Below are 53373 nucleotides of genomic sequence, written 5' to 3'. Positions count from 1 at the left end.
CTGGCGGCGCCATCAAGCTTCTCGCCGGCGCTGCCGAATAATTATCGCTATCGACCGCCCGGGGTGCTTCACACCGGGCGGTTTTGCTCCCATATGAGAGCCTCATGGCCCATATGACTGGCGGGCGGAATGCGCGGCCGGATTTGTCCGGCGCAGAATATTGAACGGGAACCGCGGTATGGCACGGGATTGCGTCTGCAATCATTTCCAGGCCGGTTTTCATAAAAGAAGATAGCCTTTCCGGAGCCGACCGGGTTTTCCCGCGGGTTTCGAACTGGCTACGCGGAGAATTGCATGGCTTCTGCAGCGGAACAGCTCGCCTCCAATCTGAATTTTTCGACTTTCTCCAAGGCGCATGATCTGAAGAAACGCCTCTGGTTCACGCTGGGCGCCCTGCTGATCTATCGACTGGGAACCTATATCCCGCTGCCAGGCCTCAATCTGGAAGCGTTCGCCCAGGCTTTCCAGAGCCAGAGCGGCGGCATTCTCGGCCTTTTCAACATGTTTTCGGGTGGCGCCGTCGAGCGCATGGCGATCTTCGCGCTCGGCATCATGCCCTATATCTCTGCCTCCATCATTGTTCAGCTGATGACCTCCGTCGTCCCTTCGCTCGAACAGTTGAAGAAGGAAGGCGAGCAGGGCCGCAAGGTCATCAACCAGTATACGCGCTACGGCACGGTTCTGCTCGGCACGGTGCAGGCCTATGCCATCGCCGCCGGCCTTGAAAGCGGCAACGGTCTCGTGGCCGATCCAGGCTGGTTCTTCAGGGTTTCGACGGTCATTTCGTTGCTCGGCGGCACCATGTTCCTGATGTGGCTGGGTGAGCAGATCACCTCGCGCGGCATCGGCAACGGCATTTCGCTGATCATTTTCGCGGGCATCGTCGCCGCTCTGCCGTCCGCCTTCGCCGGAACGCTGGAACTCGGCCGCACCGGCGCCCTGTCGACGCCGCTCATCCTGGCCGTCATCGTCATGGTGGTGGCCGTCATCGCGCTGATCGTCTTCGTCGAGCGGGCGCAGCGCCGGCTTCTGATCCAGTATCCGAAGCGCCAGGTCGGCAACAAGATGTTCCAGGGCGATACCTCGCATCTGCCGCTGAAGCTCAACACGGCTGGCGTCATTCCTGCCATCTTCGCCTCGTCGCTGCTGCTTCTGCCGGCAACGCTTGCAGGCTTTGCCAATAGCGCGAGCCTTCCCGGCTGGGCGACCACGGTTATTGCCGCGCTCGGCCACGGCCAGCCGCTCTATATGATCCTCTCCGGCGCCATGATCGCCTTCTTCGCCTTCTTCTATACGGCCATCGTCTTCAATCCGAAGGATACGGCCGACAATCTGAAGAAGCACGGCGGCTTCATCCTGGGGATTCGCCCGGGCGAGCGCACCGCGGAATATATCGATTACGTGCTGACACGCATCACCGCAGTCGGCGCGCTCTATCTGGTCTTCGTCTGCATTCTGCCTGAAGTTCTCATCGCGCAGACCGGCGTGCCGTTCTACCTTGGTGGTACGTCGCTTTTGATTGTTGTCAGCGTTACCCTTGATACTGTAGCACAGATACAGGGTCACCTGATTGCTCAGCAATATGAGGGGCTGATCAAGAAATCAAAGCTGCGCGGAGGGAAGAGGGGCCGATGAGACTGATATTTCTGGGACCGCCGGGAGCTGGCAAGGGAACGCAAGCCAAGCTCCTGACAGAAAAATACGGCATTCCGCAACTGTCCACCGGTGATATGCTGCGGGCTGCCGTGGCTGACGGCAGCGATGTCGGCAAGCGCGCCAAGGCCGTCATGGACGCTGGCCAGCTGGTCTCCGACGAGATCGTCAACGAGATCGTTTCGGACCGGATCGACATGGCCGATTGCGCCGCCGGCTTCATTCTCGATGGCTATCCGCGCACCGTCCCGCAGGCCGTGGCGCTGGATGCCATGCTCAAGGGAAAAGGTTTGCAGCTCGATTCCGTAATCGAATTGAAAGTCGATGAAACCGCTCTTGTGCGGCGGATCGAGAATCGGGTAGCTGAAACACTTGCCGCAGGCGGCAAGGTTCGCTCCGACGACAATCCGGAAGCGTTCAGGAAACGGCTTGTCGAATATCGCGAGAAGACGGCGCCGCTGTCGCAGCATTATGCGATGACCGGCCAGCTTCGTACGGTAGACGGCATGGCGGCGGTTGAGACCGTCACCGCCGAAATCAACAGGATACTGGCTTCGGCTTCGGCCGACGCCTGAGAGGCCGTTCTTGAAAAAGGGCCGCCGGGGAGTTGACTTTTGTGGTCGATTCCTTCAAAGACCGCGCTAACTCGCGACATGCAAGGGATCGGCGCGGATTTCACGAACGAAGTCCGGGCGCGATTCTTTTGACGTGTCCCGAACACGATTTTAACGTCGGCCTTTGGGCTGCATAACGAAGCACCTATTGCCGGACGGCAACTGGAAGCAAGGAGAACAGGCGTGGCACGTATCGCTGGCGTCAACATCCCGACGAGCAAGCGCGTAGTAATCGCGCTTCGTTACATTCACGGGATCGGAGCGAAGTTCGCACAGGAAATCGTCGAGAAGGTCGGTATCCCGGCTGAACGTCGTGTGCATCAATTGACGGATGCTGAAGTTCTTCAGATCCGCGAAACCATCGACCGCGACTACCAGGTCGAAGGCGACCTGCGTCGCGAGACCTCGATGAACATCAAGCGTCTGATGGATCTGGGTTGCTATCGCGGCCTGCGTCATCGTCGCTCGCTGCCGGTTCGCGGCCAGCGCACGCACACCAATGCCCGCACCCGCAAGGGTCCGGCAAAGGCGATTGCAGGCAAGAAGAAGTAAGTTTCCCCGCATGGGAAATGCGGAGGCTGGTGCCTGGCGCCGGCCTCTTTTCTAGTTTCGGAGGGGCGCTGCTTCGTGTCCTTCCGGTGGAGCTGCTGGCATTACGGCAGTGACGATATCGCCGCGCGGATTGGTTTGTCGCTTCGCGCATGACTGAATATTCAGGGCAGGGGGTTTCCTCTTCCCGGTGGAGCCGCTGGTGTTACGGCGGTGAAGAGATCAACGAAAGGGTTATCATGGCCAAGGAAGCCACACGCGTTCGCCGTCGCGAGCGGAAAAACATTTCGACGGGCGTCGCTCACGTCAATTCGTCGTTCAACAACACGATGATCACCATCACCGATGCACAGGGCAATGCAATTGCCTGGTCGTCGGCCGGTTCGAAGGGCTTCAAGGGTTCGCGCAAGTCGACCCCGTTCGCAGCCCAGATGGCTGCCGAAGATGCGGCCAAGAAGGCTCAGGAACATGGCATGAAGACGCTCGAAGTCGAAGTTTGCGGCCCGGGTTCCGGCCGTGAATCGGCTCTGCGCGCGCTCCAGGCTGCGGGCTTCATGATCACCTCCATCCGTGACGTGACGCCGATCCCGCACAATGGCTGCCGCCCGCGCAAGAAGCGCCGCGTTTAATCGCACCATTCGTCAAGCCGGCAGGGAGTGATCCCTCCGGCGCTTCAAGGCTCGGTTGCCACGATTGGATGGTGGCAACGAACGGAAGGCAAAACATATGATTCAGAAAAACTGGCAGGAACTGATCAAGCCGAACAAGGTCGAGTTCTCCTCTTCCGGCCGCACCAAGGTAAGCCTTGTTGCCGAGCCGCTGGAGCGTGGCTTCGGCCTGACCCTCGGCAACGCGCTGCGCCGCGTTCTCCTGTCGTCGCTTCGGGGTGCCGCGGTTACCGCGGTCCAGATCGACGGCGTCCTGCACGAGTTCTCCTCGATCCCGGGTGTCCGGGAAGACGTGACGGACATCGTGCTCAACATCAAGGAAATCGCCATCAAGATGGATGGCGACGATGCAAAGCGCATGGTCGTGCGCAAGCAGGGCCCGGGCGTTGTGACCGCCGGTGACATCCAGACGGTTGGCGATATCGAAATCCTCAACCCGAACCATGTGATCTGCACCCTCGACGAGGGCGCCGAAATCCGCATGGAATTCACCGTCAACAACGGCAAGGGCTATGTGCCGGCCGACCGCAACCGTTCGGAAGATGCGCCGATTGGCCTCATCCCGGTCGACAGCCTGTATTCGCCGGTCAAGAAAGTGTCCTACAAGGTGGAAAACACCCGTGAAGGTCAGGTTCTTGATTACGACAAGCTGTCGATGCAGATCGAGACCGATGGTTCCGTCACCGGTGAAGATGCAGTCGCTTTCGCGGCCCGCATCCTTCAGGACCAGCTCGGCGTCTTCGTCAATTTCGACGAGCCGCAGAAGGAAGCCGAAGAAGAAGCCGTTACCGAACTGGCGTTCAACCCGGCTCTGCTCAAGAAGGTCGACGAACTGGAACTCTCCGTCCGTTCGGCCAACTGCCTGAAGAACGACAATATCGTCTATATCGGCGACCTCATTCAGAAGACCGAAGCCGAAATGCTTCGCACTCCGAACTTTGGCCGCAAGTCGCTCAACGAAATCAAGGAAGTTCTCGCTTCCATGGGCCTGCATCTCGGCATGGAAGTGCCCGCATGGCCGCCCGAGAACATCGAAGATCTCGCCAAGCGCTACGAAGACCAATACTAACAAACAAAAAGGCAGGTTAAACCTCTGCCTTTCCCAGTCAAACAGCAGGTTTCGAACCTGTATGTGCCAGGAAACGGCAGGCCCAGCAAAGATCGGGGTACCTGCACTTAAAGGAGAATAGCAATGCGCCATCGCGTCGCCGGCCGCAAGCTGAACAGAACCGCCAGCCACCGTAAGGCAATGTTCGCCAACATGGCTGCCTCGCTCATCGAGCATGAGCAGATCGTCACCACCCTGCCGAAGGCAAAGGAAATCCGCCCGATCGTCGAGAAGCTCGTCACGCTCGGCAAGCGCGGTGACCTGCATGCCCGTCGTCAGGCCATTTCGCAGATTCGCGACGTCGCTGTCGTTGCCAAGCTGTTCGACGCCATCGCCACCCGTTACGCAACCCGCAACGGCGGCTACCTGCGCATCATGAAGGCCGGTTTCCGTCACGGCGACAATGCGGCTCTGGCCGTCATCGAATTCGTCGATCGCGACACCTCCGCCAAGGGCGCCAAGGATATCGCACGCGTTGCCGCCGAAGCGGAAGCCGCTGAAGCAGCATAAGCATCCGATCCTTCGGACGTTTGAGACAGCCGGGCCAAAAGCCCGGCTGTTTTACGTTTCGGGCAAGGGGCGGGCAGGGCATTTACGGGCCGGGAAGGCATTTTCACGGTTCCGCCGTCTTTGCTTTCTATCGCTGAAAGCCTATCTCTATTGCTCTTGTCCCATACCGCCAGGATGCCCCGCATGAACCGTTCGCCTCTCGTCTTCGTCCTTTCCGCCCTGTCCGGCCTTGCTCTTTTCACCGGCGTCGCGGTCGTCGGATTTGCCGCCGGCGAGCCCGCTGATACTCCCGCCCAGACGGGCGCCGTCACGCAGGCGCAGACACCGAAGGTCCTGCCGCAGAGCAATGCCGAAATGCAGCTTTCCTTCGCGCCGCTGGTCAAGCGCACCGCAAATGCGGTGGTGAATGTCTATGCGGAAAAGACGGTCGAGCGTCGCTCTCCCTTTGCCGACGACCCCTTCTTCGAGCAGTTCTTCGGCCAGAGGATGCCGAACCGCTCTGAAAAGCAGTCCTCGCTCGGCTCAGGCGTCATTGTCGGGCAGGATGGCATCGTGGTGACCAACAATCACGTGATCGCCGATGCCGATGACATCAAGGTGGCGCTCGCCGATGGCCGGGAATTCGAAAGCACCGTCATCCTCAAGGACGACCGGCTGGATCTGGCGGTGCTCAAGATCAAGTCCGATGGCCCCTTCGACATCGTGCCCTTCGGTGATTCGGATGCTGTCGAGGTCGGCGATCTCGTTCTTGCGATCGGCAATCCCTTCGGCGTCGGCCAGACGGTCACCAGCGGCATCGTTTCCGCACTGGCCCGCAACCAGATCGTCTCCGGCGATTTCGGCTTCTTCATCCAGACCGATGCCTCCATCAATCCCGGCAATTCCGGCGGCGGCCTGATCGACATGAACGGCCAGCTGATCGGCATCAACACGGCGATCTTTTCGCGCGGCGGCGGCTCGAACGGCGTCGGCTTCGCCATTCCGGCCAATCTCGTCAAGGTTTTCGTCGCCTCCGCCGAAGGCGGCAATGGCAGCTTCACACGCCCCTATATCGGCGCGCGTTTCGAGCCGGTGACCTCGGAAGTCGCAGACGCGCTCGGCCTTGATCGTGCCCGCGGTGCCCTGGTCAGCGCAGTGACGGAGGATAGTCCGGCAGATCGGGCGGGCCTCAAGCCGGGGCAGGTGATCGTTGCCGTCAATGGCATCGAGGTGGAACATCCCGATGCGCTGGGCTACCGCCTGACCACGGTCGGCATCGGCCATGACGCGCGGGTGACGGTGAGCGAGAACGGCAAGACCCGCGACGTGACGATGACGCTGGCGGAGGCGCCGGAAACCAAGCCCCGCGACGAGCGGCTGATCGAAGGCCGCAATCCCTTTGCCGGCGCTGTGGTCGGCAATCTCTCGCCGCGCCTGGCCGACGAACTGCATATGCCGACATCGTCTACGGGCGTGGTCGTCACCGAGGTCAATCGCGGTTCGCCGGCCGCCCGTGTCGGCTTCCAGCCCAAGGACATCGTCGTCGCCGTCAACGGTACGCCGATCGAGACGTCGGAGACGCTGGAAGCGCTTGCCCAGTCCGATCCGTCGCTCTGGCGCGTGGAAATCGAGCGCAACGGCCAGCGCATCCGCCAGTTTTTCCGATGAGCGACCTGTTCTCCCCAAGCGAGCCGCCCGGCATGAGCGAGAAGCGGCCGCTTGCCGATCGTCTGCGGCCACAGGCCCTGTCCGAAGTCACCGGGCAGGCGCATCTGACCGGCGAGGACGGCGTTCTCGCCCGAATGATCGCCTCCGGCTCTCTCGGCTCGATGATCTTCTGGGGGCCGCCCGGTACCGGCAAGACCACGGTCGCCCGGCTTCTCTCCGGGGAGGCAGGGCTGGCCTTCGAGCAGATCTCGGCGATCTTTTCCGGCGTCGCCGACCTGAAGCGCGTCTTCGAGGCTGCGCGCCTGCGGCGGACGAGTGGGCGCCAGACGCTGCTCTTCGTCGACGAGATCCATCGGTTCAACCGCGCCCAGCAGGATAGCTTCCTGCCGGTGATGGAAGATGGCACGGTCATTCTTGTCGGTGCCACCACGGAAAATCCGTCCTTCGAGTTGAACGCCGCTCTTTTGTCGCGGGCCCGCGTCCTCACCTTCAAGCCGCATGACGAGGAAAGCCTCGCCGAACTGCTGGCGCGCGCCGAACAGGTGGAGGCACGCCCACTGCCGCTCGATGCCGATGCCCGTGCCAGCCTGATCCGCATGGCCGATGGCGATGGCCGCGCCGTGTTGACGCTTGCCGAGGAGGTCTGGCGGGCGGCGCGCAAGGGCGAGACCTTTGACGTCAATGCCTTGCAGGAAATCGTCCAGCGCCGCGCGCCGGTCTACGACAAGGGCCAGGATGGCCACTACAATCTGATCTCGGCGCTGCACAAGTCGGTGCGTGGTTCCGATCCGGATGCGGCACTCTATTATCTCTGCCGCATGTTCGATGCGGGCGAGGATCCGCTCTATCTCGGTCGGCGACTGGTGCGCATGGCGGTCGAGGATATCGGCCTTGCCGATCCGCAGGCGCTGGCGATCTGCAATGCCGCCAAGGATGCCTATGATTATCTGGGCTCTCCGGAAGGCGAACTGGCCTTGGCGCAGGCTTGCGTCTATCTAGCCACCGCGCCGAAATCCAATGCTGTCTACACCGCCTATAAATCGGCCATGCGCGCCGCCAAGGAACACGGCTCCCTGCTGCCGCCCAAGCACATCCTCAATGCGCCGACGAAGCTGATGAAGGGCGAGGGCTATGGCGACGGTTATCGCTATGACCATGACGAGCCGGACGCTTTTTCCGGCCAGGATTATTTCCCGGAGAAGATGGGCCGCAAGACCTTCTACGATCCGCCGGAGCGTGGCTTCGAGCGCGATATCCGCAAGCGTCTCGACTGGTGGGCGAAGCTGCGCAAGGAGCGCGGCGAATAGGCGCGAATGGCTGCCATGCGCTGCCGGCCCTTGCCCCGGCAGCACCATGATGGCATAAACCCCCATGCAGACGGCTGCACGGATCCGGCACGATCGCCGCTTCCGCCCAACCGCGGGGACGGCCTCGCTCCATCAAACGGAGTTGATCATGGCCTGGCTTATTCTCTTCCTCGCGGGACTTCTCGAAATCGGCTGGGCAATCGGGCTTAAATATACCGAGGGCTTCACCAAGCTGATGCCGACGGTGCTGACCGGCGCTTCCATGGTCGCAAGCGTCGTCCTGCTCGGTATCGCGATGCGGACCCTGCCGCTCGGCACCGCCTATGCGGTCTGGACCGGCATCGGCACGGTCGGAACCGTCATTCTCGGCATCGTCCTTTTCGCCGAGCCGGCAACGGCCATGCGGCTCGGCTGCATCGCGCTCATCATCGCCGGTATCGCCGGCCTGAAACTGACGGCCTGATTACCGTACAGCAGCGACGTTCAGCGCAGGGCGTCGAGCGTCGCTGCTGCGGCCAGCATGTCCTGCCAGCGATTTTCGCGGCGCTGGAAGGCTTCCTCGTCGGTTCCCCAGTGCTCGATCTGCCAGTCCTCGTCGAGATGGGCAAGCGACCAGGCCTGTTCGGCGGATAGCCGCTTTTCGGCGAAGGCAATGGCGATGAGGGCCGATCCGGTCAGGCTGGTCATCATATGCAGACAGGCGAGCCCGAGCGGCGTCGCATGCGGACGCAACGCCTCGGCAATTGCATCGATCGCGGTGCGTGGTTGCGTCTGGTGCACCACGCCTTCGGCGAGGATGAAGCGCGCGCCGAGCCGTTCCGTCGCCCATTCGATTATCGGGTCCCAGTGCTCTCCCTGCCGCGCCACCAGTTCCACAGGCTCGCTCGCCCGATAGCAGAGAAGATCGGTGCCTGCGAAATTGAGGATATCGTCGAAGACCGCCCGGATATCCTGGGCGACGCCGTCGATCGCCGTATTGACCAACCGCGTCACCGGCATGGTCGCGGGGTCGATCACCTCTTTCTGGGCGTCCCACTCGCCTGCCAGAAGCTCGGCGACGGCGCGCGTCGGCACGGCCAGGAGCTGTTTGGCCGGCGTGCGAACCGGCCGTCCGTCCAGAACGACCGCATGACCGCCTTCCTGCGCCTCGATGCCGACGGTCTTGTAGAATCGTTTCGGTAGTGGCTTCAGCATCTGGATCTGTGCCCGGCGTACCGGATCGGGATCACTGAGTGCGCCGGTCAGCTCGTCGCGAATATCAGGCATGGTGTGTCTCCATCCAGTCCAGAATGTCGTTTGGCGTGCGGGCAATCGTATCGGCGCCGGCCCCGATCAGCTCGTCGACGGACGCATAGCCCCAGGCGACGCCGATGGCTGCTGCGCCCGCGCTCTTTGCCATCTGCATGTCATAGATGGCGTCTCCGACGACGATCGTATCCCTGGCATCGATGCCGGCCTCGCTGCAGCATTCCGTGACCATCGCCGGATGCGGCTTCGACGGACAGTCGTCGGCCGTGCGTGAAACGAAGAATGTCTTTTCATAGCCGTGAGTTGCGCAAATCTGATCAAGTCCGCGCCGCGACTTTCCCGTTACGGCACCCAGGAGCATGTCGTCGCGTTCCGAAAGCGTTTCAACAAGGTCGGCAATGCCGGGAAATAGCGGCTCGCGGAAATTCATCTCGGCGCGGATGGCGCCATAGCTCTTCTTGTAATGCGCCGTCATGGCCAGCGCGCGGTCGTCGACATGCGGCTCGCCCATCAACCGAGCAATGGCGATATCGAGCGTCAATCCGATAATGCCCTTGGTGGCTTCCAGGGAGATAGGCGCAAGTCCGAAATCCTGGAAGGTCCGGGCCATGACCTCGTGGATCAGCCCGGCACTGTCGACCAGCGTGCCGTCGCAATCGAAAAGAACCAGTTTCATCAGTCTTCATCTTCCTGCGCGCTCGCCATGTCGAAGCCGATCAGGTTCCAGCTCTGGACCATGTGCTGCGGCATTGGAGCGGTGATTTTCAGGCGTCCACCGTCGGGATGTGGAATATCGATGCGGCGCGCATGAAGATGCAGCTTGTTCTGCACGCCGCCGGGGAAGGCCCAGTTGAATTCGGCGGCGAAATATTTGGGGTCGCCGATGATCGGATGGCCGATATGGGCGGCATGGACGCGCAGCTGGTGCGTACGTCCGGTATAGGGCTCCATTTCCAGCCAGGTCAGGTTCTGGCCTGCCGTCTCCACGGTGCGATAGAAGGAAACGGCATGATCGGCGCCGTCCTCGCCGTGCTTGGCGATGCGCATCCGGTCGCCGTCCGGCGTCTGCTCCTTGACCAGCCAGGTGGAGATCTTGTCCTCGCGCTTGCGCGGCACGCCCTTGACCAGCGCCCAATAGGTCTTCTTCGTATCCCGCTCGCGAAAGGCCGCCGTCAGCTTCTGGGCAGCGCCACGGGTACGGGCAATCACCAGAACGCCGGAGGTGTCGCGGTCGAGCCGGTGCACGAGGCGCGGCTTCTCGCCCTTGGGGCTGGTCCAGGCTTCGAGCATCTCGTCGATGTGACGGTTGATGCCGGAGCCGCCCTGAACGGCGATGCCCGGCGGCTTGTTGAGCACGATCACCTTGGCGTCTTCGTGCAGCAGCATGCGCGACAGGAGTTCATGATCCGAGGCATGGCGCAGATCCCGGCCGGCGATCGGGCCGGTCTTCAACTTGGCATCGACATCCAGCGGCGGCACGCGGATGACCTGTCCCGGCTGGATGCGCGTATCCGATTTGACGCGCCCGCCATCGACGCGCACCTGGCCGGAGCGCAGGAGCTTCTGCAGCGGGCCGAAGCCGAGGCCGGGAAAATGCACCTTGAACCAACGGTCGAGCCGCATGCCGGCCTCGTCGGCCTCCACCTGTCTATGTTCAATGCCCGCCATGTTCTTTACCCGCATCCATTGCGATCGCGCCTCGACAAGGGTGCCGACCGGAAATCCGTGCGCAAACTGATATGACAGAGCAGGCCGGTCCTTGAGGGACGCACAGCGCTCTGAAGGGCAGGCTTTAGCCTATTGCACGCACGAGGGCCAGCCCGGCAATGACCGCGATTGCCGAAAGGACCAGGCTTGAGCCCACATAAAGTGCAGCGATCGCCGGCTGCCCACGTTCGATCAGGCTGATCGCATCCAGCGAGAAGGCCGAGAAGGTCGTGTAGCCGCCGAGAACGCCGGTGACGAGAAACAGTCGCATTTCGAGGGAAGCGCCGAAATGGCGGGCGATAGCCTCGGCGAGAATGCCGATCAGCAGTGACCCGGTGACGTTCACCGTCAACGTGCCCCAGGGGAAGTTCGGCCCGAACTGGCGCAGGCTCCAGAGCCCGACGAGATGGCGCAACGCCGATCCGACGGCGCCGCCGGCGGCAACGAGAAGAAGATGTGTCATGTCCATCCCATAGCCGGAACCGGCATGGCGGGGAAGATGGGTTCGGGCGCAAACGACAGTTGCGACAAGTGTGAACCATCCCCGCCAGAACCATTCATTAACGCGCAGTGCCTACCATGCCGATCCCTGGCTTGACGATTACAACGGACATGGAATGACCAAACTGACATTCGCCTTCACGCATTACGACCTGAAGCAGCAGCGTGGCGGCGCGACGATAGAGATCACCCTGTCGGCCGTTGCCAATGTCCGGCTGATGACCGATCAGAATTTCGCGCTCTACAAGCAGGCGATGAAACACCAGTTCGTCGGTGGCGTCGCGAAAAAATCGCCGATTCGCCTGGTCATTCCGAAAGCCGGTCACTGGCACCTGGTCATCGATATGGAAGGCCATCACGGCCAGAGCGAGACGAGCATCCGCGTTATCGAAACCGCGCCGTCGCCCCGGTTCCAATCAACCTCCTGATACTGTTTCAGGCTTCCTGGCCTCGATCGGTGGTCATCCCAGCCGATCGGCATGCCATCTCAGATGGTCGTCCATGAAGGTCGAGATGAAATAATAGGAATGATCGTAGCGCTCGTGCAGCCGCAGCGTGAGATCGATGCCGGTTCCCGCGATCGCCTCTTCGAACAGCCAGGGCCGAAGCCCGGTTTCGAGAAAATTGTCCGCCTTTCCCTGGTCGATCAGGAATTCGGGAAACCGGGCGCCGTCCTCGACCAGAGCGCAGGCGTCATAGGCCCGCCAGGCCGTCCTGTCCTCGCCGAGATATTTTTCAAAGGCGCCGACCGACCAGTCGGCAGTGGAGGGCTCGACGATCGGGGCGAAGGCCGAGCAGCTCTTGAAGCGGTCGGGGTTCTTCAGCGCGATCGTCATTGCCCCATGGCCGCCCATCGAATGACCGAAAATGCCCTGCCGGCTCATGTCCACGCGGAAATGCTCGGCAAGGAGCGCCGGCAGTTCCTCTGTCACATAGCTATACATCCGGTAATGCTCGGCCCAGGGTGCCTCGGTCGCATCGAGATAGAAGCCGCCGCCCTTGCCCATCTGCCAGTTGGTCAGTTCATCGGGCACGTCATTGCCGCGCGGGCTGGTATCCGGGCAGACGACGATCAGGCCGAGTTCGGCCGCCATCCGCCGGTATTCGCCTTTCTCCATGACATTGGCATGGGTGCAGGTGAGGCCGGAGAGATACCAGACGACCGGGCAGGGGCCGGTGATTGCCTGTGGCGGCACATAGACCGCGAAGGTCATTTCGGTGTTGCAGGCGCTCGAGCCATGCGAAAAGACGCCCTGCATGCCGCCGAAGGCGGTATTCTGTGAAAGGACTTTCAACATTCTTTCCTTTGAAGTGACGCGCCCTGTCGGCGCTAGCGCTTTTTGACGCGGCGGCAAAGCCGGTCGAGTGTTTCGAGGAAGGCGGAACGATCGCGTGGCGAGAAGGCGGCGTTATAGCCCTTGCTCTCGCCGGTTTCGCGCAGATGCGCGCCGAGATCGCGCATCGCCGTCGCCATGCCGATATTGGCCTTGTCGAAGATGCGGCCGGTCGGCCCGGTCACCTCGGCGCCGGCGGCAACGCATCGCCCGGCCAGCGGCACGTCGGCGGTGATGACGATATCGCCTTCGCCGGCCCGTTCGGCGATCCAGTCGTCGGCGGCATCGAAGGCGCCAGAGACGATGACGTTTTTCACCATCGGGTCGCGGGACGGGCGCAGACCAGAATTGGCGACGAAGGTCACTTCAAGGCCGTGCCGCTCGGCAACCTTCAGGATTTCGGCCTTCACCGGGCAGGCATCCGCATCGACATAGATCATGATGCCAGGGCTCCCTGGTCCGGAACGGTATTCGGAGAAAGGCCAGCGGCGCGTCGCATATTGATATGCGGAATACCGTCTTCGACATATTCGGCCGATATCGGCGCGAAACCGAGAGAGTGGTAGAAGCGCTCGAGATGGCTTTGCGCCGAAAGGGAGATCGGCTGTCCCGGGAAATGCGCCTCGCAGGCGCGAATCGCTTCGCGCATCACCGCCTCGCCGAGACGTTTTCCCCGCTGGTTCGGGGAAACGAGGACGCGGCCGATCCGCGGGCCGGCATGCGTCGCCGGCAATATCCGCGCATAGGCGGCCGTTTCCGCATTTATCAGCAGGCGAAGATGCAGTGCGTCCGCATCCTCGCCATCCAGTTCCGGATAGGCGCAGGCTTGCTCGACCACGAAAACGTCGACGCGCAGTTTCAATAGCGCGTAAAGTTCGACTGCGGAGAATGCGTCCATCCTCCGCAGATCGACGCTATAGGCAGTATGTGCGGTCAATAGATCACCACGCTCCTGATGCTCTCCCCGGCATGCATGAGGTCAAACCCCTTGTTGATGTCCTCGAGCGGCATGGTGTGGGTGATCATCGGATCGATCTGGATCTTGCCCTGCATGTACCAGTCGACGATCTTCGGCACGTCGGTGCGGCCGCGCGCGCCACCGAAGGCGGTGCCCATCCAGGTGCGGCCGGTGACGAGCTGGAACGGGCGGGTGGAAATTTCCTGGCCGGCGCCGGCCACGCCGATGATCACCGATTTGCCCCAGCCGCGATGGGATGCCTCCAGCGCCTGGCGCATCACCTTGGTATTGCCGGTGCAGTCGAATGTGTAGTCGGCCCCGCCGATCGTGTCGCCGTTGCGCTTCGTCATGTTGACGAGATAGGGGACGATGTCGCCCTCGACTTCCTTCGGATTGACGAAATGCGTCATGCCGAACTTTTCGCCCCAGGCCTTGCGGTCCGGATTGATATCGACGCCGATGATCATGTCGGCGCCGGCCAGGCGAAGGCCCTGCAGCACGTTGAGACCGATGCCGCCGAGGCCGAAGACGATGGCGGTCGCGCCGATCTCGACCTTGGCCGTGTTGATGACCGCACCGATGCCGGTGGTGACGCCGCAGCCGATATAGCAGATCTTGTCGAAGGGCGCGTCGGGATTGACCTTGGCCAGCGCAATCTCCGGCAGGACCGTGAAATTGGCGAAGGTCGAGCAGCCCATATAGTGGAAGATCTTGTCCTTGCCGATGGAAAAGCGCGAGGTGCCGTCCGGCATCAGCCCTTGCCCTTGCGTTGATCGAATCGAGGTGCACAGGTTCGTCTTGCGCGACAGGCAGGAGTAACATTCGCGGCATTCGGGCGTATAGAGCGGAATGACATGGTCGCCCTTCTTGAGCGAGGTGACGCCCGGGCCGACATCGACGACCACGCCGGCGCCCTCATGGCCGAGGATGGCCGGAAAGATGCCTTCCGGATCAGCGCCCGACAAAGTGAATTCGTCCGTATGGACCAGAACCTCGCCGGCCCGCGGGCCCTCGAGCTGAACGGTCATGATTTCCAATGGCTTGCCTGCCTGAACGGCAACCGCCGCGCGTACGTCCATGTTTGTCTCCCAAGATGAATCGGCGCCACAATCGCAGACTGGCCGGTGGCGCTCAAGCCGGAATCGGACCTGTCCGGTGCTTCTCTATCGCAGGTCGCTCAGAACGCGGTTGAGCTCGGCCTCGAATGTTGCGATCGCCTTGCCCGTCTGCTCATGCAGTTTTCGCAGCTGTGCCAGCTGGTCGCGCAACGGGCCGTGGGCGCTGCCGGACAGGTCGTCCTTCGGTGCCTCGCCGATGCCGGCGATCAGCCAGGCGGGCGTCACGCCCAGAATGCCCGCCAGCATGAACAGCCGGTTTGTGCGCGGCTCGGAGCGATCGCGTTCCCAGGCGGAAATCGTGTCGATGCGAACGCCCAGCCGATCCGCCAGGTCCTTGGTGGACAGTCCAAGCGCATCGCGCGCCCGCCAGATTCGCCCACCCAGCGTATCATTGTCGCTTGGAAGGCGAATCATCGCTAAAACGGTATCTGTTGATAGACGCATCGGTCTCTCCTCTGTGCCATATCGGCGGCGGATGGATCGAATTCCGGGGCGGCCGCATTAACAACGGTCGTGGGATGAGCATCGCAATCTATCGTTTTTTTGTCCGGTTTGGACAGGCTTCCACGTCAAAAATACCATCAAATGCGCCTCGGCCCGGCTTCCTGCCGGATCACCCAGTCTGGAGTTTCCGCGTGACCATCCCGTCGTCCACTGCCGTCGCCGCGCCGGCCCATAGCGCCATGCAGGGCGTCGCGATCCTGCTCGTCGCGATGATCATCCTGCCCTGCATGGATGCGATCGCCAAATATATGGCGGTCTATCAGGGCATGTCGCCGGGGCAGGTGACGTTCTACCGCTTCTTCTTCCAGCTCCTGTCGGTGCTGCCGCTTCTCGTTTCCTCCGGCGGCCTTAAGGCACTGAAGCCAAAACGGCTCTGGTACAACCTGCTGCGTGGCGTGCTTCTGGCCGCCGCCGCGCTTCTGTTCTTCGTTTCCGTCAAATACATGCCGCTCGCCGATGTCTTCGCCATCTATTTCGTCGAGCCCTTCATCCTGACCTGCCTTTCCGCCCTGGTGCTCGGCGAAAAGGTCGGCTGGCGGCGCTGGCTGGCGATCGTCGTCGGCTTCGGCGGCGCGATGATCGTCATTCAGCCCAGTTTCGAACTGTTCGGGCTCAAGGCGCTGCTGCCGGTGGGATGCGCCTTCCTGTTTGCCTGCTATCTATTGATGAACCGGGCGCTCGGTGCCGCCGACACGCCCTTGTCGATGCAGACGGTCGCCGGTATCGGCGGCTCGCTGTTCATGATGGTGGTGATCGCGGTCGGGCATGGTGCCGGCGCGGTGGATTTCGTCCCTTCGCTTCCCCATTCCGCGCTCGGCTGGGTTCTGGTCGTCGCGCTTGGGGTTATCTCCGGTTACGGCCACCTTCTTGTCGTCAAGGCTTTCCAGGCCGCGCCCGCTTCGCTGCTGGCGCCGTTCCACTATTTCGAGATCATCACCGGCACCGCGCTCGGCTTCCTGATCTTCGATGAATTCCCGACCTCGTCGAAATGGCTGGGCATCGCCATCATCGTCGGCTCCGGCCTGTTCATGATCTGGCGCGAGCGGTCAAAGGTAAAAATTGAATGAATCGTGCAAGCCTTTGTTCAGGCTTATTCTTTTCATGTTGGAAAGAGCTTGGTCCTACCCTAGTTGCAGTTTCATGACGAAACGGGAGGAAAGAGATGGGCGAACTTCATCTTTCGTATCCAGCACGTGTGATCGCCGGAAAAATACGGCTGACTGCCGAAGATATCGACATTCTGCGCGATCATGTTTTCGTCCAGGGGCTCTCCACGTCGCAGGATGCGGTGATTCTCCTGGCGATCAACAATTCCTGCAGCGAAAAATGTCCCGAATGGCACCATTATTTCATCGAGACGATGACCGATTTCATTGTCCGTTACTGCTATCCGCAGGGCGCCATGGACGAATTCAATGCTGATTGGCTGATCTCCATGATTTCGACGCGTGGCGTTGTCAGCTCGCCGATCGAACTTGAACTCCTGTTCCATGTCATCGACATGGCCTCCCATATTCCCGAAAGCCTGTCGATCTTCGCGCTGGAACAGATCCATCTTGCCATCAGCGAGGAGACCGGCGCCTGGGCCGGAATGCGGGGCAGCCGCAGACACGGCTTGCTGAAGGCCGATATCGCGCTGGTCAGCCGGGTGATGAGCGCCATTGCACGCTCGCGCGGCCGCCATCTGACGCCCGGCGAACGTCGCATGCTCGGTCGGATCGGCATCCTGACGGGACAGCCGCAGACAACCGCCGCCGCCTGAGGCCGCTTGCCGGCCGGGAATCGCCTTAAGCGAAAGACCGGCTGTCAGAGGCGGAAACCTGCGCTTCGTCGGCAATGGTTGCCCCGAATATGTCCTCGAAGGATTGGCGAAGCGCCAGATCGACATCCGCCATCGCCACCGGCAGGCCGAGATCGACGAGGCTGGTGACGCCGTAGCCGCGAATGCCGCAGGGTACGATGCCGCCGAAATGGTCGAGGTCGGGTTCGACATTCAGCGACAATCCATGAAAACTCACCCATTTGCGCAGGCGGATGCCGATAGCGGCGATCTTGTCTTCGGCGACAGTGCCATTTGCGAGCGCCGGCCGTTCGGGACGGCGCACCCAGACGCCGACCCGGTCCTCGCGGCGCTCGCCCCTGACATTCATCGAGGCCAGCGTTTCGATGACCAGGCTCTCCAGCGCGGCCACGAAGGCGCGCACGTCCTGTTTGCGCCGCTTGAGGTCGAGCATGGTGTAGACGACCCGCTGGCCCGGCCCGTGATAGGTATATTCGCCGCCCCGGCCAGTCTGGAAAACGGGGAAGCGGTCGGGCATCACCAGGTCGGCGGCATCGGCGCTGGTGCCGGCGGTATAGAGCGGTGGATGCTCGACCAGCCAGACGAGCTCGTCGGCCTCGCCGGCGGCGATGGCGGCGGCTTCGCGCTCCATGGTTTCGATCGCATCCAGATAGGCGACGGGGGCAGGGGCGATTCTCCATCGCACGGGCGCTTGGCCCGGTGCTGCGAAGAATGTCTTTTCAAGGCTTTCGCGGTGCATGATGCTTTCGATCCTGCTTAAATCTGCCCTCTAAATGGTATCTTTGAGCCCCGGAGTCCAGCAAACTCGGGGCCGCGGAGAGAGGTCCGCCGAAATAGTCGCTGCCGCCGTCAACTTTCTGTCGTCATGCCCTTGTGCACCCCAAATGCTTTTGCTACATGCAGCCCCGCCGGAGCAATCGGGCACCTACCACGATGCGGTCGTGGCGGAATTGGTAGACGCGCAGCGTTGAGGTCGCTGTGGGGCAACCCGTGGAAGTTCGAGTCTTCTCGACCGCACCATCTGGCTCAAAGCCAGGACAAGAACCCGCCTCGCGCGGGTTTTTTTGTATCTCCGTTCAGCCCGATTTCATCTGCTTGGAAAACCGTTTGACCGCACGGTCGCGCTTCAGGCGGGACAGGCGCTGCAGCCAGAAGATGCCGTCGAGCTGGTCGATCTCGTGCTGCAGGCAGATGGACATCAGACCTTCGGCGTCTTCCTCCGCTTGTTCTCCCGACAAGGTTTGATAGCCGACGCGAACCCGGTGCGCGCGCAGCACCTCTTCGCTGATCCCGGGCATGGAGACGCTGCCTTCCGCATGCAGGATCGTTTCGTCCGATGACCAGAGGATTTTCGGGTTCACATAGGTTCTGGCGCCCGTGGCGGCGTCGAGTTCGATGACCGTAACGCGTTGCAGCACACCGATATGCGGCGCGGTGATGCCTATTCCGGGCGCCGCCCGCATCGTCTCGAGAAGATCGCCGGCAAGTATCGAAAGCTCCGCGCCGAACCGTTCCGCGGCAAGCGCCGGCAGCTGCAGCCGCTGGTCCGGATAGCGCAGGATCGGACGTTTGGCCATGTCGGGCTCCTCCATGCAGGCCCCAAGACCTAAACAATTCGCATGATTTTGCAACAGCTTGGACAAAAATGAAACGGCATCGACCCGCCGTTCCATCCGAAGGTGGACCTTGCCGCCCGATTGGTTTAGCAGGGGAAATACGGCATCCGTCTGGGTGCCGCGACCACCGTGAACCGACAGGCATCCCTCGTCGCGCCCGGCCTTGCGCCAGCGCCTTGGGCGGCTGCAATTCTTTTGAGGCGGGGCGATGAGCAACATCGGCGGACAGGATGGGGATCGCATCCCGGTGGACGAAGACGTCTATGACGGCTTCGATATCTATGCGGAAGACGGTTCGGTCCGCTCGGACTATCTGATGCATGTCGGCGCCGCCGTCGCCGATCGCGATCTGCTCTATCTCCGCCAGCACGTCGCCCGCCTGCATGCCTCTGAAATGGGTGACCTCCTGGAGGCGATCCAGCAGGATCAGCGCCGGGCGCTGGTCTCGCTGCTCGGCGACGATTTCGACCTGTCGGCGCTGACCGAGGTCGATGAGGCGATCCGTCTCGACATCGTCGAGCATCTGCCGAACGAGCGCATCGCCGCGGCACTCGGCGAAATGGATTCCGACGACGCGGTCTATATTCTCGAGGACCTCGACCAGGAGGACCAGGAGGAAATCCTCTCCAAGCTGCCGTTCACCGAGCGGGTGCGGCTTCGCCGGTCTCTGGACTATCCCGAAAGCACGGCCGGCCGCCGCATGCAGACGGAATTCGTCGCGGTGCCGCCCTTCTGGACGGTCGGCCAGACGATCGACTATATGCGCGAGGATGCCGATCTTCCCGAGAGCTTTACCCAGATTTTCGTCATCGACCCGACCTTCAAGCTTTTGGGCGCGCTCGATCTCGACCGCCTCCTGCGTTCCAAGCGCTCGGTCAAGATCGAGACGATCATGCGGGATACCAATCATCCGGTGCCGGCCGAGATGGACCAGGAAGAGGCGGCCCAGCTGTTCGAGCAGTACGACCTTCTGTCGGCCGCTGTCGTCGATGAGAACAACCGGCTGGTCGGCGTCCTCACCATCGATGACGTCGTCGACGTCATCCAGGAGGAGGCGGAGGAGGACCTGATGCGCCTCGGCGGCGTCGGCGACGAGGAATTGTCCGATTCGATCATCGATGCCTCCCGGTCGCGTATCGTCTGGCTGCTCGTCAATCTGGTGACGGCCTTCCTGGCCGCCTCGGTCATCAGCTTGTTCGATGCCACCATCCAGCAGATCGTCGCCCTTGCGGTGCTGATGCCGATCGTCGCCGGCATGGGCGGCAATGCCGGTTCGCAGACGATGACGGTAACCGTTCGGGCATTGGCAACCCGCAATCTCGACATTCACAACGCGTTTCGGGTCATTCGCCGCGAGGCGGGCGTCGGCCTGCTGAACGGCCTGCTTTTCGGGGTCCTGATCGGGCTTGCCGCCGGCGCCTGGTTTCAGGATGTCAATCTTGGCGGCATCATCGCCGTCGCCATGTTGATCAACATGATCGCCGCTGCCCTTGCCGGCATCATGATCCCGCTGCTGCTCGACCGGTTTGGCGCCGATCCCGCCGTTTCGTCGGCGGTCTTCCTCACGATGGTCACCGATGTCATCGGCTTTTTCGCATTCCTCGGGCTCGCCACCTGGTGGTTTCACGTCGGCTGAAAGTTTGACTTTTACGTCAAAGTCAATAACACTGACCCTGTCTTCGCCAACCAGGTTGGGCCAAGACAGGCGGCGCATTACAATCGCAACTTTCGTTTCCGGCCTTGCGCCAGGTTGCGGTTCCAGACGAGGCAGGCGTGAACAAATATTATACCATTACCGAGCTGACACGGGAATTCGGCGTTTCAACCCGGACGCTGCGCTTCTACGAGGATGAGGGCCTGATCAATCCGGAACGGCGCGGCCGCACCCGGCTGTTCCGTTCGGCAGACCGCCGGCTGATCATGGAAATCCTGCGTGGCCGCCGTATCGGATTCACCATCGCCGAAATCCGCGAAATCATCCAGGTCTATCGCGATCCGCCGGGCGAAGCCGGGCAATTGCGACTGCTGATGAAGCGCGTCGAGGAAAAGCGCGACGAGCTCAACCAGAAGCGCAAGGACATCGAAGAGACGCTTGAAGAACTGAGTAATGTCGAGGAAGCCTGCCTGACGCGCCTGGCCGAAATCGGCGTGGGGACCTGAGCGGGCTGAAGTCTAGGGGATGCTCCTAGATCCAGCGGCTGGTGGCGCGACGATAGCGTTCGAATTCGAAGCCGAATCGCGACAGGAGATGCAGTTCCTCCTTGCGGACGGCGAAAGCGGTGGCGACAACGACCGTGGCGCTGGCCATGATGAGCCACCACGGATTGAGCGTGATCAGCCCGAGGCCGGCCAGTATCAATGTATCGCCGAGATAGATCGGATTGCGGGTGAAGCGGAACGGTCCGCAGGTCACCAGATGGGAAGAGCAGCGGTGCGGCAGCACCGTCGTGCGCCTTTCGATCAGCGTCTTCACCGCCCAGATATCGAGCGAGACCGCCATCGTCACCAGCAGTGAGCCGGCAAGCCAGGGCGCCCAGCCATGACTGTGCGAGACGGCGATCGGCGCCATGCGTTCGAGAAAAACCGCCGCCAGCACTGCCGCCGCGTAAAGAACGGGTGGCCAGGGGTAGCTTAGCGGTTTGGCTCGATAGGCGTTCATGTCCTATTCCTTCGCTCGTGCATCCATCGTGCATTGCTCGGCGATTCGCGCAATATGCGCGTTCGCCTCGGCGTCGGTCTTGCCGGCATTCAAGGGCTCGAAGAGATCGGCGGCCATCAGTTCGTCGAGCGTGCAGTCGCAGAAACGCGTGCAGAGCCCGACGCTCTCACTCTCGCTGCATCTGGCGACGCAGCTTGACTGGAAAGCCGCGACGGGATCGGGTTTTGCAGCCGGAAAGACAAGCGCGAAGAGAAAGACGAGGCCGAACAGCAGCGGCTGGTGCAGGAGGTAGATCGCCAGGCTGTGCCGCCCGGCTGTCGAAAGCGCGGTCTTCCACCATTTGTCCGTCACCCCGCGCAATCTCTCCAGCCAGCCGAAGGAAAGCGCCAGCCGCGCGGCGGCCATCCCGGCAAGGAAGGGCGCCAGCCAAGGCAGGAGCGGCACATAGTCGTTCGAGCGCGGCAGCGTCTGCGAAAGCCCGACCCACCAGAGCGCCGGCATGTCGAACAGAGGGGAGCGCAGATAGAAGGGAGCGGCGAACACCGCGCAGGCGGCGGCAAGCGTCACCAGGGCCGGCAGGCGCAGGAAGACCAGTCCGATCACGCTGGCGGCGGCGATAGAATGCAGGATGCCGAAGAAGATGAAACTGTCGGGAAAGGCGAACCAGGTGGCGATGGTGATGACCAGCGCCGCGGCGATGATCCGCGCAAGGCGCGTGAGGAAGGATTTTGGCCGCAGGATCGGAAAATGTCCGAGCACGAGGCTGGCGCCGGCCAGGAACAGGAAGCTGCCGGCGATCAGCCGCGCATAGAGCTTGAAGCCGCCGGCCCCGACGGTGCCCGCCTCGAGATAGCCGAAATATTCGAGGTCCCAGGAGAAATGGTAGGTCGCCATGGCGATCAACGCCACGCCGCGCAGGGCATCTATCGCCCATATGCGTCCCCGCTTTACCGGTATCGCCACGGCTTCAGCTTCGTTTTTCGTGCCACTATCGATAATCGACATGATGTCAGGCTTTCCGGATCGATGAAACATAGCCCGGCGAGCTTGCGCCAGGCGCACCGTCTCACCGTGTCATGCCTGGATTTCAGGAGTTTGTGTCGTCAAGAAGGGCGGCGCGCGCTTCCGAGTAGAATTGCCGGCGCGCCAGGACGAAGATGACGAAGACGGTCAGTGCCATGAACACATAGGGACTGACAAACCAGCCCAGATAGCCGATCGACAGGAAGATGCTGCGCAGCCCGGCATTGAAATTCTTGGCGGCCAGGATGTTGACCTGGATGGCCCGTTCGGCGGCGCGCTCGGCACCAGGGCGGTCATGCACCATGTCCGACATCATCGGAATGCCGCCCATCAGGATCGAGCAGTAGTTGAACAGCCGGTAGGACCAGGCGAACTTGAAGAACGAATAGGCGAACAGGCAGGCAAGGCCGCCGACCTTCAGCTCGAAACTGCTGCGCCCGCCGTGAAAGACATAAGGCAGGTCGTTCATGATCGACTGGACCTGGTCGGTGGCGCCCAGCAGCGCAAAACAGCCGCCCAGTGCGAAGATCGTCGTCGAGGCGAAGAAGGCCGTTCCCGCCTGCAGTCCGGCAACGATCTGGCTGTCGATCATCTTCAGGTCGCGCGTCAGCGAATTGAGGATCCAGCGGCGACGGTGATCCATCATCAGCCGTGTCAGGCTGACCCGGCTCAGTTGCACACGGCCGTCGGTGGCCCAGTTGTAACCGGTCCACAGAAGCGCGAAAACCGAAAGCGCGATATAGTCGGTCAATGTCATGCATTGTTTCTGGCATGGTTTGGCGAAATTGCAAGCCATGCGGAAAGTTTGCGACGCCTCTTGAAATCGCCCCTGCGGCATGGCGACTTAAGGGCAGGGATCGTGCTACAGGCATCCGGCTGCGGATCGTGTCGCACGCGCGGAAGCGGATGTCGGTACACCGCCGGGGTACACGGGGGCCGATATTCTAGTTTGATGCGACTGGCATGGCCGGCGATATCGCCGCACCCTCCAGTCCGGGCGGAGTTGGAATGTTTCTTTCGGTTTTTGATGTCTTCAAGATTGGTATCGGCCCGTCGAGTTCCCACACGATGGGGCCGATGTCGGCGGCCAACCGCTTTCTCGAGCTGATCCTGTCGAGCGACTGGCCGCGTCCGGCCAATGCCGCCGTCGCCTCCATCAAGGCGAGCCTGCACGGCTCGCTCGCCTTTACCGGCATCGGCCATGGCACGGGCAGGGCGGTCATCCTCGGCCTGATGGGCGAGCGCCCCGACCGCGTCGATCCCGACCGCATGGACCCGATCATCGAGGAGGTCGAGCGTACCGGCCGGGTCACGCCCCCCGGCCATCCGGCTTACGCGTTCCAACCGAAGACCGACCTGGTTTTCGACAAGAAGGTTCCGCTGCCGGGCCATGCCAACGGCATGTCCTTTTCCGCCTTCGACCGCGATGGGCGGCTTTTGCTCAAGCGCGTCTATTATTCCATCGGTGGCGGCTTCGTCGTGACCGATACGGAACTGGAAGCGATGAAGGAAAGCAAGGCCAAGCCGGGCGGGATAAAGGTTCCCTATCCCTTCGCGTCCGCCAGGCAGATGCTCGAAATGGCGGCGCGCTCCGGCTTGACGATCGCCCAGATGAAGCGCGCCAACGAGGAATGTTCGATGTCGGGCGAAGAGCTCGACGAGGGCCTCGACCGGATCTGGGCGGCGATGAAAAGCTGTATCGACCGGGGCCTGACCGGTTCCGGAATCCTGCCCGGCGGCCTGAAGGTACGCCGCCGCGCCGCCATGATCCATGACAAGCTGCAGGACGAGTGGCGTTCCAACAAGGTCAATCCGCTGCTCGCCAACGATTGGCTGAGCGTCTATGCCATGGCGGTGAACGAGGAGAATGCCGCCGGCGGCCGTGTCGTCACCTCGCCGACCAATGGCGCCGCCGGCGTGGTTCCGGCCACCATCCGCTATTATCTGCATTTTCACGAGGACGCCGATCATCACGGTATCCGCGACTATCTGCTGACGGCCGCCGCCATCGGCGGAATCATCAAGTTCAACGCCTCGATCTCCGGCGCCGAGGTCGGCTGCCAGGGGGAGGTGGGCTCCGCTTCCGCAATGGCCGCCGCTGGCCTTGCAGCCGTCATGGGCGGCTCGCCGGAACAGGTCGAGAATGCCGCCGAGATCGCGCTCGAACATCACCTCGGCATGACCTGCGATCCGATCGCCGGCCTCGTGCAGGTGCCCTGCATCGAACGCAACGCGCTCGGCGCGGTCAAGGCCGTCACCGCCGCCTCGCTGGCGATCAAGGGAGACGGCCAGCATTTCGTGCCGCTCGATGCCTGTATCGAGACGATGCGCCAGACCGGCGCCGACATGCACGACAAATACAAGGAGACGTCGACCGGCGGTCTCGCCGTCAATGTCGTCGAGTGTTGATCTGCCACGATTGTGGAATGATTGACCGACGGGCTTGACCGGGACAGTCCGGGAGGTATTCAACACCGCCATGGCCCTGCATCTCGTAAAACTCTGCGTCGGAGCGGATTCGATCGACGACCTCAATGAATGGGTGTCGCGCAAGGCGCTGACGGCGATCGCCGCCGGCCTCGAGCCGCATTCCTTCCACACCACGCGCATGGTGCCCAAGCGCGTCGAGGAACTGCTCGACGGCGGATCGCTCTACTGGGTGATCAAGGGGCAGGTACAGGCCCGCCAGAGCCTGATGGATATTCGCAGCTTTACCGATACCGATGGCATCGGCCGCTGCAATCTCATCCTCGCCCCTCAGGTCGTCGAAACCACCTACCAACCGCGCCGCGCCTTTCAGGGGTGGCGCTATCTGCAGCCATCGGAGGCGCCACGCGATCTTGCAGCACTGGGCGCCGGGGCGGCCGAATTGCCGCTCGATCTGCGCCGCGAACTCGCCGAACTCGGCCTTCTCTGAAATGTTCATTTAAAACGAAAGAGCCCGGCAATGCCGGGCTCGATATGATTTTCGATGAGGGAACCGCTTATCGAATGCGAAGCCGGATCGGATAGCGCCCGGACGGCGATGTCACATGCAGGTGGAGTTCGGCGTCCGGCTGGGTCGAGCGCCAGGCCCGGGCCCCGTGGGTCAGGAGCAGCGTCACCAGATCCTTCGTCCTTGCCCGCGGCTTGCTTCCCAGTTCGGCGATGCGCATGGCCGCCTCGTGCAGGGGGTGCAGGCTGGAGCGTGGTGACTTCCGTTTCTTGTCCGGCATGGGCGTGATGCCCCGGCCATTCTCGTTCATTCCCATAACTGACCTCGTTACGCACTACCAAATCCGAGGAGGATCGCCGGCTGACTGTGGCCGATGATCGAAACGTGTCGCTGCTGTTCCGAAGCATGGCGCTTCGGAACGACGGCATTTACTATTGCAGGCTTGCCCAGCAGGCGACGCCGTTGCGCTTCAGGGCCTTGCAGGCGGAAACGGCCTTGTCCTGGTTGGAGAAACCACCGAACCGTGCCCTGTAGAGCTGGCCATTGTCGCTGGCAAAGGCAAGCGTGAACGGCGTGGCGCCGCGCAGGGCCTTGCCGCCCTTGTCCTTGGCCTTTTCGAGCAGGTTCATCGCCTGGTCCTTGTCCGGCGTCGCGCCGATCTGGATGACCCAGCCTGCCTGCTTGGCTTCGGTGGCGGCTTCGGTCTGCACCTTGGAAACCGAATTGGTGATCTGGTTGTCGACGTCGGCCGCGGGAACCGGCACGACAGCGGCGACCTTGCGGCTCTGTGCCTGCAGCGTGTTTGCCATTGCTTTGTCGTCCAGAAGCGGGTTGTTGCCCGTTTTGGCCGGTGCCGCATAGGCGACTTCCACGCTCTGGGTGGTTTCGCCACTATAGCGGAAATCCGGAACCGGACCGTTGGTCGGCAGGTTGAAGCTGCCGCCGGTCGCGCTTGCCGCTACTTCCATGGTCGGCGCATCGGCGGTCTCTGCCACCAGGTTGCCGCCGCCGCGACGCGAGGCCTGCGGCATGTATTTCGCCACCAGCGCGCGCATCTGGGCATCGCGGCTGCGGCCGGATTTACCGCCGATCACGACGCCGACGATGCTGCGGCCGTCGGCCTGGGCCGAGGTCACCAGGTTGAAGCCGGAAGCACGGGTATAACCGGTCTTGATGCCATCGACGCCGCGCACATTGCCGAGCAGCCGGTTGTGGTTGCCGATGGTCTGCTTGCCGAAGCGGAAGCTGCGGGTCGAGAAATAGGAATAATATTGCGGAAAATGCTGGCGTAGCGCGATGCCGAGTCGGGCCTGGTCGCGGGCCGTGGTCATCTGCGCCGTGTTCGGCAGGCCGTTTGCATTGCGATAGGTAGTCCGGGTCATGCCGAGGGCACGGGCCTTGTTGGTCATGATCCGGCCGAACCGCTCCTCCGAGCCACCAAGCAGTTCGCCGAGCGCCGTTGCCGCGTCATTTGCCGATCGGGTGACCAGGGAAAGGATGGCCTGTTCGACGGTGATCGACTTTCCAGCCCGCACGCCGAGCTTCGAAGGCTCTTCCGCGGCGGCGTTCTTGGAGAAGGGGACCGGCGTGCTCTTGCTGATCTTTCCGGCCTCCAGGGCTTCGAATGTCAGGTAAAGAGTCATCATCTTCGTCAACGAGGCCGGATAGCGCAGGCTGTCGGCGTCTTCGCTGTAAAGCACCTTGCCGGTCTTGGCATCGACGACGATGCCGGCATATTCGGCCGCAGCGGCGGTGGAGACGACCGTGAAGGAGGCAACCAGCGATACCAGCAGTATCCGGCAAGCCTTTTTGAAGAATGGGACCGGGCTGTGTGGAACGGAACCGTCGAATGTGGATTGGGACACTACACTACTCTTCATTCTTTTTCACGAGATGTCGTCCGGCCGTCGCCTCCAGAAACGGCCGTTCTGAAAACAGTAGCGGGATAGCGTTACCAATCGGTTTATGATGAATGATTGGTTTCCATAATCGGCGCATCTTTTTCATGTCGGTACAGATGTCCGTTGAACGAAAAGCAACCGCGATTATTCCAGTCTCAGGGGATCAGTCGGTCCGTCACGAATCGCGCGACGGCTTTGTCGATGGCGTGCCATTGTGGCAGCAATTGGCTGGAAAACCGGTAAAGCACAACAAGATCGCGTCCGGCGTGGATATCGCGCTGGCAATCGGCGCTCGTTGAAAGGTCGGGCGCCTTCGGCATCAGGCAGCGCACGGCGTAATGCCGGCCTTCCTCTTCTTCAGCCGTGAAGAAGACCTCCTCGCCATAGCCGGAATTTTCCTTCATCTCATGGCGCATCAGTCCCGCCGGGCCGGGTAGTGGCGCGCCCTCGAACAGATGGCTGTAGATCGGCTCCAGCCGGCCCGACATGTCGCGCGACATGGTGCTCTGGGAAATTTCGAGGAAAATCAGCGAGCTGGGTCGATTGACGTCATTGAAGAGGCTGCGGGCATCGTCGCTATACCCCTCCATCTGCGGCCAGGTAAGGTAGAGATCGGCGCGCTCGGCAACGCCAGTCGCACGCTGCGCTGCAAAGCGCATCACATTGGAGGGCAGGCGCAGATGGTCCTGTCCGATGAAGATGTCGTGCGGTTCCGTGCTTGTCGTATGGCCGGCAAGTGCCAGGTTTTCACCCCACCAGCGGCCGGCGAGGCTGATTGCTCCGGTCAAGGCCGCAAGCCCCACCGCGATCGCCGTCAGGCCGTAGACGAAGCGGGCCGAGATCAGCGGACGATAGGCGTCGTCCTTGGTGGCTTGGGGCTTGGCGGTCATCGAGTAACGACGGTGCTCCCGTGAGTGGCTGCGGCGGTCTCGGCAGCGCCCATCTCGAAGGGAAACAGGCGTGGCAAACGGCATGCTCTTTGAGCAGCCAGGCGAAACGCTGCGTCAACATGGTTAATATCCGGTGAATATCATCGTATCGGTCGCCACCCGCCTGTGCCGCCCATTATTCCCGCTCTGCGTTTCAGAAGGGGCGGAAAGAAAAAAAAACGGCCGGTTCCGGGGACAGCGGAACCGGCCGAGAGGCCTTGGTCAGGGACGGGGATGGGGACGACCAAAGCCCTTTTCATGCACGCCCCGGGCATCCCGGTCCGGAGCGCGATGTCTCGTGACGGTGGTTACTGCGTCTGCACGCTGCCGACGGCCACTGCACGGCCATCCTGCAGTTTCACCCAGCGGCCGGCATTCTCGTTCGACTGGCGCTTCAGGAACGTATATTCGGTCTCGGACCAGAGCAGCACCTTGTTGCGCATATTGTCGAGAACGAAGTCACCGCGGTCGGTCCGTACCGTCAGCACTGCATGGCCCTCGCCATTCGGCTGCAGGACGACCGTGATCAAAAGGTTGGACGGCGAAAAGCCTGCCTGCATCAGCAGCTTGCGCTTCAAGAGCACATAATCCTCGCAATCGCCCACCTTGTCGGGATAGGCCCAGCGCTCTTCGACGCCGTAGATCTCCATGTCGGTCATCGGCGTCACCGCTTCGTTGACGTCGTAGTTGACCTCGAGGATTTTCTTCCAGCCATCGCGGGTCAGCACCGTCGGTGCCGCGCTGCCGCCATTGCTGCGGCATTCCTGCGGCTGGCTGCGGCAGAATTCGTAGTGGCCGACCGGCGGATTGGTTGCGCCGTCCGTGGTCATGTTGGCGGAAAAGGCAAAGGCCGACTGGGCTGCCGCCGCACAAAGGAAGGCGGCGATGAGGCCGGTCTTCAGGAAATTTTTCTTTGTCATGTCTGTCTCCCCGTTCTGGAGTGACAATGACACCGAGATTTTTATTGCGCACGAATATCGGAAGTAAAACTAAGTACAAACTCAAATCAAATATGTACAAAATCAAATTTAAACTTGAATATAATTTTAGATTATATTGATTCAAATGCCATCTAAATTTGCGCCTGCCTACACCCGATGGGCGGTCGCGAAAGAATGCGTAAACCATCCTTGCGGTTGAAAGAATTCGAGTTTTTCGAAAGGGCATTACGGCTGGGCACCGGGCACGAGACGTGCTTGGCATCGATCCACCCCGTTCCCACTGCGCGCGGTCTCGGGAATCAGTCTTCGTTTACCATGGCAGGATGTGTTTCGACGTTGAATCGACGGGCGAACCGCCGAAATAATTTTGATTTTTCTTCAAAAAAAACGGAGGCCGTCACGATTTTCGTCTCGTTCTGCTCCAGTCGATCGCTTCCGACTGTGCCAGATTGGAGCGCTGACGGCGTCGGCGGCGGGAGTAGGCCCGTCATTGATCGCTCGCCGGCGGTCGATCGGGGCTTCCGGCGTGCCGTTTCAGTGCAGGTCGCGGACATGCGAAAAGGCGCGCCGGTGAAGCGCGCTTGGTCTCTGCAAGATCATCAGGTGGTGGGAAAGGGTATGAAAGATGGGTTGTGGCCGTCGGCGCTTCTGGAGCCTAGAGAAATTCTCTCAACGCCTCGCGCGATTGAATTCCCAGGAACTCGATCGCCACGCCTTCCTGGAAATGCCGCACGATGCGGCCTTTCATGCTGCCGAGCAGGATCGCCGTGCCGAGCGGCAGGCGCGTTTCCATGTCCACGGCCGCGCCCGACAGCGACAGGTCGATGATGCGGCAGACATATTTGCTGCCGTCGTCGAGCGTGATCTCGGTGCGGGTCCTGCGGGGGGCGAGGCGATCGTGCCTACGGTCTTCCGGCAGGCCCAGTTCGTGCTTGTTGGCAATCCAAGTCAGCTGCGCCGCCAGTTTTTCGCGCTTGCGGTCGGTGGCGTTGATCTGGATGACGAAGGCATTGTCGGCAAGGCGCGAGACCGTGCCTTCAAGCCGCCCGACATGATCGACATAGGCGATGATGCGTTCGCCGGCGCGCGGGCGGGCATCGCAGGTAAAGAGAACGTCGCCGGGCGACATGTCGATGGCGGTGCATTCGAATTCGTCGTGATTGGCCAGCATCAGGCGGCCGGTCAGGTTCACGGAGACGCGCTGGAAGGCGCCTTCGTTGTGCTGCTTGGGGCCGGTGTTCTGCGCTTGCTGAAACGAATACATGTCTACACTTGTGCGATGTCCATCCAAACCCTGTTTTACGCTCATCCGGTTAATAGAAAGTTTTTTATTACGGGCAAGACTCAGTCGCGCCGGCCGCCGTCGAGGACGCTGAGATGCAGGACTCGGCGGATCGCGCCGGAAAATGTTCTCTCGGGAAGGCGGGAAGGAGTACGCGGCGGGCTCGTTTCCGCATGGTCCCGACGCAAGAGGCTGGCCTTTTCCGTGTCGAGCGTCCGGGTGTCGCCGAGCCTGAGATAGTTTACCGGCGTCGCCTCCAGCCAATGCGGCTTCGACAGCGGCGCCAGCGCGCCGACGATGCGATCCACCGCGCCATCGGGCGATTTCAGCGGCAGGAGGATGATTTCCGTTCCCACCTGGTCGCCGTTGGCGGCAAGCGCAGAGGCGCAAAGCACGACCGGCATCTTCTGCGCCATCACTTCGGCGGCAAGGCTTGCTATCCGGCCGATCTGCTCGCCGCGCCACAATGCGTCGAAGGCCGAGCCGCGCAATTCCCGTTGAAACAGCGCGCAGATGCGCGTGCCGGCAAGCCGGAAGCGGATATCCACCCGCGGTGTTCTTTCCAGGATGAACAGTTCGGCCAGAAGTGTGCGGATATGGGCCGGCTCGATCTGCCCGCGATCGGGGACATCGCGGCGTCCGCGCAATTCGTCCCAGTAGGCATAGAGGTCGATGATGGTCTTGCTGCGCATGCGATGCTTCCGTTTGAAACGGTCCTGTACCGATCTGGCACAGGCCGCGGAGAAAAATGCTCCCTTGAGACCGCAGTGCGATTTCCGTGCCAGCCGGATATTAAGGTTAATGTTTGGTTTAGATTGAAGGCCGGCCGCCGGAATGGCATGAAAGGGCATCACTTCACGAAGGATTGCCTTCGGCACATAATTTCAGGGCTCGGGGTTTTGGGGGCTCGACGGCCGTTCGGTTTCGACTGGACGGCCTTTTTTCTTCGGGCGTCTTCAACCATGATCATGCGCCAGCACACCGGCGCTGTCGGTGCGGGCGGGAATCGTTTAAAGCGGAGGCCGACAAGCGGCCGTCGCCGGCCTGCGGAAAGACGTGAAGAACCATGACAGACCAGCCGGAACATACTGTGCTGCCGGAAGGCCATCCGCCAGGTGAAGAGGAGGGGCAGGGTGCATCGCCGCAGCGCGAACCGGCCTTCAACCTGCCCTCAGGACTGCTTGCGATCCTCGGTTTCCTTATCGCGGTCCATGCGGTGCGCACCTATCTCCTGCCCGTTGAATATGATGATCTGGTGATCTTCGAATTCGCCTTCCTGCCCGCCCGCTATGTTCATTCGCTGGCCGAACAGGGCCTTGCCTGGCTGTGGAGCCCGGTGACCTATTCCTTCCTGCATGGCTCCTGGGAGCATCTCGTGTTCAACGGCTTCTGGATGGTGGCTTTCGGCGCGCCGGTGGTCCGGCGCATCGGCATGGTGCGCCTTGCGGTCTTCTGGTGCCTGTCGGCCGTCGCCGCGGTGGCGCTGCACATGGTCTTTCACTGGGGGGAGATGGCCGTCGTCATCGGCGCCTCCGGCGTCGTTGCCGGCCTGATGGGAGCGGCGGCCCGATTCGTCTTTTCGCCGAGCGGCCGCATCAGCCGCCAGTTCGCCCATCTCAACCGCCGCCTGCCGATCGGTGAAGCCCTGTCGAACCGGTCTGTCGTGGTCTTTGCCAGCGTCTGGTTCGTGACCAATATCCTGATCGGGCTTGGCATGTTCGCCTTCGGCGGCGCCACCTCCATCGCCTGGGAAGCGCACATTGGCGGCTTTCTGTTCGGCTTCCTGCTGTTTGGTCTTTTCGATCCGAAGGACTGAAACCGTGCGGCTGCGATCTTACCGCGAGTGCTTGATTTTCCGTTCGCCGTGGCGCACCATTCCCGTCCGAAGGTGGTCGCCGCAGGCAATTGGCGGCGCTGCCGGATGGGCGAACAACGCGACAGGAATGACGTCTGTCCTTTGCGGAGCGGTTCAGACCCCCGATTGCGCCTTGCGCTTGGCGGTTATCGCTCTCCCGGTCGGACGCAGGTGCTGAAACGGGAGTTTTGGAATGTCTGTGCAAGCCATACTGAATGAAAAGGGCCGCCGGGTCGTCACGGTCGATCCGCAGGCGATGATGCATGAGGCCGTCCGGCTGCTGCATGAAAATCACATCGGCGCGGTGGTCGTCGTCAAGCCCGGCGATCAGGTCGCGGGCCTTCTGACGGAGCGCGACGTGGTGGCGGCAATGGCCAAGTTCGGTGCCGGCTGTCTGCAGCAGCCGGTCGCGGAACTGATGTGGTCGAAGGTTCATAGCTGCACGGAGGATATGAGCATCAACGACATCATGGAAATCATGAACGACCGGCGCGCCCGTCATCTACCGGTGGAAAGCAACGGCCGCCTCGTCGGCATCGTCTCGATCGGTGATGCGGTGCGCCATCATATCCGCGCCATCGAAAGCGAGGCCGAGCAGATCAAGGCCTATATCGCCGGATAGAATCTTCGCCGTGCCATGAAAATGCCGCGCCCGAACGATCCGGCGCGGCATTGTTGTGTCTGGGGATCAGCGAACCAGGACCTCTTGCAGGCGCTGCAATTCACTGAGCCGGGCCTTGGTCTCGAGATAGCCGCGATCGATCGCTTCGCCGGCGCGGTGGAATTCCGACATGCCGATATCGTTGAGCTTGGGATGCAGCGCGAGATCCGGCGGATCGCCGGCAAGCCGGGCGCGCGAAATCCGGTCCTGGATGATGTTGAAGGCCTGCACCATGACGCTGGTCATGCCGAGCCGCGATGTCTGGTCCTGGCCGGGCCTCTGCTGATGATCGACGGGCTGGTTGTCGGCGCGGTGCTTGATGACGGCGGATCGGCCGTAGAGATCGTAGTTGAGATTGACGGCAACGACGAGCTGCTGCTCATAGGCGCGGCAAACCGAGACCGGCACCGGATTGACGAGCGCGCCATCGACCAGCGTGCGGTTGTTGCACTTGATCGGTTCGAAAATCCCCGGCAGCGCATAGGAGGCACGGATCGCGGTGATCAGCGATCCCTCGCCGAGCCAGACCTCATGGCCCGAATTCACCTCGGTCGCCACGGCGACGAAGGGGCGGTCGAGATTTTCGATCAGCATGTCCTGCAGATGTTCCTGCATGCGCCGCGTCAGCCTGAGGCCGCCGAAGAGCCCGCCGCCGCCGATCGCGAAATCGAGCAGGCCGGCAATGCGCCGCATGGTCAAGGAACGGGCGAAGGTTTCCAGTTCGTCGAGCTTGCCGGCAAGATAGCAGCCGCCGACCAGTGCGCCGATCGAGGTTCCGGCGATCATGCCGACTTCGATGCCCTCCTCGTCGAGCGCCTTCAGGACGCCGATATGGGCCCAGCCGCGCGCCGCGCCGCCGCCAAGGGCCAGCGCGATCTTCGACTTGGCCGGCTTTGCCGGTTCGGGGGGAGGGGCAGCCAGGGCGTGGGAGGGGCCGCCGGGGGCCGATGCGTCCGCGGTCATGCCGCTGCGATTAAATGTCCAGTTCAACATCCGGCACCTCCATGCCGCAGAACACGCTGTCAAAGACCGTAACGCCCCGCATTGCTGCGCTGCAAGCCCGTCCGGTAAGCCATTCTATCGCGGACCGTCCCGATGGGTGTTCCCGGCGGAACTTGTCGTCCTTGCAGGATTAGGCTCCCGGTCTGGTTGCCAATTTATGAATTCGCGGGAAAACATTGTATCAAAACAAGCCGGATGCTTAATTTTTGACGTAAACTTCGTCCGGATGGAAATGAATTTCGGTGTCAGCCATGTTAAGAGACGTGACCCCGTCGCGGGTCTCGACCACCCGGTAGAAGCAGGAGCGGCGGCCGGTATGGCAGGTTGCGTCATGGCCGGCGACGCGCACCTTCAGCCAGAGCGCGTCTTGGTCGCAATCGGTGCGGATTTCCATCACGCTCTGCAGGTTTCCGGAGGTCTCGCCCTTCTTCCACAGGCTTTTGCGCGAGCGGCTGTAATAATGGGCGATGCCGGTTTGAAGGGTGAGCGCCAGCGCCTCGGCATTCATATGCGCCACCATCAGGAGCACGCCGTCCCCGGCATCGGTGACCACGGCGGTAATCAGCCCGTTGGCATCGAAACGAGGCGTAAAAGTGGAGCCGGATTCAAGCTCGGTCTTGTCGGCGGATGGCGGGGCAAACGGAATGGTCATCGGAAGGCTCCCTTGGGCGGGAGCCTATTTGAAGCCCCGCAGCATGGTCATGAAGCGGGCCTGTTCGGCGGGCTCGGTCTTGAAGGCACCGGTAAAGGTGGTGGTCAGCGTTGTCGAGCCCTGTTTCTGCACGCCGCGCATGGCCATGCACATATGTTCGGCCTCGATCATGATGGCGACGCCGCGCGGCTGCAGCGTATCATCGATCGCCTTGGCGATCTGCGCCGTCATGGTTTCCTGCGTCTGCAGGCGGCGGCCATAGATATCGACGACGCGGGCGAGCTTGGACAGGCCGAGCACCTTTCCATTCGGCAGATAGGCGATATGCGCCTTGCCGATGATCGGCACCATATGGTGCTCGCAATGGGAATAGAAGGGAATGTCCTTCACCAGCACCATGTCGTCATAGCCGGCAACCTCCTCGAAGGTGCGGCCAAGCACGTCCTCGGCGGCAAGGTCATAGCCGGAGAACAGCTCCTTGTAAGCCTTGGCGACGCGCGCCGGCGTATCGACCAGGCCTTCGCGTTGCGGATCGTCGCCGGCCCAGCGCAGGAGAACGCGCACGGCGTCCTCGGCCTCTTTCTGGCTCGGCCTGCCATCGCTGACGGGCAGGGGAGGAAAAGTCTTGACGATGGCGTCCATAATGGCCTCTTGCGTAACACCGGGTTACTTGACGTTTATCTTTTCGGACAACTCGCCACTGGCCATTGACCTGACGTACAGGCCTGGTTTCCGTCGGCGGGCTCCGGGGCTTTCGGATCTTCAGAGGTTAAGGACTCTGGATCGTCCGGCACGGTTTCCCAAACAACAGGCGACTGTTCGCTCTTGCGAACCTGTCGCCTCCACACGACATAGCATATAATAGGCCGGGATATATGTGAAAGGGGCGCAGGCGGAGACACTGTGTTTTTTTCCTGGATACGATAGAAAATCATGCGCCTATGGCCTGAAAACGCGCAAAACCCGTGGAATCGCGTCGAATGATGGATAATATTTACAACAGCCGGATTCTCGAATTCGCCGGCAATATCGAGCGCAGCGGCCGGCTTGCCGACGCCGATGCCGAGGCGAGCGCCCATTCGCGGCTCTGCGGATCGAAGGTCCGGGTCGGGCTGAAAATGGAGGGCGACGCGGTCGCCGATTTCGCCCATGAGGTCAAAGCCTGCGCGCTCGGCCAAGCCTCGTCCTCGATCATGGCACGCCACATCATCGGCGCGACGGCGGACGAAATCCGCACGGCGCGCGAGGACATGCTGGCCATGCTGAAGGCCGACGGCGAGGGCCCGACCGGCCGTTTCGAGGACATGCGCTTCCTGAAACCCGTCAAGGACTACAAGGCGCGCCACGCCTCCACCATGCTCACCTTCGACGCGGTGGTCGATGCCATCGGCCAGATCGAGGCGAAGCGGCTGGAAAGGGCTGGGTGAGCGCCGATGTGCGACGCCCCGGACTGCCGGCATGCCGCCGCGCGCCGGCCCTATAGGGGCCGCAACTGGCAGGGTCCGTTCCGCAAGACGCCGGACCGCCTTCTCGGCATGGGTTTTATCCGCCTCTACCAGCTCACGCTTTCCGGGTTCATCGGCAATTCCTGCCGCCACCTGCCGACCTGCTCGGAATACGGCTATGAGGCCATCGGCCGCCATGGCCTGTGGCGGGGCGGCTTCCTTACGCTCTTCCGCGTCGCCCGCTGCGGCCCCGGTGGCACGACCGGCCTCGATCCGGTGCCGGAGATGCTGGAACGGCGCTTCCGCTGGTGGACGCCCTGGCGCCTGTGGCGTGTTTCGCAGGGCAAGAAGGGATGATGCCGTGACCGAGCCGATGAAGCACCGCCGCGCCCGATGACCACCTATGTCGCCCTCCTGCATTCCATCGTGCTTAGCCCCGGCCGGCGTGTCGTCATGGCGGATTTGAAGGCGATGGCGCAAACACTCGGCTTTGCCGATCCGCGCACGCTGGTGGCGAGCGGAAACCTAATCTTCGAGGCGGACCAGGCGCCGCTTGCCACCCTCGAAAACCGGCTGGAAACGGCCTTCCGCGAAACATTCGGCAAGCCCGTCGATATCATCCTGCGCACCGAAGAAGCCTGGAAACGCCTTGCCGCAGCAAATCCCTATCCGGGCGGCGACGGTGCCAATGTCTGCGTGCGCGTGATGCGAAAACCGCTCGGCGCGCCGGAATTTGCGATGCTCGAACGGATCGCGACACCGGAAATCCGCCTGTCGTTCGTCAACGGCGATCTCTGGATCGACTTTCGCGGCAAGCCGAGCGAAACAAAACTGCTCTCGCACCTGACGACGAAAAAGCTCGGCATCGGCACCCTGCGCAACGCCAACACCGTCAACGGGCTTGCAGCGATGCTGGGGTGAAGGGCGGCAGCTTGCATGGCCGACCCAAGCCGACTTGCAGCCCTTGGGAAGGGGAAGCCTGTAACAACAGAAACTCGCGGTTCCGCAGCGTGCGCACCTCTTCCGCCGCTCGCGGCACGTACCCGCAGCAAACGAAAGCGCTCCACCCGCATCGACACGTTACGCGATCCGTCGGCGGTGGATGGAGTTTCAAAATACGGGAGGTTTGGGGGGCGGGGAAAGCGTGGATGGAATTTTTTATGTCGCTGGGGCTGTTTTGCGCCAGTTGCGGTCGTCGGTATTGGGCTGGGTGAGCGAGCGCTTTGGGGCCGTAGCCGACTAGCAGGTTTAGATGAGGAACTAATGATAACAGACGCTCAGGACGTCGAGTTCGGTTGCCAATCGGGGGGCCGACAGCGAAAAGACCGTCTTTTAGCAGGGGCTTCCACTCGCGGCGACTATCTCCAAAGACTGGCTTGGTCGACGCCGCGTTTGGCGCGGCGTGCGTGCTCCGTATAACTCAGTAACAAAGGCCATGCGGCGGGCGCGGGTATGTTGCGCTGCGTATAAAGTATTTCCCTGCGGTCAGGGTGGCGGACGCAGCGCTCCGCTATGGCAACGAAGGTGTTACTGCCGGCCTCCGTCTCCTGCAATGTCTCAACCTCATACCACGTCGCCCTGCGGCGCGGCTTGGCCTTTTCGTATATCGACGCGACGAGCGCCCGGTCGCTCCAGTCCCGAAAATAAAGATTAGCGTGACCGTGGACCGCCTGCAGGTCGTTGAAGGTGGCCACGTCCGAGACACGGTCGATTACGCCAAGTTCGTCCAGCCTTTTCTCTAGGCGGTAGACGGCCGGGTCGAACGACAACAGCAGGAGCTGCGGCGTCAGCGGCATGAAGAGCATGGCGCCCGGACTGCCAAGGCCCGCCCCGCCCAGCACGTCCTTTTGCAGGTGGAAGCGGTTGGTATAGACCACCGGATCATCTGACGTGAAGAATGGTACTGCCGTGCGATTGAGGATAATCCGGGTCCGTAGATGGGCCGTACCTCCAACGCTGTTCCTGAATGCGCTCAGAGCGAGATGAAGGGCCATCTTGTGCGTTATAACCAGGCTTTCCAGCAACTCCGGTGTGGCCTCGTCGGCCACCGTTGCGCGTTCCGCCTCTGCTAGCCGGATTTGGCCCTCGATCCACGCTGCACTCCGATAGGACTGCAGCAGCATGAAGGTGTGGAGGCGTAGAAAGTCTGCCTGTGCCACGGAATTGCGATCTTCGACGACGCGCCGCATGATTTCGGCGTATTCACCTTCGGGCTCCTGCAACGCTCGCTCCAGAGCGCCATCGCGTCCATAGAAGTATGGTTTTGCGCACTGTCCCTTCGCCGGTGCCGATTCGAACGACTGCTCGCGGGCCATATTGAACAAATTGATGGCAGCGCCTTCGCCATCTGCGCAGAAAGCGCGGAGATAACAACGGGGTACGAAATGCTGTGACTTGTTGGCGGGCATGGTGGCCAGATGATGTCTTGCTCGGGCCGAAAACACAACATGTCGCCACCTGTCGGCGCGCGTCATCGTTTCGCGCAAGCATCGCGATAAGGTTGGCTAAGCCGAATGGCTGCTTTCAGGTGTTGATAGCCCCAGATGTTAAAAACGAGGCCGCAAAACAACTTGGTATGCGGTGATGATAATCAGCGCTCTCCAAGCAGGCGGCGTGCATCCTCGCGCAATCAATCCTGCATTCTGGGTGACACGGCGAGCCCCAGGAACACCAGAAGGGCGCGGTTGAGGCGCAGTATATCCTCGTCGTCCAGCCGCCCGATCCGCTTGCCGATTTTCGATTTTGGCACGGTGCTGATCTTGTCGACCATCAGACGAGAGGCGGCGAGAAGGCCGTTGCGTGCATTGGGCTCGACGATAAGCCGGAACAGCGGCGCTTCCGTTTCATCCGATGTGAAGGCGCAAATGGTGATCGAGGCCGTCTCATCGAATGAATCGTCCTGCACGATGACGACCGGGCGTGGCTTGCCCGCATAGTCCCCGCCGCCGGCAACGGTCCAGATGTCGCCACGCCTCATTCATCACCCCGGTCGGAGATTGCGTCGATGAAGGCCTGATCGTCCCCGGCGTCGGGGCTGTGCGCCACGGCAAGCGCCTGGCGGCGCGCTTCGGCCTTGAAGGACGCCGCGCGCACATCCGGCACCCAGATCTGGATTGGCCGCAGACCCTGGGCGCGCAGACGAGCGCGATGTTCGCCAACCTTTATGCGGGAGGGTTTTGGGTGTGAGGGCATGGTGCTTTCCTCGCAAACTGGGTTACATGTAACTTAGCAGAAGTATGGACCGATGCAATCTTCTGCGTTGGGACTAGGCGCGGCGCTGCTTGTTGCGGGGAAGGTTTTGATGGGAATGCGATAATCACGGACACGGCGATCCGCCATAATCGAAACAGTCTTGATCTCGCTCCCCTTCCAATCCCCCCATTTTCCCCTTATACCGCGCACCGCACTTGGCCGGTCCTTAGGCCTTCCACCCATACCACCCGCATTCGTTGGCGGGACTGGATAGGAGATTTTTATGTCTGATGCTGTTTCCCTTACATTTCCAGATGGTTCCGTGCGCGGCTATGCCGCCGGCACGAGCGGCCGCGAGGTTGCCGAATCGATTTCCAAGTCGCTGGCGAAGAAGGCCGTGGCGATCGCGCTCGATGGCGAATTGCGCGATCTCACTGATCCCGTCACCTCCGGCCGGCTCGAAATCGTCACCCGCGAGGATGCCCGCGCGCTGGAACTGATCCGCCACGATGCCGCCCATGTGATGGCCGAGGCCGTGCAGGAATTGTGGCCGGGAACCCAGGTCACCATCGGCCCGGTGATCGAGAACGGCTTCTACTACGATTTCGCCAAGGACGAGCCCTTTACGCCGGAAGACCTGCCGAAGATCGAAAAGCGGATGAAGGAAATCATCCAGCGCAACAAGCCCTTCACCAAAGAAGTCTGGCCGCGCGACAAGGCGCGCCAGGTCTTTGCCGACAAGGGCGAGGCCTACAAGGTCGAACTGGTCGATGCCATTGCCGAGGGGCAGGACCTGAAGATCTATTACCAGGGCGACTGGTTCGATCTCTGCCGCGGGCCTCATATGGCCTCCACGGGCCAGATCGGCACGGCCTTCAAGCTGATGAAGGTGGCTGGCGCCTATTGGCGCGGCGATTCAAACAATCCGATGCTGACGCGCATCTACGGCACGGCCTGGCACACCCAGGAAGAGCTCGACCAGTATCTGCACGTGCTGGCCGAGGCCGAAAAGCGCGACCATCGCCGCCTTGGCCGCGAGATGGACCTGTTCCATTTCCAGGAAGAGGGTCCGGGCGTCGTCTTCTGGCACGGCAAGGGCTGGCGCATCTTCCAGACGCTGGTCTCCTATATGCGCCGTCGCCTCGAAGGCACCTATCAGGAGGTGAACGCGCCGCAGGTGCTCGACAAGTCGCTCTGGGAGACCTCCGGTCACTGGGGCTGGTACCGCGACAACATGTTCAAGGTGACGGTGGCCGGCGACGAGACCGACGACGACCGTGTCTTCGCGTTGAAGCCGATGAACTGCCCCGGCCATATCCAGATCTTCAAGCACGGGCTCAAATCCTACCGCGAACTGCCGATCCGGCTTGCCGAATTCGGCAATGTCCATCGCTACGAGCCTTCCGGCGCGCTGCACGGGTTGATGCGCGTGCGGGGCTTCACGCAGGACGATGCCCATGTGTTCTGTACCGACGAGCAGATGGCCGCCGAATGCCTGCGCATCAACGACCTGATCCTCTCGGTCTATGAGGATTTCGGCTTCAAGGAAATCGTCGTCAAGCTCTCCACCCGGCCGGAAAAGCGCGTCGGCGAGGATGCGCTCTGGGATCGCGCCGAAAGCGTGATGACGGACGTGCTGAAAACCATTGAGGAACAGTCGGAAGGCCGCATCAAGACCGGCATCCTGCCGGGCGAGGGCGCTTTCTACGGGCCGAAATTCGAATATACGCTGAAGGACGCAATCGGCCGCGAATGGCAGTGCGGCACGACGCAGGTCGATTTCAACCTGCCGGAACGGTTCGGTGCCTTCTACATCAACCAGAATTCGGAAAAGCAGCAGCCGGTGATGATCCACCGCGCCATTTGCGGCTCGATGGAGCGTTTCCTCGGCATCCTGATCGAGAATTTCGCCGGCCATATGCCACTGTGGATCTCGCCGCTGCAGGTCGTCGTCGCCACCATCACTTCGGAGGCCGACGATTACGGCCGCGAAGTCGCCGAGATGCTGCGCGATGCCGGCCTGAACGTCGAGACCGATTTCCGCAACGAGAAGATCAACTACAAGGTGCGCGAGCATTCCGTCACCAAGGTTCCGGTGATCATCGTCTGCGGCAAGCGCGAGGCGGAGGAACGCACGGTCAATATCCGCAGGCTCGGCTCGCAGGCGCAAACCCCGATGACGCTGGACGAGGCGGTCGCCGCGCTGGTCTCGGAGGCAACGCCGCCGGACCTGAAGCGCAGGGCCGAGCGACGGAAATCGTCGGCTGCCTGAACTGATCAGAAAATGGGAAGGGGCGCCGGAGTGGCGCCCTTTTCCTATGCAGGCTTCATGAAATGAAAATTTCGCTCAGTCCAGCGCGTCGGCGGCGCCTGCGGTTTCCGGCGCGGGAGCCTGCGCAGAACTGTCGTTCAAAAGCACCTCGACATCGGTATTGACACCGGCGCTAACCTTGAAATCGCGCTGGAAGATCTTGTCCTTGTTGCGGGCGATCGCCGTATAGTCGCCCTCGGCAAGAATGAGCGTCGGAAAGGCGCCGACGCTTTCGCTGACCACGTCGCCGGAGGATGTCAGAATCGACCAGGCCGTATCGGCAATTGCCTCACCGCCGGGCTCGGAAACGAGTTTCAGCGTCAGCTTGGCGGCCCGGTGCTGGATCGTCGCCGAGGTCAGCTTGCCGGCCTCCACCTGGATATCGGCGCGGATGACGGCATTGACGGCGCCATAATTGGACACGACGTGATAGGTGCCGGTGTTCAGCCGCACGACGGTATTGGCCTTGACGTCGGCCACCACCAGCGCCCGTTCGCCATCTTCCTTCTCGTCGGCGGAAAAGATCGAAAAGCTCAGCTCTTTCGGCGGAATGCGTACATCACTGCCCGAGACCGCGTTCAGCATGACGCCGCCGGCATCGAGCACGAGGACCTGCGTGTCCACCGGCCCGGTCTCCGCCACCCTGATCTTGCGCGTCGCGCCGGCGCGCCCGAAGGCGACGTTTACAAAATATTCGCCGGGGATGAGCTGGAACGCGGCCGAGCCGCCTTCGGAGGTTGCCAGCAGCGGCAGCTTCCCGTCGGTGCCGGGAATGGGGCTGAAGACGCGCCAGGTCAGCCCCTGTTCCACTGGCTTACCCTTGTCCGTCAGGAGCGCTTCCAGCCTGATATCCTTGGCCTCCGGCCCTTCGCTCACCGCTTCCGCCGTCAGCGGATTGAAGCTGTTGAGCTTGGGCATTTTCTGCGCGCCGGAAATGGACGGGAAGCTCTTGAACGGATCGGCCGCCTCTTGCGCGCGGGCGCCCGAAGTGCCGAAGGCGGCAAAAGCCAGCGCTGCGGCAAGGCAAAGAGAAGGGGCGGCGGGGAGGCGCATGGCGGCAGTTGACATCCTGAGTGCGTGGCTCCACTTGAAGCGTCGGTATGGCAATTTCGTGGCTGCCTCGATGGCGGGAAGATGCGGAGGGTGCCGCACCGATGGCAAACTAGTGGAAATGGACAGCGATGAAAACCGAAATCAGCCTGCGTGACTATCTGGCGACCCGCCGCTCGATCCCGGCCTTCCAGATGGGCGGCCCAGGCCCTGGAACCGCGGAGATCGAGGAGATGCTGAGGCTCGCCTCGCGGGTGCCGGATCACGGCAAGCTCGCCCCCTGGCGCTTCATCGTCTATCGCGGCGAGGAGCGGGCGCGGCTGAGCGCGGAACTGGCCAAGATGGCGCTGGTGGCCCGGCCGGACCTGTCGGAGGAGATGGTCAAGGTGGAAAATGCTCGCCTGACGCGCGCGCCCGTGGTCGTCGCCGTCGTCAGCAAGGCCGCTCCGCATGTCAAGGTGCCCGAATGGGAACAGCTCATGTCGGCCGGCGCCGTCTGCCTCAATCTCCTGATGGCCGCCAATGCCTATGGCTATGCCTCCAACTGGCTGACCGAATGGTATGCCTTCGACGCGGCGGCCCATCCGCTGCTCGGCGTCGAGCCCGGTGAAAGGATCGCCGGCTTCATCCATATCGGCACGCCGCAGGTTCCCCCGACCGAACGCCCGCGCCCGGAGCTTTCCGAGATCGTCACCTGGGTCGGAGAGGAGGCCTGATGTTCTACGAGACGGCCGAAAATGCCCATGGCCTTGCCCATGATCCCTTCAAGGCGATCGTCTCGCCGCGACCAATCGGCTGGATCGGTTCGCGGGCCGGCGATGGCAGCCTCAATCTTGCGCCCTATTCCTTCTTCAACGCGATCAGCGACAAACCGAAGCTGGTGATGTTCTCCTCGGCAGGCCGCAAGGATTCGGTCCGAAATATCGAGGAGAGCGGCGAATTCACCGCCAATTTCGTCAGTTTCGACCTGAAGGAGGCGATGAACGCCACTTCTGCGCCGGCGCCGCACGGCATCAGCGAATTTGCCCTTGCCGGCCTGACGCCAGTGACCGGCCGCATCGTCGCCGCCCCTTATGTTGGGGAGGCCTATGCGGCGCTGGAATGCAAGGTAACGCAGATTTTTCGCCCGCAGGCGCTTGATGGCTCCGAGAGCGAAAACCACGTCGTCATCGGCCAGGTGGTCGGCATCCATATCCGCGAGGAAGCAATCCGGGACGGCCGCTTCGACATGGCCAAGGCACGGCCCGTCGGCCGGATGGGCTATATGGATTATTGCGAGTCGGGCGAGGTTTTCGAAATGCTGCGGCCGAAATATTAGCCGCTACGGTCAGGAACGCGGAAGCGCCTGCAACTGCGCCGGGTTGCGTGCCACCAGTCCGGTAAACCCGTCAGCCAGCGTCGCGTCTCGCAGCGTCCGTAGATCATCCATTGAGAAATTCCCGTCCGGCAATTGTTCCCAGCAGCGAATGCCCGCCTGGCTGGCCTTCAATACGGCGACCGCGCGGGCCATGATCATCGGCGCCCCCGGTCTCGCCGCCACTTCATTCTTCGCGCTGCTCCCGGTTGCTTCCAGAAGGGCGGCGCCATCGAAGATTAATCCTTGCAATCGTTTGGAGAGGCCGGCGAGTGGCGCGTCCGAGAGAAAGAAGCCCGGTTCCTGCCCGATTTCGGCGAGGATGGCGATCGATCCGTCCTCGATCCCGACCTGCGCCTCCGCGACCCGCAGCATGATATCGAGCCGCTGAATATCGGCGCCACCGCCGCAGCCGGAAAGAACACATCCGTCCGGCCGAAGCGCTGCCAATCGTACGAGTGCTTCTTGCGCTGCGTCATCGTCGCCGGGCAGGGCGATGCGCAGCAGGACGGGGCCGGCACCACGTTCGCTGAGAGCCGCCTGCGCCGCGCTTGCAGCGTCCGGCCCGCGCCAGTTCGGGCTGATATCGAGGATTACCGCAACCGAACGATCATCCAGCCTTGCGCGGACCGGATTCTCCGGGCGGATGCGAAGCAGGGCCACGATGTTTTCGAAGCGGTTAACGGACATGGTGAACCAATCTTAAACCTTTGATCGCTAACGTAAGCCTGACCATGAGTGGCTGTTGGGTGTGTAGTGAGGCGTCGGTGATCATTCAAGCATTTCTTCGTTGGGTCGAAACCGCCCGGACCGGGGATCGGGTTCGCGCCGCCGCGGCCCTTGGCCGGGCCTATGTAGCCGCCGACATGAACAGCCTCGACGATCACGCCGCCGAAATGGCGATGACCTTCCTACTCGACGATCCCTCGCCGAAAGTGCGTCTGGCGCTGGCGCAGGCGCTGGCCGGGTCTTCCCGCATTCCGCGCCCCCTTATCCTGTCGCTCGCCGAGGACCAGCCGGAGATCGCCTATACGGTGATTTCCTGTTCGCCGGTACTCAGCGATGCGGATCTTGTCGATCTGGCCGCCCGGGGCACGGTCGAGACCCGCGCCGTGATTGCAGCGCGACCCCATGTCTCGTATCCGATCGCCGCCGCGATCGCCGAAATTGGCGGCGAGGAGGAGGCGTCGATCCTGCTTGAAAACCACGGTGCGGAGATTTCCGGCCGCACCTTGAAACGGCTGAGCGACCGGCTCGGCCATCTTTGCGCGGTTCGCAATCTGTTGCTTGAACGCTCCGACCTTCCGGCCGATGCGCGCCATGCGCTGGTGGAGAAGGTAGGCGCGGCGCTCTCCGGCTTTGCGCTGGTTCAGGCGGCGATCGGAGAAGGTCGGGTCGCGCGCATCACCCGCGAAGCCTGCGACAGGGCGGCCGTGGGTATGGCGGGCGGCGCGGAGGCCGCGCAACTGCCGGTGCTTGTCGAGCATCTGCGCGCCAGTGGCCGCCTGACGCCGGCCTTCCTCCTGCATGCGCTCTGTTCCGGCAAGGTCGATTTCTTCGCCGCGGCGATCGGCGATCTGGCGGCACTTGGCGACAAGCGCGTGCGCTCCATCCTCTCCGACGGCCGCGTCCACGCCATGCGCGCCTTGTTCGAAAGTGCCGGCCTTGGCCGCGATGTCAGCGCCCTGTTTGCCGAGGCCATGCTGATCTGGCGGCGCGAAAATCGCTCGGGCGCGGCCGGCGCGACCACCTCTATTTCCGCGGTCCTCCTGTCGAAACTGCGTGGCGGACGGCAGGCGACAAATGCCTCCGGCAGCCTTGCCGACATGATCGAGCGGCTGGCGATCGCCGAGCAGCGGCAGAGCGCCCGCGACTATGCGCTCCTTGCCGCGCGGCAGGCGGCCTGATAGCCCTCTCTGCCGGCCGCTCTCCCTATAGGTGCGATCGGCAAGCCAAGGTGGAAGGCGCCGATGCAGATGGCAGGCAGGATGATTACGGTGACGGGCGTGGGCGGATTTCTCGGTCGCCATGTCGCCGCCCAGGCGCTGCGCGCCGGCTACGAGGTGCGTGGCACGGTGCGATCGCTGAAGAAGGCAAGGGCGATCGAAGCGGCGATCCGTTCCTCAGGCGGCACCGAGCGGGGAAAGCTCTCCTTCGTCGCTGCAGACCTCCTGTCGGATGCAGGATGGGAGGCGGCCTTTTCCGGGGCGGCCGATATCATCCATACCGCCTCGCCCTTTCCCTCCCGCATCCCAAAGCATGAGAACGACCTGATCCTGCCGGCGCGCGAAGGCACGCTGCGGGTGCTGCGCTTTGCCCGGCAGGCCGGTATTCGCCGTGTCGTCCTGACATCGTCCATCGCCGCCGTCAGCTACGGGCCGGGCAGGGCGCCCTATGACGAAACCGACTGGACCGATGTGAACGGACCGCTCGCCACGGCCTATTACAAGTCCAAGACGCTCGCCGAGCGGGCGGCCTGGGATTTTGCCCGCGAGGCAGGCCTCGAACTGGTGGCGATCAATCCCGGCGTGATTCTCGGCCCGCTCCTCGGCCGGGAAACCGGAACGTCGGTCGCTCTCGTGCAAAGCCTGCTGAAGGGTCGCTATCCTGTCCTGCCGGATTTCAGGATGCCGCTCGTCGATGTGCGCGACGTCGCCAATGCGCATCTGCTGGCGCTGAGCGTGGAGGCGGCGGCAGGCGAGCGCTTCATCACCGCCGGCGCGGTACTTTCGCTCAAGGAGATCGTCGCCGTCCTGAAACGCGATTTTCCCGCCTATGCGCGTAAGCTGCCGAGCTTTGTCCTGCCCAATCTGCTTGCGCGCCTCGCCGCCCATGTCGATCCCGGCCTGAAGCTGATCGTCCGTGAACTCGGCCGCGATGCCCGCGTCTCCAATGAAAAGGCAAGGCGCATTCTTGACTGGAAACCGCGATCCGAAGAGGAGGCAATCCGTGCCAGCGCCGAAAGCCTGATCGCCGCCGGGCTGGTGTGACCGGTCAATTCGCCAGCTTGCGGGCGATCCAGGAATAACCGTTGCCGATGGAATGGATCGGCGCAGTCACGGCCTGGCGCAGTTTCGTCCCATCCGGCAGCACGCCGCCGATCAGCGCCAGCGCCCGGCGCGGCAGGCCCTGCGGTTCTTGCGCATGCGGTTCCGGAACGGCCTCCGCATTCGGCGCGGGAATGTCGGTCGCGACCGTAGCCTCCTTGGCCGGCGCTTCGTGGGCGCGGGCATCCGCCGTTGCCGTGCCCGAGGTCTCGCAGACGGCGACGATCACCGGATAGTTGCTGTTGGTGAATTTCGGCAGCTGCTTCTGCGATTCCGCATCGCATTTTTCAATCGTCGTCCAGGTGCCGCTGACGGAGGAAACGTACCGGCACTGGCTGACACTGTCGTCGCAGCCCAGAATTGTCATGACGATCATGGCGGATATCATCGGATCGCTTTCCTTGGTGTTCGCACCGGCCGCGATTCGGCCGCCGACGAGATAGAAACCGCATTTGCTTCGGAACTATGGCGACGCGGCATTTTCGAGGCGCGGCAAGAAGAAATCTGGCGGCAATCCTCTTCTCTCAGCGTCGCACAGGGCTGCGATCGAGGGGAAGAGACACCTACCGCCGACGCGTCGCGCTACCCAGAAAATACAGCTTCTTCAACGGCTTGAAGGCCGAAAATGAATCAATCCGGCAGCCGCTTGAATCAGATCCTCAAGTCAATCGCTCAGATGTCGAGGTTTTCGGCGAAGACCGCCCGTTCCTGGATGAAGCGGAACCGCGCATCTGCCTTGGTGCCCATCAGATTGTCGACCGCCTCGCGGGTGCCCTCGAAATCCACCTCGTCTATGGCGACTTTCAGGAGCGTGCGCTTGGACGGATCCATCGTCGTTTCCTTCAATTGCGCCGGCATCATCTCGCCCAGCCCCTTGAAGCGGCCGATCTCGATCTTGCCGCGCCCGTTGAATTCCGTCTCCATCAGTTCCACCCGGTGGGCGTCGTCGCGCGCATAGAGCGTCTTGGCGCCCTGGGTGATCCGGTAGAGCGGCGGCACCGCCAGATAGAGATGGCCGCCACGCACCAGGTCCGGCATTTCCTGGTAGAAGAAGGTGATCAACAGCGAGGCGATATGGGCGCCGTCGACATCGGCGTCGGTCATCACGATGACCCGCTCGTAGCGCAGGTCCTCCTCGCGATATTTGCCGCGCGTGCCGCAGCCGAGCGCCTGGATGAGATCGCTGATCTGCTGGTTGGCGCCCAGTTTCTCGCGGCCGGCGCTGGCGACGTTGAGGATCTTGCCGCGCAGCGGCAGGATCGCCTGGTTGGAACGGTTGCGGGCCTGCTTGGCCGAGCCGCCGGCCGAATCGCCCTCGACGATGAACAGTTCGGCGCCTTCTGCGGAATTCTGCGAGCAATCTGCAAGCTTGCCGGGCAGGCGCAGCTTGCGCACCGCCGATTTGCGGCTGACTTCCTTTTCCTTGCGCCGGCGCAGGCGCTCGTCGGCCCGCTCCATCACCCATTCCAGCAATTTATGGGCTTCCTGGGGATTGTCGGCGAGGAAATGGTCGAAGGGATCGCGCAGCGCATTCTCGACGATGCGCTGGGCTTCCACGGTCGCCAGCTTGTCCTTGGTCTGCCCGACGAATTCCGGCTCGCGGATGAACACCGACAGCATGCCGGCCGCCGAGATCATCACATCCTCGGTGGTGATGATCGAGGCGCGCTTGTTCTGCGTCAACTCCGCATAGTGCTTCAGGCCCTTGGTGAGCGCGATGCGGAAGCCGGCTTCATGGGTGCCGCCCTCCGGCGTCGGGATAGTGTTGCAATAGGAATGAAGGACCGTGTCGCCGCCATACCAGGTCACCGCCCATTCGAGTGCGCCGTGGCCGCCGGTCTTTTCCGTCTTGCCGGCAAAGATTTCCCGCGTCACGGTGAATTCCTTGCCCATCGTCGCCTGCAGATAATCCTTCAGGCCGCCGGGGAAATGAAACACCGCCTTTTCGGGCGTGTCGGTCCCTTCCACCAGCGTCGGGTCGCAGGACCAGCGGATCTCGACGCCGCCGAACAGATAAGCCTTGGAACGCGCCATGCGAAACAGCCGGGCGGGATCGAACTTGGCATTGGCGCCGAAGATGTCCGGGTCCGGATGGAAGCGCACCTTCGTGCCGCGCCGGTTCTGGACATCGCCCAGCTCCTCCAGGCCGCCCTGCGGAATGCCGCGCGAAAAACGTTGGCGGTAGAGTTTTCGGTTGCGGGCAACCTCCACTTCCAGGAGATCCGACAACGCATTGACGACGGACACGCCGACGCCGTGCAGGCCGCCGGAGGTCTCGTAGACCTTGCTGTCGAACTTGCCGCCCGCATGCAGGATGGTCATGATCACTTCGAGCGTCGACTTGCCGGGAAATTTCGGATGGTTCTCGATCGGGATGCCGCGGCCGTTGTCGGTGACCGACAGGCAGCCTTCGGCGTCCAGATGCACGTCGATGAAATTGGCATGCCCCGCGACTGCCTCGTCCATCGAATTGTCGATGACTTCTGCGAACAGGTGATGCAGCGCCTTTTCGTCGGTGCCGCCGATATACATGCCCGGACGCCGGCGCACCGGCTCCAGCCCTTCGAGCACTTCGATCGCCGACGCATCGTAATCGCCGCTATCGGCCTTCAGCGCCGTCGCCGCGCCGGAAGACGGTGCGGCCCGGGGGGGCGGCGCGGAAACTCGTGCCTCGACCGGCGGCGGGGACGGCTTGTTCACCGTGGGCAATGCGGAAAAGAGATCCTTGCTGTCGGTCATGGTCTGTTCAGCTGTCTTTCATTACGGTCTGGCATTGCGATCCGGTCCGGCCCTATCGTGGGCGCCGGCCGGCGGTCGGGGCGAATCACCGGAATTCTGCCAGACTCTTCGTTCCGGAGCGACATAGGCGGCAATCCGGAGGATCAAACGCCTGCAAGGACGCCACTTGCGGATTCACCCGTCGAACAGTTGCGTCCTGCAAGCGCCGATGGCAAGGCTTGGATCAAAAGAGGAACATCCGATATGCGCCTGTCCACAGTTCATTTGCCGTTTCGCGCCCTTTCCTGCCTTCTGCTCGTCTCATGCCTTGCGTTTCCGGCAAAGGCCGCGCCGTTGAAGCCTTTCAAGGACGAACTGTTTTCCTATGAAACCGTGCTCGAAACGGCCGATGGTGGCGATTACCGGGTCGTCGATTACCAGGAACTGCGCGATATCAACGGCCGCGACCAGACGCCGGAGCGGCGGGTCAAGCGCGCCTATCTGGCGCTCGGCGTCAAGCGTCAGCAGGTGAACGAGACTATGGAAACCGGCACCCGGCCGCTTGCTGTGACCCGCGTCGGTGCCGCCGCCGGTGCTGCCTTCACGGTGATTTTTATCCATGGCAGGGGCGGCGACCGGCGGCTCGGCGCCAATGATTATTCCTTCGGCGGCAATTTCAACCGGCTGAAGAACCTCGCCGTGGACAATGGCGGCGTCTATTACGCGCCGAGCGTCCAGTCCTTCGACAAGGCAGGCGTCGCCGATATCGCCGGGCTGATCGCCCATGCGCGCCGGCAGTCGCCGGAAAAGCCCGTCATCCTCGCCTGCGCCTCGATGGGCAATTTCATCTGCTGGGGCATCGCCCGCTACCAGACTGCCGTCGAAGCGCTTGCCGGCCTGATGATCATGGGCGGCCCGGCCGATCCGTCGTTCCAGAAAAGCGCGGCACGCAAGGCCGGGCTGCCGATCTTCTTCAGCCACGGCAGCGCCGACACCGTCTATCCCGCCGCCGACCAGATCGCGCTTTACCGCGCCCTGCATGCGGCCGGCCATCCCAGCCGCTTCGTGCTTTTCGAGACCGGATCGCACGGAACACCGGTGCGCATGACCGATTGGCGCGAGGCGCTGAACTGGATTCTGGTTCACAACAAGTCCTGACAACGAATTGGAATTGTTAACCAATAGACAAGATGGGGCTTGCCATTGCGGCCCTGTTTGCTTTTTCGAAAGTTGATCATGGGACTGTCCGGGTAGATTTATCGGGATATGAACCTATGGATGCTCGAACGGAAACCCGGCTCATTCCGCTATGTGTCGATCTCGACGGCACTCTGCTGGCCGCCGACACGCTCTGGGAAGGGGCCGCGGTCATCCTGCTGCGCAATCCGCTGATGCTGCTTGCGCTCCTGTACTGGCTCACCAAGGGCAAGGGGCGGCTGAAGCATGAGGTGGCGGCACGGTCGCGGCGGGAGCCAAGTGATTGGCCCTATCGCGAGGTCGTGCTCAAGCGCCTGGCGCGCGAGCGCAAGAGCGGCCGACAGGTGGTTCTCGTCACCGGTGCCGCCGAAAACGTCGCCCGTGGGATCGCCGCCCATGCCGGCGTCTTCTCCCTGGTTCTGCACAGTTCGCCCGAGATCAACCTCACCAGCATCCGCAAGCGCGAAAAGCTCGTCGCCGAATACGGCGAGGGCGGGTTCGACTATATGGGCAACAGCCACGACGACATTCCCGTCTTCGAAGCCGCCCGCAAGGCAATCGTCGTGGCGCCGGACCGGGCGGCGGAGAAATGGCGCCGGGCGCATGACGCCGAGAAGCTCGATACCGGCAGGAACAGCCGCCTTGCGGCCCTGAAGTCGATCCGCGTCCACCAATGGGCGAAGAACGTGCTGATCGGCGTGCCGATGGTGCTCAATCACGATATCCTGCATCTAGATGCGGTGATCAGGGTGGTGCTGGCTTTCTTCGCCTTCAGTTTCCTCGCCTCAGCCGTCTATGTCGTCAACGATCTCTCCGATCTTGCCAATGACCGGCGCCATCCGACCAAGCGGAACCGGCCGCTGGCCAGCGGCCAGATGTCGGTGCCGATGGGGCTGACGATCGCGCTCTGCCTGCTGCTGGCATCGCTGTCGATGACGCTGCTGCTGCCACTCGAATTCGCGCTGGTGCTGGCTTTCTACGCGATGGCGACCACCGCCTATACCTTCGTTCTCAAGCGCAAGCTGCTGGTCGATGTCTTCACGCTTGCCGGCCTCTATACGGTGCGCATCATCGCTGGATCGGCCGCCGGCGGCACGGACCTGTCCTTCTGGCTCCTGTCCTTCTCTATCTTCTTTTTCCTCAGCCTGGCGCTGGTCAAGCGCTATGTCGAACTCGACGAATATGACGGCCGCGACGGCAACCAGGTGCCCGGGCGCGGCTATATGGCCGTCGATTTCGAGATGGTCGGGCAGGCAGGCGTCTCCTCCGCCTTTGCCTCGGCACTGGTCCTGGCGCTCTATATCCACAGCAACGAAATGCGCGAAATGTACCAGATGCCGCTGGCGCTCTGGCCGCTCTGCCCGCTGGTGCTCTATATGCTGCTCAGGATCTGGATGCTTGCCCGCCGCCGCCTGCTGCACGAGGATCCGGTGGTCTTCCTGATGCGCGACTGGCGCAGCCTCGTGATCATGGCGATCGGCGGTGTTCTGGTGCTTGCCGGCACGCTGGGCATGCCATGACCGAAGAAAATTTCGACAGCTGGGGCCGGCTCGACCGGCACCCCCGCGTGGCCCTCTCGCCGGATGCCTATGAAAACGAGCGGGGCCATGCCGGCGCCGGGGCTTTCCTGCCGTTCGGCAACGGGCGATCCTATGGCGATAGCTGCCATAACGACCAGGGCAGGCTGATCGACAGCCGCCTGCGCACCCGCATCCTGGGCTTCGATCCCGGAACCGGCATCATCTCCTGCGATGCCGGGGTGACGCTGCGGGCAGTCCTCCAGGCCGCCATTCCGCATCGCTTCTTCCTGCCGGTCACGCCCGGCACCGCGGCGGCCACCATCGCCGGCGCGGTCGCCAATGATGTCCACGGCAAGAACCATCACAGCCGCGGCACCTTCGGCCGGCATGTGCTCAGGCTGACGCTGCTGCGCTCCGACGGCGATGTGCTGACCTGTTCGCCGACCGAGAATCGCGACCTGTTCGAGGCCACCATTGCCGGCATGGGCCTGACGGGCATGATCCTCACCGTCGATCTGCAATTGATGAAGGTGCCGTCTGCCCATATCCAGCAGCATGCGATCCGCTTCGATGGCCTCGATGAGTATTTCGCCATGGTCGCGCAGGTTGATGGCGAACATGAGTATTCCGTCGCCTGGATCGACCAGCTCGCGACCGGCAGGTGCACGGGCAGGGGCATCCTGCTGGCCGGCGACCATGCGGATGCCTCCTGCGAATTCCCCGATATGCCGCGCGCGAAAAGCCGGTCGATACCCTTTTCGCCGCCCTTCAGCCTCCTGAACACCGTCACCCTCAAGGTCTTCAACGCCTATTATTTCCGCTGGCAAAGACGTGGCGAGAGGGTGGCGACGGTGGA

The 53373-nt window shown here is 62.3% G+C and carries 60 protein-coding genes and 1 tRNA gene (2 of these 61 cut by a window edge); 31 read left to right on the top strand and 30 right to left on the bottom strand.

All coding sequences use genetic code 11. The features are described from left to right. From rplO to sugE, 10 genes are all read left to right on the top strand, one after another. Positions 1–41 carry the 3' end of a 50S ribosomal protein L15 gene (gene rplO / locus ASD31_RS16015; protein WP_056335724.1) on the top strand. 430 nt of this gene lie to the left of the window's left edge, so only the last 41 of its 471 coding nucleotides appear in the window; its start codon lies off the left edge, out of view; its stop codon occupies positions 39–41. Between the two features lie 253 nt (positions 42–294). Beyond that, positions 295–1635: a preprotein translocase subunit SecY gene (secY, locus tag ASD31_RS16010; RefSeq protein ID WP_056335721.1), complete on the top strand. Its 1341-nt coding sequence runs from the start codon at positions 295–297 to the stop codon at positions 1633–1635. After that, positions 1632–2228 (top strand): adenylate kinase, encoded by a 597-nt coding sequence (locus ASD31_RS16005; RefSeq protein ID WP_056335717.1) that lies wholly within the window; start codon positions 1632–1634, stop codon positions 2226–2228. The genes secY and ASD31_RS16005 overlap by 4 nt, the downstream gene beginning before the upstream one ends. 222 nt (positions 2229–2450) lie before the next feature. Further along, positions 2451–2819 carry a 30S ribosomal protein S13 gene (rpsM, locus tag ASD31_RS16000; protein WP_037100637.1) on the top strand — a complete coding sequence of 123 codons (369 nt, stop codon included), beginning with the start codon at positions 2451–2453 and terminating at the stop codon, positions 2817–2819. Positions 2820–3055: 236 nt separating this feature from the next. Beyond that, a complete protein-coding gene (rpsK, locus tag ASD31_RS15995) occupies positions 3056–3445 on the top strand; it encodes a 30S ribosomal protein S11 (RefSeq protein WP_018328263.1) in 390 nt (129 codons plus the stop codon). Between the two features lie 97 nt (positions 3446–3542). Then, entirely contained in the window at positions 3543–4553 is a 1011-nt protein-coding gene (locus ASD31_RS15990) for a DNA-directed RNA polymerase subunit alpha (RefSeq protein WP_037100639.1), read from the top strand. Between the two features lie 123 nt (positions 4554–4676). Continuing rightward, positions 4677–5102, top strand: coding sequence for a 50S ribosomal protein L17 (gene rplQ, locus ASD31_RS15985; protein ID WP_056335714.1), 426 nt, complete (start codon positions 4677–4679; stop codon positions 5100–5102). Positions 5103–5285: 183 nt separating this feature from the next. Beyond that, positions 5286–6749 (top strand): DegQ family serine endoprotease, encoded by a 1464-nt coding sequence (locus ASD31_RS15980; RefSeq protein ID WP_056335711.1) that lies wholly within the window; start codon positions 5286–5288, stop codon positions 6747–6749. Further along, the gene (locus ASD31_RS15975; RefSeq protein ID WP_056335709.1) at positions 6746–8056 is read left to right on the top strand and encodes a replication-associated recombination protein A; all 1311 of its coding nucleotides are present in this window, start codon (positions 6746–6748) and stop codon (positions 8054–8056) included. Before ASD31_RS15980 ends, ASD31_RS15975 begins: the two co-directional genes overlap by 4 nt. 148 nt (positions 8057–8204) lie before the next feature. Continuing rightward, positions 8205–8519, top strand: coding sequence for a quaternary ammonium compound efflux SMR transporter SugE (gene sugE / locus ASD31_RS15970; protein WP_056335878.1), 315 nt, complete (start codon positions 8205–8207; stop codon positions 8517–8519). Positions 8520–8539: 20 nt separating this feature from the next. Here the strand turns inward: sugE and ASD31_RS15965 are convergent, their stop codons facing one another. From ASD31_RS15965 to crcB, 4 genes are all read right to left on the bottom strand, one after another. Then, on the bottom strand, positions 8540–9322 hold the full coding sequence (locus ASD31_RS15965) for an ATP12 family chaperone protein (protein ID WP_056335704.1): 783 nt from the start codon (positions 9320–9322) through the stop codon (positions 8540–8542). Beyond that, a complete protein-coding gene (locus ASD31_RS15960; protein WP_056335701.1) occupies positions 9315–9980 on the bottom strand; it encodes an HAD-IA family hydrolase in 666 nt (221 codons plus the stop codon). Before ASD31_RS15960 ends, ASD31_RS15965 begins: the two co-directional genes overlap by 8 nt. Beyond that, positions 9980–10972, bottom strand: coding sequence for an RluA family pseudouridine synthase (locus ASD31_RS15955; protein WP_056335698.1), 993 nt, complete (start codon positions 10970–10972; stop codon positions 9980–9982). Before ASD31_RS15955 ends, ASD31_RS15960 begins: the two co-directional genes overlap by 1 nt. 124 nt (positions 10973–11096) lie before the next feature. Then, the gene (gene crcB, locus ASD31_RS15950) at positions 11097–11474 is read right to left on the bottom strand and encodes a fluoride efflux transporter CrcB (RefSeq protein ID WP_056335877.1); all 378 of its coding nucleotides are present in this window, start codon (positions 11472–11474) and stop codon (positions 11097–11099) included. Positions 11475–11628: 154 nt separating this feature from the next. Between crcB and ASD31_RS15945 the strand changes: the two genes are divergently transcribed. Further along, entirely contained in the window at positions 11629–11940 is a 312-nt protein-coding gene (locus tag ASD31_RS15945; RefSeq protein ID WP_056335695.1) for a DUF1883 domain-containing protein, read from the top strand. A 33-nt stretch (positions 11941–11973) separates the two neighbouring features. Here ASD31_RS15945 and fghA read toward each other — a convergent pair whose 3' ends face one another. From fghA to ASD31_RS15920, 5 genes are all read right to left on the bottom strand, one after another. After that, positions 11974–12807 (bottom strand): S-formylglutathione hydrolase, encoded by an 834-nt coding sequence (fghA, locus tag ASD31_RS15940; RefSeq protein ID WP_056335874.1) that lies wholly within the window; start codon positions 12805–12807, stop codon positions 11974–11976. A gap of 35 nt (positions 12808–12842) precedes the next feature. After that, the gene (locus ASD31_RS15935; RefSeq protein ID WP_056335692.1) at positions 12843–13286 is read right to left on the bottom strand and encodes a YaiI/YqxD family protein; all 444 of its coding nucleotides are present in this window, start codon (positions 13284–13286) and stop codon (positions 12843–12845) included. Further along, positions 13283–13744, bottom strand: coding sequence for a GNAT family N-acetyltransferase (locus ASD31_RS15930; RefSeq protein ID WP_056335871.1), 462 nt, complete (start codon positions 13742–13744; stop codon positions 13283–13285). Before ASD31_RS15930 ends, ASD31_RS15935 begins: the two co-directional genes overlap by 4 nt. A gap of 35 nt (positions 13745–13779) precedes the next feature. Further along, entirely contained in the window at positions 13780–14883 is a 1104-nt protein-coding gene (locus ASD31_RS15925) for an S-(hydroxymethyl)glutathione dehydrogenase/class III alcohol dehydrogenase (protein ID WP_056335689.1), read from the bottom strand. Positions 14884–14967: 84 nt separating this feature from the next. Then, positions 14968–15366 (bottom strand): helix-turn-helix domain-containing protein, encoded by a 399-nt coding sequence (locus ASD31_RS15920; RefSeq protein WP_056335686.1) that lies wholly within the window; start codon positions 15364–15366, stop codon positions 14968–14970. A 239-nt stretch (positions 15367–15605) separates the two neighbouring features. On the opposite strand from ASD31_RS15920, the gene ASD31_RS15915 reads away from it, so the two are divergent. Both ASD31_RS15915 and ASD31_RS15910 read left to right on the top strand, forming a co-directional pair. Beyond that, positions 15606–16493: a DMT family transporter gene (locus ASD31_RS15915; RefSeq protein ID WP_056335868.1), complete on the top strand. Its 888-nt coding sequence runs from the start codon at positions 15606–15608 to the stop codon at positions 16491–16493. A gap of 95 nt (positions 16494–16588) precedes the next feature. Beyond that, entirely contained in the window at positions 16589–17188 is a 600-nt protein-coding gene (locus tag ASD31_RS15910) for a hypothetical protein (RefSeq protein ID WP_056335684.1), read from the top strand. Positions 17189–17213: 25 nt separating this feature from the next. Here the strand turns inward: ASD31_RS15910 and lipB are convergent, their stop codons facing one another. Beyond that, positions 17214–17966 (bottom strand): lipoyl(octanoyl) transferase LipB, encoded by a 753-nt coding sequence (gene lipB, locus ASD31_RS15905; RefSeq protein WP_056335680.1) that lies wholly within the window; start codon positions 17964–17966, stop codon positions 17214–17216. Between the two features lie 196 nt (positions 17967–18162). Between lipB and ASD31_RS15900 the strand changes: the two genes are divergently transcribed. Continuing rightward, positions 18163–18247, top strand: a tRNA-Leu gene (locus ASD31_RS15900). A 56-nt stretch (positions 18248–18303) separates the two neighbouring features. On the opposite strand, the gene ASD31_RS15895 is transcribed toward ASD31_RS15900, so the two are convergent. Next, on the bottom strand, positions 18304–18804 hold the full coding sequence (locus ASD31_RS15895; RefSeq protein ID WP_056335678.1) for a peptide deformylase: 501 nt from the start codon (positions 18802–18804) through the stop codon (positions 18304–18306). Between the two features lie 247 nt (positions 18805–19051). Between ASD31_RS15895 and mgtE the strand changes: the two genes are divergently transcribed. After that, positions 19052–20479 (top strand): magnesium transporter, encoded by a 1428-nt coding sequence (gene mgtE / locus ASD31_RS15890; RefSeq protein ID WP_056335675.1) that lies wholly within the window; start codon positions 19052–19054, stop codon positions 20477–20479. A 137-nt stretch (positions 20480–20616) separates the two neighbouring features. Then, complete coding sequence (locus ASD31_RS15885) at positions 20617–21003, top strand: MerR family transcriptional regulator (protein WP_056335671.1); 387 nt, start codon at positions 20617–20619, stop codon at positions 21001–21003. 25 nt (positions 21004–21028) lie between these two features. Here the strand turns inward: ASD31_RS15885 and ASD31_RS15880 are convergent, their stop codons facing one another. The 3 genes from ASD31_RS15880 to ASD31_RS15870 form a co-directional block, all read right to left on the bottom strand. Continuing rightward, entirely contained in the window at positions 21029–21502 is a 474-nt protein-coding gene (locus ASD31_RS15880) for a methyltransferase family protein (protein ID WP_056335669.1), read from the bottom strand. A gap of 3 nt (positions 21503–21505) precedes the next feature. Then, positions 21506–22507, bottom strand: a complete 1002-nt coding sequence (locus tag ASD31_RS15875; protein ID WP_056335666.1) for a DUF1624 domain-containing protein — start codon at positions 22505–22507, stop codon at positions 21506–21508. 82 nt (positions 22508–22589) lie between these two features. Next, a complete protein-coding gene (locus tag ASD31_RS15870; protein ID WP_056335664.1) occupies positions 22590–23282 on the bottom strand; it encodes a DUF599 domain-containing protein in 693 nt (230 codons plus the stop codon). Between the two features lie 251 nt (positions 23283–23533). Here ASD31_RS15870 and ASD31_RS15865 point away from each other — a divergent pair, with 251 nt between their 5' ends. Continuing rightward, on the top strand, positions 23534–24934 hold the full coding sequence (locus ASD31_RS15865; RefSeq protein ID WP_056335865.1) for an L-serine ammonia-lyase: 1401 nt from the start codon (positions 23534–23536) through the stop codon (positions 24932–24934). A 70-nt stretch (positions 24935–25004) separates the two neighbouring features. Continuing rightward, positions 25005–25442: a DUF1489 family protein gene (locus ASD31_RS15860; RefSeq protein WP_056335661.1), complete on the top strand. Its 438-nt coding sequence runs from the start codon at positions 25005–25007 to the stop codon at positions 25440–25442. Between the two features lie 67 nt (positions 25443–25509). Here ASD31_RS15860 and ASD31_RS15855 read toward each other — a convergent pair whose 3' ends face one another. From ASD31_RS15855 to ASD31_RS15830, 6 genes are all read right to left on the bottom strand, one after another. Continuing rightward, positions 25510–25776: a hypothetical protein gene (locus tag ASD31_RS15855; RefSeq protein ID WP_056335658.1), complete on the bottom strand. Its 267-nt coding sequence runs from the start codon at positions 25774–25776 to the stop codon at positions 25510–25512. A gap of 115 nt (positions 25777–25891) precedes the next feature. Further along, positions 25892–27340 (bottom strand): D-alanyl-D-alanine carboxypeptidase, encoded by a 1449-nt coding sequence (locus ASD31_RS15850; RefSeq protein WP_082520591.1) that lies wholly within the window; start codon positions 27338–27340, stop codon positions 25892–25894. A 176-nt stretch (positions 27341–27516) separates the two neighbouring features. After that, positions 27517–28251 (bottom strand): hypothetical protein, encoded by a 735-nt coding sequence (locus tag ASD31_RS15845; protein ID WP_056335654.1) that lies wholly within the window; start codon positions 28249–28251, stop codon positions 27517–27519. A gap of 347 nt (positions 28252–28598) precedes the next feature. Next, positions 28599–29210, bottom strand: a complete 612-nt coding sequence (locus tag ASD31_RS15840; RefSeq protein WP_056335650.1) for a transglutaminase-like cysteine peptidase — start codon at positions 29208–29210, stop codon at positions 28599–28601. A gap of 676 nt (positions 29211–29886) precedes the next feature. Then, entirely contained in the window at positions 29887–30495 is a 609-nt protein-coding gene (locus tag ASD31_RS15835) for a PilZ domain-containing protein (protein WP_056335648.1), read from the bottom strand. Between the two features lie 80 nt (positions 30496–30575). Beyond that, positions 30576–31205: a PAS domain-containing protein gene (locus ASD31_RS15830; protein WP_056335645.1), complete on the bottom strand. Its 630-nt coding sequence runs from the start codon at positions 31203–31205 to the stop codon at positions 30576–30578. A gap of 374 nt (positions 31206–31579) precedes the next feature. On the opposite strand from ASD31_RS15830, the gene ASD31_RS15825 reads away from it, so the two are divergent. Beyond that, positions 31580–32329 (top strand): rhomboid family intramembrane serine protease, encoded by a 750-nt coding sequence (locus tag ASD31_RS15825; protein WP_082520589.1) that lies wholly within the window; start codon positions 31580–31582, stop codon positions 32327–32329. 232 nt (positions 32330–32561) lie between these two features. Further along, positions 32562–32990, top strand: coding sequence for a CBS domain-containing protein (locus ASD31_RS15820; RefSeq protein ID WP_056335642.1), 429 nt, complete (start codon positions 32562–32564; stop codon positions 32988–32990). A gap of 66 nt (positions 32991–33056) precedes the next feature. Here ASD31_RS15820 and ASD31_RS15815 read toward each other — a convergent pair whose 3' ends face one another. The 3 genes from ASD31_RS15815 to folE all read right to left on the bottom strand — a co-directional run bounded on the left by ASD31_RS15815 (position 33057) and on the right by folE (position 35325). Further along, positions 33057–34022 (bottom strand): patatin-like phospholipase family protein, encoded by a 966-nt coding sequence (locus ASD31_RS15815; RefSeq protein WP_056335640.1) that lies wholly within the window; start codon positions 34020–34022, stop codon positions 33057–33059. A gap of 208 nt (positions 34023–34230) precedes the next feature. Then, positions 34231–34683: a phosphoribosyl-AMP cyclohydrolase gene (hisI, locus tag ASD31_RS15810; RefSeq protein ID WP_056335637.1), complete on the bottom strand. Its 453-nt coding sequence runs from the start codon at positions 34681–34683 to the stop codon at positions 34231–34233. A gap of 24 nt (positions 34684–34707) precedes the next feature. After that, positions 34708–35325, bottom strand: a complete 618-nt coding sequence (gene folE / locus ASD31_RS15805) for a GTP cyclohydrolase I FolE (RefSeq protein ID WP_056335635.1) — start codon at positions 35323–35325, stop codon at positions 34708–34710. Between the two features lie 338 nt (positions 35326–35663). On the opposite strand from folE, the gene ASD31_RS15800 reads away from it, so the two are divergent. Genes ASD31_RS15800 through ASD31_RS15790 form a run of 3 tightly spaced genes read left to right on the top strand, consistent with a single transcriptional unit; the run spans position 35664 to position 37049 of the window. Then, positions 35664–36110, top strand: coding sequence for an iron-sulfur cluster assembly scaffold protein (locus tag ASD31_RS15800; RefSeq protein WP_056335632.1), 447 nt, complete (start codon positions 35664–35666; stop codon positions 36108–36110). 6 nt (positions 36111–36116) lie between these two features. Continuing rightward, entirely contained in the window at positions 36117–36485 is a 369-nt protein-coding gene (gene yidD, locus ASD31_RS15795; protein ID WP_056335629.1) for a membrane protein insertion efficiency factor YidD, read from the top strand. A gap of 36 nt (positions 36486–36521) precedes the next feature. Beyond that, entirely contained in the window at positions 36522–37049 is a 528-nt protein-coding gene (locus ASD31_RS15790) for a DUF1697 domain-containing protein (protein ID WP_056335626.1), read from the top strand. A 437-nt stretch (positions 37050–37486) separates the two neighbouring features. Here ASD31_RS15790 and ASD31_RS15785 read toward each other — a convergent pair whose 3' ends face one another. The 3 genes from ASD31_RS15785 to ASD31_RS15775 form a co-directional block, all read right to left on the bottom strand. Then, complete coding sequence (locus tag ASD31_RS15785) at positions 37487–38536, bottom strand: DUF4238 domain-containing protein (protein WP_056335623.1); 1050 nt, start codon at positions 38534–38536, stop codon at positions 37487–37489. A 221-nt stretch (positions 38537–38757) separates the two neighbouring features. Then, a complete protein-coding gene (locus ASD31_RS15780) occupies positions 38758–39105 on the bottom strand; it encodes a type II toxin-antitoxin system PemK/MazF family toxin (RefSeq protein WP_056335621.1) in 348 nt (115 codons plus the stop codon). Then, the gene (locus tag ASD31_RS15775; protein WP_056335616.1) at positions 39102–39320 is read right to left on the bottom strand and encodes an antitoxin MazE family protein; all 219 of its coding nucleotides are present in this window, start codon (positions 39318–39320) and stop codon (positions 39102–39104) included. Before ASD31_RS15775 ends, ASD31_RS15780 begins: the two co-directional genes overlap by 4 nt. 283 nt (positions 39321–39603) lie before the next feature. On the opposite strand from ASD31_RS15775, the gene thrS reads away from it, so the two are divergent. Continuing rightward, positions 39604–41592, top strand: coding sequence for a threonine--tRNA ligase (gene thrS, locus ASD31_RS15770; RefSeq protein WP_056335613.1), 1989 nt, complete (start codon positions 39604–39606; stop codon positions 41590–41592). A 75-nt stretch (positions 41593–41667) separates the two neighbouring features. Here the strand turns inward: thrS and ASD31_RS15765 are convergent, their stop codons facing one another. Further along, complete coding sequence (locus tag ASD31_RS15765) at positions 41668–42684, bottom strand: hypothetical protein (protein WP_056335611.1); 1017 nt, start codon at positions 42682–42684, stop codon at positions 41668–41670. A 128-nt stretch (positions 42685–42812) separates the two neighbouring features. On the opposite strand from ASD31_RS15765, the gene ASD31_RS15760 reads away from it, so the two are divergent. Together ASD31_RS15760 and ASD31_RS15755 are read left to right on the top strand one after the other, a co-directional pair. After that, a complete protein-coding gene (locus tag ASD31_RS15760; RefSeq protein WP_056335608.1) occupies positions 42813–43397 on the top strand; it encodes a nitroreductase in 585 nt (194 codons plus the stop codon). Further along, positions 43397–43999 (top strand): flavin reductase family protein, encoded by a 603-nt coding sequence (locus tag ASD31_RS15755; RefSeq protein ID WP_056335605.1) that lies wholly within the window; start codon positions 43397–43399, stop codon positions 43997–43999. The genes ASD31_RS15760 and ASD31_RS15755 overlap by 1 nt, the downstream gene beginning before the upstream one ends. A gap of 9 nt (positions 44000–44008) precedes the next feature. Here ASD31_RS15755 and ASD31_RS15750 read toward each other — a convergent pair whose 3' ends face one another. Beyond that, positions 44009–44725 carry a hypothetical protein gene (locus ASD31_RS15750; protein WP_056335602.1) on the bottom strand — a complete coding sequence of 239 codons (717 nt, stop codon included), beginning with the start codon at positions 44723–44725 and terminating at the stop codon, positions 44009–44011. 77 nt (positions 44726–44802) lie between these two features. Here ASD31_RS15750 and ASD31_RS15745 point away from each other — a divergent pair, with 77 nt between their 5' ends. Together ASD31_RS15745 and ASD31_RS15740 are read left to right on the top strand one after the other, a co-directional pair. Beyond that, the gene (locus tag ASD31_RS15745; protein ID WP_244483865.1) at positions 44803–45942 is read left to right on the top strand and encodes a DUF2336 domain-containing protein; all 1140 of its coding nucleotides are present in this window, start codon (positions 44803–44805) and stop codon (positions 45940–45942) included. Positions 45943–46011: 69 nt separating this feature from the next. Continuing rightward, the gene (locus tag ASD31_RS15740) at positions 46012–47025 is read left to right on the top strand and encodes an NAD-dependent epimerase/dehydratase family protein (RefSeq protein ID WP_056335859.1); all 1014 of its coding nucleotides are present in this window, start codon (positions 46012–46014) and stop codon (positions 47023–47025) included. 4 nt (positions 47026–47029) lie between these two features. Here the strand turns inward: ASD31_RS15740 and ASD31_RS15735 are convergent, their stop codons facing one another. Both ASD31_RS15735 and parE read right to left on the bottom strand, forming a co-directional pair. Continuing rightward, positions 47030–47470, bottom strand: a complete 441-nt coding sequence (locus ASD31_RS15735; protein ID WP_056335596.1) for a hypothetical protein — start codon at positions 47468–47470, stop codon at positions 47030–47032. Positions 47471–47754: 284 nt separating this feature from the next. Then, positions 47755–49821 carry a DNA topoisomerase IV subunit B gene (gene parE / locus ASD31_RS15730; protein ID WP_056335593.1) on the bottom strand — a complete coding sequence of 689 codons (2067 nt, stop codon included), beginning with the start codon at positions 49819–49821 and terminating at the stop codon, positions 47755–47757. Between the two features lie 243 nt (positions 49822–50064). Here parE and ASD31_RS15725 point away from each other — a divergent pair, with 243 nt between their 5' ends. From ASD31_RS15725 to ASD31_RS15715, 3 genes are all read left to right on the top strand, one after another. Continuing rightward, complete coding sequence (locus ASD31_RS15725) at positions 50065–50958, top strand: alpha/beta hydrolase (protein WP_056335591.1); 894 nt, start codon at positions 50065–50067, stop codon at positions 50956–50958. 116 nt (positions 50959–51074) lie between these two features. Further along, a complete protein-coding gene (locus ASD31_RS15720; protein WP_056335587.1) occupies positions 51075–52517 on the top strand; it encodes a UbiA family prenyltransferase in 1443 nt (480 codons plus the stop codon). Next, positions 52514–53373 carry the 5' portion of an FAD-binding oxidoreductase gene (locus ASD31_RS15715; RefSeq protein ID WP_056335584.1) on the top strand. 463 nt of this gene lie beyond the right edge of the window, so the window shows 860 of its 1323 coding nt (coding positions 1–860); the start codon lies at positions 52514–52516; the stop codon falls past the right edge of the window. Before ASD31_RS15720 ends, ASD31_RS15715 begins: the two co-directional genes overlap by 4 nt.

This window comes from Rhizobium sp. Root482 (genome assembly GCF_001426565.1).
Classification (GTDB): Bacteria; Pseudomonadota; Alphaproteobacteria; order Rhizobiales; family Rhizobiaceae; genus Pararhizobium.
Note: the sequence above shows the minus strand (reverse complement) of the source record. Positions and strands in the feature narration are given on the sequence as shown.

What these genes read in the sequence shown, in the direction of transcription:
- yidD (WP_056335629.1), top strand. Translation starts at nt 36,117, where the DNA reads ATGTGCGACGCCCCGGACTGCCGGCATGCCGCCGCGCGCCGGCCCTAT.
- ASD31_RS15750 (WP_056335602.1), bottom strand. Translation starts at nt 44,725, where the DNA reads ATGTCCGTTAACCGCTTCGAAAACATCGTGGCCCTGCTTCGCATCCGC.
- lipB (WP_056335680.1), bottom strand. Translation starts at nt 17,966, where the DNA reads ATGCACCGCGAAAGCCTTGAAAAGACATTCTTCGCAGCACCGGGCCAA.
- ASD31_RS15990 (WP_037100639.1), top strand. Translation starts at nt 3,543, where the DNA reads ATGATTCAGAAAAACTGGCAGGAACTGATCAAGCCGAACAAGGTCGAG.
- ASD31_RS15840 (WP_056335650.1), bottom strand. Translation starts at nt 29,210, where the DNA reads ATGACAAAGAAAAATTTCCTGAAGACCGGCCTCATCGCCGCCTTCCTT.
- ASD31_RS15895 (WP_056335678.1), bottom strand. Translation starts at nt 18,804, where the DNA reads ATGGCCAAACGTCCGATCCTGCGCTATCCGGACCAGCGGCTGCAGCTG.
- ASD31_RS15790 (WP_056335626.1), top strand. Translation starts at nt 36,522, where the DNA reads ATGACCACCTATGTCGCCCTCCTGCATTCCATCGTGCTTAGCCCCGGC.
- ASD31_RS15720 (WP_056335587.1), top strand. Translation starts at nt 51,075, where the DNA reads ATGGATGCTCGAACGGAAACCCGGCTCATTCCGCTATGTGTCGATCTC.
- folE (WP_056335635.1), bottom strand. Translation starts at nt 35,325, where the DNA reads ATGGACGCCATCGTCAAGACTTTTCCTCCCCTGCCCGTCAGCGATGGC.
- ASD31_RS15845 (WP_056335654.1), bottom strand. Translation starts at nt 28,251, where the DNA reads ATGACCGCCAAGCCCCAAGCCACCAAGGACGACGCCTATCGTCCGCTG.
- ASD31_RS15725 (WP_056335591.1), top strand. Translation starts at nt 50,065, where the DNA reads ATGCGCCTGTCCACAGTTCATTTGCCGTTTCGCGCCCTTTCCTGCCTT.
- rpsK (WP_018328263.1), top strand. Translation starts at nt 3,056, where the DNA reads ATGGCCAAGGAAGCCACACGCGTTCGCCGTCGCGAGCGGAAAAACATT.
- ASD31_RS15910 (WP_056335684.1), top strand. Translation starts at nt 16,589, where the DNA reads ATGGGCGAACTTCATCTTTCGTATCCAGCACGTGTGATCGCCGGAAAA.
- ASD31_RS15875 (WP_056335666.1), bottom strand. Translation starts at nt 22,507, where the DNA reads ATGTCGATTATCGATAGTGGCACGAAAAACGAAGCTGAAGCCGTGGCG.
- ASD31_RS15830 (WP_056335645.1), bottom strand. Translation starts at nt 31,205, where the DNA reads ATGCGCAGCAAGACCATCATCGACCTCTATGCCTACTGGGACGAATTG.
- crcB (WP_056335877.1), bottom strand. Translation starts at nt 11,474, where the DNA reads ATGACACATCTTCTTCTCGTTGCCGCCGGCGGCGCCGTCGGATCGGCG.
- ASD31_RS15800 (WP_056335632.1), top strand. Translation starts at nt 35,664, where the DNA reads ATGATGGATAATATTTACAACAGCCGGATTCTCGAATTCGCCGGCAAT.
- mgtE (WP_056335675.1), top strand. Translation starts at nt 19,052, where the DNA reads ATGAGCAACATCGGCGGACAGGATGGGGATCGCATCCCGGTGGACGAA.
- ASD31_RS15855 (WP_056335658.1), bottom strand. Translation starts at nt 25,776, where the DNA reads ATGGGAATGAACGAGAATGGCCGGGGCATCACGCCCATGCCGGACAAG.
- ASD31_RS15915 (WP_056335868.1), top strand. Translation starts at nt 15,606, where the DNA reads ATGCAGGGCGTCGCGATCCTGCTCGTCGCGATGATCATCCTGCCCTGC.
- rplQ (WP_056335714.1), top strand. Translation starts at nt 4,677, where the DNA reads ATGCGCCATCGCGTCGCCGGCCGCAAGCTGAACAGAACCGCCAGCCAC.
- ASD31_RS15945 (WP_056335695.1), top strand. Translation starts at nt 11,629, where the DNA reads ATGACCAAACTGACATTCGCCTTCACGCATTACGACCTGAAGCAGCAG.
- ASD31_RS16005 (WP_056335717.1), top strand. Translation starts at nt 1,632, where the DNA reads ATGAGACTGATATTTCTGGGACCGCCGGGAGCTGGCAAGGGAACGCAA.
- ASD31_RS15930 (WP_056335871.1), bottom strand. Translation starts at nt 13,744, where the DNA reads ATGGACGCATTCTCCGCAGTCGAACTTTACGCGCTATTGAAACTGCGC.
- ASD31_RS15870 (WP_056335664.1), bottom strand. Translation starts at nt 23,282, where the DNA reads ATGACATTGACCGACTATATCGCGCTTTCGGTTTTCGCGCTTCTGTGG.
- ASD31_RS15860 (WP_056335661.1), top strand. Translation starts at nt 25,005, where the DNA reads ATGGCCCTGCATCTCGTAAAACTCTGCGTCGGAGCGGATTCGATCGAC.
- ASD31_RS15920 (WP_056335686.1), bottom strand. Translation starts at nt 15,366, where the DNA reads ATGCGTCTATCAACAGATACCGTTTTAGCGATGATTCGCCTTCCAAGC.
- ASD31_RS15740 (WP_056335859.1), top strand. Translation starts at nt 46,012, where the DNA reads ATGGCAGGCAGGATGATTACGGTGACGGGCGTGGGCGGATTTCTCGGT.
- ASD31_RS15975 (WP_056335709.1), top strand. Translation starts at nt 6,746, where the DNA reads ATGAGCGACCTGTTCTCCCCAAGCGAGCCGCCCGGCATGAGCGAGAAG.
- ASD31_RS15980 (WP_056335711.1), top strand. Translation starts at nt 5,286, where the DNA reads ATGAACCGTTCGCCTCTCGTCTTCGTCCTTTCCGCCCTGTCCGGCCTT.
- ASD31_RS15735 (WP_056335596.1), bottom strand. Translation starts at nt 47,470, where the DNA reads ATGATATCCGCCATGATCGTCATGACAATTCTGGGCTGCGACGACAGT.
- secY (WP_056335721.1), top strand. Translation starts at nt 295, where the DNA reads ATGGCTTCTGCAGCGGAACAGCTCGCCTCCAATCTGAATTTTTCGACT.
- ASD31_RS15835 (WP_056335648.1), bottom strand. Translation starts at nt 30,495, where the DNA reads ATGTATTCGTTTCAGCAAGCGCAGAACACCGGCCCCAAGCAGCACAAC.
- ASD31_RS15880 (WP_056335669.1), bottom strand. Translation starts at nt 21,502, where the DNA reads ATGAACGCCTATCGAGCCAAACCGCTAAGCTACCCCTGGCCACCCGTT.
- ASD31_RS15960 (WP_056335701.1), bottom strand. Translation starts at nt 9,980, where the DNA reads ATGAAACTGGTTCTTTTCGATTGCGACGGCACGCTGGTCGACAGTGCC.
- ASD31_RS15865 (WP_056335865.1), top strand. Translation starts at nt 23,534, where the DNA reads ATGTTTCTTTCGGTTTTTGATGTCTTCAAGATTGGTATCGGCCCGTCG.
- ASD31_RS15760 (WP_056335608.1), top strand. Translation starts at nt 42,813, where the DNA reads ATGAAAACCGAAATCAGCCTGCGTGACTATCTGGCGACCCGCCGCTCG.
- ASD31_RS15765 (WP_056335611.1), bottom strand. Translation starts at nt 42,684, where the DNA reads ATGCGCCTCCCCGCCGCCCCTTCTCTTTGCCTTGCCGCAGCGCTGGCT.
- ASD31_RS15825 (WP_082520589.1), top strand. Translation starts at nt 31,580, where the DNA reads ATGACAGACCAGCCGGAACATACTGTGCTGCCGGAAGGCCATCCGCCA.
- ASD31_RS15775 (WP_056335616.1), bottom strand. Translation starts at nt 39,320, where the DNA reads ATGCCCTCACACCCAAAACCCTCCCGCATAAAGGTTGGCGAACATCGC.
- ASD31_RS15965 (WP_056335704.1), bottom strand. Translation starts at nt 9,322, where the DNA reads ATGCCTGATATTCGCGACGAGCTGACCGGCGCACTCAGTGATCCCGAT.
- ASD31_RS15820 (WP_056335642.1), top strand. Translation starts at nt 32,562, where the DNA reads ATGTCTGTGCAAGCCATACTGAATGAAAAGGGCCGCCGGGTCGTCACG.
- ASD31_RS15850 (WP_082520591.1), bottom strand. Translation starts at nt 27,340, where the DNA reads ATGAAGAGTAGTGTAGTGTCCCAATCCACATTCGACGGTTCCGTTCCA.
- thrS (WP_056335613.1), top strand. Translation starts at nt 39,604, where the DNA reads ATGTCTGATGCTGTTTCCCTTACATTTCCAGATGGTTCCGTGCGCGGC.
- hisI (WP_056335637.1), bottom strand. Translation starts at nt 34,683, where the DNA reads ATGACCATTCCGTTTGCCCCGCCATCCGCCGACAAGACCGAGCTTGAA.
- ASD31_RS15755 (WP_056335605.1), top strand. Translation starts at nt 43,397, where the DNA reads ATGTTCTACGAGACGGCCGAAAATGCCCATGGCCTTGCCCATGATCCC.
- ASD31_RS15925 (WP_056335689.1), bottom strand. Translation starts at nt 14,883, where the DNA reads ATGGACGTACGCGCGGCGGTTGCCGTTCAGGCAGGCAAGCCATTGGAA.
- ASD31_RS15935 (WP_056335692.1), bottom strand. Translation starts at nt 13,286, where the DNA reads ATGATCTATGTCGATGCGGATGCCTGCCCGGTGAAGGCCGAAATCCTG.
- ASD31_RS15815 (WP_056335640.1), bottom strand. Translation starts at nt 34,022, where the DNA reads ATGTTGAACTGGACATTTAATCGCAGCGGCATGACCGCGGACGCATCG.
- sugE (WP_056335878.1), top strand. Translation starts at nt 8,205, where the DNA reads ATGGCCTGGCTTATTCTCTTCCTCGCGGGACTTCTCGAAATCGGCTGG.
- ASD31_RS15780 (WP_056335621.1), bottom strand. Translation starts at nt 39,105, where the DNA reads ATGAGGCGTGGCGACATCTGGACCGTTGCCGGCGGCGGGGACTATGCG.
- parE (WP_056335593.1), bottom strand. Translation starts at nt 49,821, where the DNA reads ATGACCGACAGCAAGGATCTCTTTTCCGCATTGCCCACGGTGAACAAG.
- ASD31_RS15955 (WP_056335698.1), bottom strand. Translation starts at nt 10,972, where the DNA reads ATGGCGGGCATTGAACATAGACAGGTGGAGGCCGACGAGGCCGGCATG.
- ASD31_RS15785 (WP_056335623.1), bottom strand. Translation starts at nt 38,536, where the DNA reads ATGCCCGCCAACAAGTCACAGCATTTCGTACCCCGTTGTTATCTCCGC.